Annotated in this window: 48 protein-coding genes and 1 riboswitch (1 of these 49 only partly in view); of the genes, 21 read left to right on the top strand and 27 right to left on the bottom strand. The window is 76.1% G+C overall.

What is annotated here, in order from left to right; translation table 11 throughout:
* Positions 1–94: 94 nt before the first annotated feature.
* Positions 95–1,918, bottom strand: coding sequence for a S8 family serine peptidase (locus ACFCX4_RS01375; RefSeq protein ID WP_376137987.1), 1,824 nt, complete (start codon positions 1,916–1,918; stop codon positions 95–97).
* A 266-nt stretch (positions 1,919–2,184) separates the two neighbouring features.
* Positions 2,185–2,559: a DoxX family protein gene (locus ACFCX4_RS01380; RefSeq protein WP_376137856.1), complete on the bottom strand. Its 375-nt coding sequence runs from the start codon at positions 2,557–2,559 to the stop codon at positions 2,185–2,187.
* Positions 2,560–2,650: 91 nt separating this feature from the next.
* Between ACFCX4_RS01380 and ACFCX4_RS01385 the strand changes: the two genes are divergently transcribed.
* Positions 2,651–3,136 carry a MarR family winged helix-turn-helix transcriptional regulator gene (locus tag ACFCX4_RS01385; RefSeq protein WP_376137858.1) on the top strand — a complete coding sequence of 162 codons (486 nt, stop codon included), beginning with the start codon at positions 2,651–2,653 and terminating at the stop codon, positions 3,134–3,136.
* A gap of 145 nt (positions 3,137–3,281) precedes the next feature.
* Here the strand turns inward: ACFCX4_RS01385 and ACFCX4_RS01390 are convergent, their stop codons facing one another.
* Both ACFCX4_RS01390 and ACFCX4_RS01395 read right to left on the bottom strand, forming a co-directional pair.
* The gene (locus tag ACFCX4_RS01390) at positions 3,282–4,037 is read right to left on the bottom strand and encodes a thioesterase II family protein (RefSeq protein WP_376137860.1); all 756 of its coding nucleotides are present in this window, start codon (positions 4,035–4,037) and stop codon (positions 3,282–3,284) included.
* A gap of 156 nt (positions 4,038–4,193) precedes the next feature.
* Entirely contained in the window at positions 4,194–4,958 is a 765-nt protein-coding gene (locus ACFCX4_RS01395) for an AAA family ATPase (RefSeq protein ID WP_376137862.1), read from the bottom strand.
* A 512-nt stretch (positions 4,959–5,470) separates the two neighbouring features.
* On the opposite strand from ACFCX4_RS01395, the gene ACFCX4_RS01400 reads away from it, so the two are divergent.
* The 6 genes from ACFCX4_RS01400 to ACFCX4_RS01425 all read left to right on the top strand — a co-directional run bounded on the left by ACFCX4_RS01400 (position 5,471) and on the right by ACFCX4_RS01425 (position 10,945).
* Positions 5,471–5,710, top strand: coding sequence for a hypothetical protein (locus ACFCX4_RS01400; RefSeq protein ID WP_376137863.1), 240 nt, complete (start codon positions 5,471–5,473; stop codon positions 5,708–5,710).
* 174 nt (positions 5,711–5,884) lie between these two features.
* A complete protein-coding gene (locus ACFCX4_RS01405) occupies positions 5,885–6,697 on the top strand; it encodes an aldolase (RefSeq protein ID WP_376137865.1) in 813 nt (270 codons plus the stop codon).
* Between the two features lies 1 nt (position 6,698).
* Positions 6,699–7,589 carry a dihydrodipicolinate synthase family protein gene (locus tag ACFCX4_RS01410; RefSeq protein ID WP_376137867.1) on the top strand — a complete coding sequence of 297 codons (891 nt, stop codon included), beginning with the start codon at positions 6,699–6,701 and terminating at the stop codon, positions 7,587–7,589.
* Between the two features lie 155 nt (positions 7,590–7,744).
* Complete coding sequence (locus tag ACFCX4_RS01415) at positions 7,745–8,656, top strand: squalene/phytoene synthase family protein (protein ID WP_376137869.1); 912 nt, start codon at positions 7,745–7,747, stop codon at positions 8,654–8,656.
* 73 nt (positions 8,657–8,729) lie between these two features.
* The gene (locus ACFCX4_RS01420) at positions 8,730–10,208 is read left to right on the top strand and encodes an insulinase family protein (protein ID WP_376137871.1); all 1,479 of its coding nucleotides are present in this window, start codon (positions 8,730–8,732) and stop codon (positions 10,206–10,208) included.
* A gap of 161 nt (positions 10,209–10,369) precedes the next feature.
* A complete protein-coding gene (locus ACFCX4_RS01425) occupies positions 10,370–10,945 on the top strand; it encodes a hypothetical protein (RefSeq protein ID WP_376137873.1) in 576 nt (191 codons plus the stop codon).
* Positions 10,946–10,980: 35 nt separating this feature from the next.
* On the opposite strand, the gene ACFCX4_RS01430 is transcribed toward ACFCX4_RS01425, so the two are convergent.
* From ACFCX4_RS01430 to ACFCX4_RS01445, 4 genes are all read right to left on the bottom strand, one after another.
* A complete protein-coding gene (locus ACFCX4_RS01430) occupies positions 10,981–11,556 on the bottom strand; it encodes a helix-turn-helix domain-containing protein (RefSeq protein WP_376137875.1) in 576 nt (191 codons plus the stop codon).
* 115 nt (positions 11,557–11,671) lie between these two features.
* Complete coding sequence (locus tag ACFCX4_RS01435; protein WP_376137877.1) at positions 11,672–12,661, bottom strand: ABC transporter ATP-binding protein; 990 nt, start codon at positions 12,659–12,661, stop codon at positions 11,672–11,674.
* 64 nt (positions 12,662–12,725) lie between these two features.
* Complete coding sequence (locus ACFCX4_RS01440) at positions 12,726–15,575, bottom strand: FtsX-like permease family protein (RefSeq protein ID WP_376137879.1); 2,850 nt, start codon at positions 15,573–15,575, stop codon at positions 12,726–12,728.
* Complete coding sequence (locus ACFCX4_RS01445; protein ID WP_376137881.1) at positions 15,572–18,892, bottom strand: FtsX-like permease family protein; 3,321 nt, start codon at positions 18,890–18,892, stop codon at positions 15,572–15,574. Before ACFCX4_RS01445 ends, ACFCX4_RS01440 begins: the two co-directional genes overlap by 4 nt.
* 295 nt (positions 18,893–19,187) lie before the next feature.
* Between ACFCX4_RS01445 and ACFCX4_RS01450 the strand changes: the two genes are divergently transcribed.
* The 8 genes from ACFCX4_RS01450 (at position 19,188) to ACFCX4_RS01485 (ending at position 30,673) form a co-directional block, all read left to right on the top strand.
* A complete protein-coding gene (locus tag ACFCX4_RS01450; protein WP_376137883.1) occupies positions 19,188–19,904 on the top strand; it encodes an ABC transporter ATP-binding protein in 717 nt (238 codons plus the stop codon).
* A 634-nt stretch (positions 19,905–20,538) separates the two neighbouring features.
* A complete protein-coding gene (locus ACFCX4_RS01455; protein WP_376137885.1) occupies positions 20,539–20,721 on the top strand; it encodes a thiazolylpeptide-type bacteriocin in 183 nt (60 codons plus the stop codon).
* Between the two features lie 44 nt (positions 20,722–20,765).
* Positions 20,766–20,948, top strand: coding sequence for a thiazolylpeptide-type bacteriocin (locus ACFCX4_RS01460; RefSeq protein ID WP_376137887.1), 183 nt, complete (start codon positions 20,766–20,768; stop codon positions 20,946–20,948).
* 112 nt (positions 20,949–21,060) lie between these two features.
* The gene (locus ACFCX4_RS01465; protein WP_376137889.1) at positions 21,061–23,835 is read left to right on the top strand and encodes a lantibiotic dehydratase; all 2,775 of its coding nucleotides are present in this window, start codon (positions 21,061–21,063) and stop codon (positions 23,833–23,835) included.
* The gene (locus tag ACFCX4_RS01470; RefSeq protein ID WP_376137891.1) at positions 23,816–25,081 is read left to right on the top strand and encodes a lantibiotic dehydratase C-terminal domain-containing protein; all 1,266 of its coding nucleotides are present in this window, start codon (positions 23,816–23,818) and stop codon (positions 25,079–25,081) included. The genes ACFCX4_RS01465 and ACFCX4_RS01470 overlap by 20 nt, the downstream gene beginning before the upstream one ends.
* Entirely contained in the window at positions 25,078–26,910 is a 1,833-nt protein-coding gene (locus tag ACFCX4_RS01475) for a hypothetical protein (protein WP_376137893.1), read from the top strand. Before ACFCX4_RS01470 ends, ACFCX4_RS01475 begins: the two co-directional genes overlap by 4 nt.
* Positions 26,907–28,967 (top strand): TOMM precursor leader peptide-binding protein, encoded by a 2,061-nt coding sequence (locus tag ACFCX4_RS01480; protein WP_376137895.1) that lies wholly within the window; start codon positions 26,907–26,909, stop codon positions 28,965–28,967. The genes ACFCX4_RS01475 and ACFCX4_RS01480 overlap by 4 nt, the downstream gene beginning before the upstream one ends.
* 77 nt (positions 28,968–29,044) lie before the next feature.
* Complete coding sequence (locus ACFCX4_RS01485; protein ID WP_376137897.1) at positions 29,045–30,673, top strand: thiopeptide-type bacteriocin biosynthesis protein; 1,629 nt, start codon at positions 29,045–29,047, stop codon at positions 30,671–30,673.
* A gap of 30 nt (positions 30,674–30,703) precedes the next feature.
* On the opposite strand, the gene ACFCX4_RS01490 is transcribed toward ACFCX4_RS01485, so the two are convergent.
* From ACFCX4_RS01490 to ACFCX4_RS01540, 11 genes are all read right to left on the bottom strand, one after another.
* On the bottom strand, positions 30,704–31,069 hold the full coding sequence (locus ACFCX4_RS01490; RefSeq protein WP_376137899.1) for an STAS domain-containing protein: 366 nt from the start codon (positions 31,067–31,069) through the stop codon (positions 30,704–30,706).
* Positions 31,066–32,130, bottom strand: coding sequence for a B12-binding domain-containing protein (locus ACFCX4_RS01495; protein ID WP_376137901.1), 1,065 nt, complete (start codon positions 32,128–32,130; stop codon positions 31,066–31,068). Before ACFCX4_RS01495 ends, ACFCX4_RS01490 begins: the two co-directional genes overlap by 4 nt.
* Positions 32,127–33,803 (bottom strand): PP2C family protein-serine/threonine phosphatase, encoded by a 1,677-nt coding sequence (locus ACFCX4_RS01500; protein ID WP_376137903.1) that lies wholly within the window; start codon positions 33,801–33,803, stop codon positions 32,127–32,129. The genes ACFCX4_RS01495 and ACFCX4_RS01500 overlap by 4 nt, the downstream gene beginning before the upstream one ends.
* Positions 33,804–34,053: 250 nt before the next feature.
* Complete coding sequence (locus tag ACFCX4_RS01505; RefSeq protein ID WP_376137905.1) at positions 34,054–34,410, bottom strand: anti-sigma factor antagonist; 357 nt, start codon at positions 34,408–34,410, stop codon at positions 34,054–34,056.
* Between the two features lie 36 nt (positions 34,411–34,446).
* Positions 34,447–36,108: a SpoIIE family protein phosphatase gene (locus ACFCX4_RS01510; RefSeq protein WP_376137989.1), complete on the bottom strand. Its 1,662-nt coding sequence runs from the start codon at positions 36,106–36,108 to the stop codon at positions 34,447–34,449.
* On the bottom strand, positions 36,102–37,958 hold the full coding sequence (locus ACFCX4_RS01515; protein ID WP_376137907.1) for a hybrid sensor histidine kinase/response regulator: 1,857 nt from the start codon (positions 37,956–37,958) through the stop codon (positions 36,102–36,104). The genes ACFCX4_RS01510 and ACFCX4_RS01515 overlap by 7 nt, the downstream gene beginning before the upstream one ends.
* Complete coding sequence (locus ACFCX4_RS01520; RefSeq protein WP_376137909.1) at positions 37,955–39,133, bottom strand: ATP-binding SpoIIE family protein phosphatase; 1,179 nt, start codon at positions 39,131–39,133, stop codon at positions 37,955–37,957. The genes ACFCX4_RS01515 and ACFCX4_RS01520 overlap by 4 nt, the downstream gene beginning before the upstream one ends.
* Positions 39,121–39,537: an anti-sigma regulatory factor gene (locus ACFCX4_RS01525; protein WP_376137911.1), complete on the bottom strand. Its 417-nt coding sequence runs from the start codon at positions 39,535–39,537 to the stop codon at positions 39,121–39,123. Before ACFCX4_RS01525 ends, ACFCX4_RS01520 begins: the two co-directional genes overlap by 13 nt.
* A complete protein-coding gene (locus ACFCX4_RS01530; RefSeq protein ID WP_376137913.1) occupies positions 39,534–39,911 on the bottom strand; it encodes an STAS domain-containing protein in 378 nt (125 codons plus the stop codon). The genes ACFCX4_RS01525 and ACFCX4_RS01530 overlap by 4 nt, the downstream gene beginning before the upstream one ends.
* The gene (locus ACFCX4_RS01535) at positions 39,908–40,750 is read right to left on the bottom strand and encodes an STAS domain-containing protein (RefSeq protein ID WP_376137915.1); all 843 of its coding nucleotides are present in this window, start codon (positions 40,748–40,750) and stop codon (positions 39,908–39,910) included. Before ACFCX4_RS01535 ends, ACFCX4_RS01530 begins: the two co-directional genes overlap by 4 nt.
* Before the next feature lie 119 nt (positions 40,751–40,869).
* Positions 40,870–41,040, bottom strand: a complete 171-nt coding sequence (locus ACFCX4_RS01540; protein ID WP_376137917.1) for a hydrophobic protein — start codon at positions 41,038–41,040, stop codon at positions 40,870–40,872.
* Between the two features lie 242 nt (positions 41,041–41,282).
* Between ACFCX4_RS01540 and ACFCX4_RS01545 the strand changes: the two genes are divergently transcribed.
* Positions 41,283–41,558, top strand: coding sequence for a DUF4235 domain-containing protein (locus ACFCX4_RS01545; protein WP_376137919.1), 276 nt, complete (start codon positions 41,283–41,285; stop codon positions 41,556–41,558).
* Between the two features lie 64 nt (positions 41,559–41,622).
* Here ACFCX4_RS01545 and ACFCX4_RS01550 read toward each other — a convergent pair whose 3' ends face one another.
* The 6 genes from ACFCX4_RS01550 to ACFCX4_RS01575 form a co-directional block, all read right to left on the bottom strand.
* A complete protein-coding gene (locus ACFCX4_RS01550; RefSeq protein WP_376137921.1) occupies positions 41,623–42,939 on the bottom strand; it encodes an MFS transporter in 1,317 nt (438 codons plus the stop codon).
* Positions 42,929–44,131, bottom strand: coding sequence for a cytochrome P450 (locus tag ACFCX4_RS01555; RefSeq protein WP_376137923.1), 1,203 nt, complete (start codon positions 44,129–44,131; stop codon positions 42,929–42,931). The genes ACFCX4_RS01550 and ACFCX4_RS01555 overlap by 11 nt, the downstream gene beginning before the upstream one ends.
* A gap of 149 nt (positions 44,132–44,280) precedes the next feature.
* On the bottom strand, positions 44,281–44,973 hold the full coding sequence (locus ACFCX4_RS01560; protein ID WP_376137925.1) for a DUF5825 family protein: 693 nt from the start codon (positions 44,971–44,973) through the stop codon (positions 44,281–44,283).
* Entirely contained in the window at positions 44,954–46,888 is a 1,935-nt protein-coding gene (locus ACFCX4_RS01565) for a RiPP maturation radical SAM C-methyltransferase (RefSeq protein ID WP_376137927.1), read from the bottom strand. The genes ACFCX4_RS01560 and ACFCX4_RS01565 overlap by 20 nt, the downstream gene beginning before the upstream one ends.
* An 83-nt stretch (positions 46,889–46,971) precedes the next feature.
* Positions 46,972–47,130 (bottom strand): hypothetical protein, encoded by a 159-nt coding sequence (locus ACFCX4_RS01570; RefSeq protein ID WP_376137929.1) that lies wholly within the window; start codon positions 47,128–47,130, stop codon positions 46,972–46,974.
* Positions 47,127–48,962 carry an alpha/beta hydrolase family protein gene (locus ACFCX4_RS01575; protein ID WP_376137930.1) on the bottom strand — a complete coding sequence of 612 codons (1,836 nt, stop codon included), beginning with the start codon at positions 48,960–48,962 and terminating at the stop codon, positions 47,127–47,129. Before ACFCX4_RS01575 ends, ACFCX4_RS01570 begins: the two co-directional genes overlap by 4 nt.
* A gap of 231 nt (positions 48,963–49,193) precedes the next feature.
* Here ACFCX4_RS01575 and ACFCX4_RS01580 point away from each other — a divergent pair, with 231 nt between their 5' ends.
* Together ACFCX4_RS01580 and ACFCX4_RS01585 are read left to right on the top strand one after the other, a co-directional pair.
* A complete protein-coding gene (locus tag ACFCX4_RS01580) occupies positions 49,194–50,276 on the top strand; it encodes a polyprenyl synthetase family protein (RefSeq protein ID WP_376137932.1) in 1,083 nt (360 codons plus the stop codon).
* Between the two features lie 96 nt (positions 50,277–50,372).
* Positions 50,373–50,744, top strand: coding sequence for a hypothetical protein (locus ACFCX4_RS01585; protein WP_376137934.1), 372 nt, complete (start codon positions 50,373–50,375; stop codon positions 50,742–50,744).
* A gap of 83 nt (positions 50,745–50,827) precedes the next feature.
* Here ACFCX4_RS01585 and ACFCX4_RS01590 read toward each other — a convergent pair whose 3' ends face one another.
* Together ACFCX4_RS01590 and metE are read right to left on the bottom strand one after the other, a co-directional pair.
* The gene (locus tag ACFCX4_RS01590) at positions 50,828–51,610 is read right to left on the bottom strand and encodes an adenosylcobinamide amidohydrolase (RefSeq protein ID WP_376137936.1); all 783 of its coding nucleotides are present in this window, start codon (positions 51,608–51,610) and stop codon (positions 50,828–50,830) included.
* A gap of 199 nt (positions 51,611–51,809) precedes the next feature.
* Positions 51,810–54,149 (bottom strand): 5-methyltetrahydropteroyltriglutamate--homocysteine S-methyltransferase, encoded by a 2,340-nt coding sequence (gene metE, locus ACFCX4_RS01595; RefSeq protein ID WP_376137938.1) that lies wholly within the window; start codon positions 54,147–54,149, stop codon positions 51,810–51,812.
* 172 nt (positions 54,150–54,321) lie between these two features.
* Positions 54,322–54,487: riboswitch (cobalamin riboswitch) on the bottom strand.
* Positions 54,488–54,714: 227 nt separating this feature from the next.
* Between metE and ACFCX4_RS01600 the strand changes: the two genes are divergently transcribed.
* The 3 genes from ACFCX4_RS01600 to ACFCX4_RS01610 form a co-directional block, all read left to right on the top strand.
* Entirely contained in the window at positions 54,715–55,596 is an 882-nt protein-coding gene (locus ACFCX4_RS01600; RefSeq protein ID WP_376137940.1) for a peptidoglycan DD-metalloendopeptidase family protein, read from the top strand.
* Positions 55,597–55,711: 115 nt separating this feature from the next.
* A complete protein-coding gene (locus tag ACFCX4_RS01605) occupies positions 55,712–56,455 on the top strand; it encodes an FHA domain-containing protein (protein WP_376137942.1) in 744 nt (247 codons plus the stop codon).
* Positions 56,452–57,336 carry the 5' portion of a serine/threonine-protein kinase gene (locus ACFCX4_RS01610; protein WP_376137944.1) on the top strand. Its footprint extends 456 nt past the window's final position, so the window shows 885 of its 1,341 coding nt (coding positions 1–885); its start codon is at positions 56,452–56,454; its stop codon lies beyond the right edge, outside the window. The genes ACFCX4_RS01605 and ACFCX4_RS01610 overlap by 4 nt, the downstream gene beginning before the upstream one ends.

Genomic DNA, 57,336 nt, shown 5'->3' on the forward strand with positions numbered 1-57,336 from the left:
GGCCGGCGCGGCTCACGGGGAGTCGCGCCGGCCGGTCCGCGTCGTGGCCCCCGCCGGAACGTCCGGGGGCCGAGGGTGTTCGGAAGGAGAGGGTTCAGAAGGTGAGGTTCCAGGCGTCGATCCTGCCCGTGTCACCGGAGGCACCGTCCCTGACGCGCAGCCTCCACGTGCCGTCGGCGGGGCTCGCGGAGGCGTTCACCGTGTAGGTCTTGGCGACGTTGTCGGCACTGTCGCTGTCGACGAAGTCCTCCAGCGGGAAGACCGTTCCGTTCGGCGCGACGAGGGAGAGGACCAGGTCGCCCCGGTAGGTGTGCTTGATGTCGACCCCGACCTTGAGGGCCGCCGGGGCGTTGCCGCCGACGCCGGTGACGGCGATCGGGCTGTCCACCGTCGCGTTGTCGGTGATCGCCACGTCGGCCGTGTTCTCGAAGTACCTGCCGGCCGGCGGGGTGCCGCCGCCGACGGCCTTGAGCGCGTCGACCTGACCCTCGCCGAAGAAGGAGTTGACGGCGGTGGTGCCGGTGCAGCGGCCGTCGGAGGCCGGGCAGGCCACGTCGTTGGCCTGGGCGGCGAGCCGGGCGCGGATGTCGGCCGGGGTGAGCGCCGGGTTGGCGCCGGCGATCAGCGCGGCGACGCCTGCCACGTGCGGGGAGGCCATCGAGGTGCCGCTCTTGGAGCCGTACTTGCCGCCGGGCAGGGTGGAGTAGACACCGGTGGCGCCGTCCCCGCCGGGGGCGGCGACGTCGATGACGGCCCGGCCGAAGTTGGAGTAGGAGGCCTTGCCGGTTCCGCTCGCCATCGCCGAGACGGTCACCACACCGGGCAGTTCGGTCGGGATGTCGAGGCAGGCGTTGGTGATGGTCCGGGTGACCTTGGTCGAGTCGTTGGGGCTGTCGCTGTCGGTGGTCTTGTTGGCGAGGTCGTAGTTGGCGTTGCCGGCCGCCGCGACCTGCAGCGAGCCCTTGCCCTCGGCGTACTCCTGGGCGCGGCGGACGCCCTCGATGATGGCCGCCTGGTCCGCGTTGTCCGGGCAGTTGAACTGCCACGGGTCGGTGTAGTAGCTGTTGTTGGTGACCCTGAAGCCGTGGTCGCCGGCCCAGACGAAGCCGCAGACGGTGTTCTCGGCGAAGAACAGCGTGGTGCTCGGCTCGGCGATCCGGACGGAGGCGATCTTCACGCCGGGGGCGACGCCGACGACGCCCTTGCCGTTCCTGGCGGCGGCGATGGTGCCGGCCACGTGGGTGCCGTGGGTGTCGACGTCGCGCCAGGCGCCGGCCCGGGTGTCGGGCCTGCCGTAGGCGCAGGAGACCGAGTCGGCGGCGTCGAAGTTGGGCGCGAGGTCCTGGTGCTGGTCGTCGACGCCGGTGTCCAGCACGCCGACCTTGACGGTGGGCGAGCCGGTGGAGACGGCCCAGGCCTGGTCGGCCTTGATCTGGGTCATGTCCCAGCGGGTGGTCTCGGTGAGGGTGGTGGCCGACTGGGCGGGGTTGGCCGGCAGGGCCGGGCTGTAGGCGTCGGCCGGGACGTCGGAGGTCCGGGTCGCGCCGACCTGCTGGACGCCGGGCGCGGTGCGCAGCGCGGCGGCGAAGGCAGCCGAGGCGGAGTGGGCGACGACGACGCCGATCGCGTCGTAACTCGCGAAGACGGTACCGCCGTTGGCGGTGACCGCGGACTTGGCGGCGGCGACGTCGGCAGGGGCGCTGATCACCAGGTAGGCACGGGTCCCCGCGGCCCAGCCGGCGGCGGTCTGCGGGGCGGCGGCCGCCGGCCGGGCGGGCGGGGCGGCGACGACGGGGGTGTCCGCGGGGGCCGCGACGGCCGCGGTCGCGGCGGTGGCCAGAGCGGCGGGGGCGGCCAGGGCCGCGGCGGCGAGGAGGGCGAGGGCGGCGGCGGGGCGGCCGGCCCGCCGGGATATCAGGGGTGACACGTGCGTCCTCCGATCAGCCCGTGCTCAAGGAGGGGGATCGCACGGGGTTGAACGCAACATGCCAGAACGGCGAGCGGTTGGGGAAGGCTTTACGCGTGACCCGTTGTCACAAACGTGTCAACACTGGACTTCTCTCGATCGAGATCGACTGTCATCGACCGTTTTCGACCTTTTCCGATCAGGACCCGCAGCCACCCCCCGGACACCCCCGCCAACACCCCCTTCGCCCCCGCCACCCCGACGCCCCGCCGGCGGCGTCAGAACGCGTACGGCCCGAAGCGCCCCCAGGCCACGACCGCCACGAGGGCCAGCAGCAGCACGTTGACCGCGACGCTCCGCCCCTCGCCGCGCCGGCCGTGCACGACGGCAGCACCGGCCATGACGACGGCGAGCCCGGTGGCCGCGACCGGCACCAGACCGGCGGCGATGCCGACGGCGGCCGGCAGGACCAGCCCGATGGCGCCCAGGATCTCCAGCAGGCCGATCGCCTTGATCGCGGCGGGCGGGTAGTTCACCGCCCACGTCCCCGTGGCCTGGACGACCTTCTCCTTGGACTGGAGCAGCTTGGGCGCGCCGGCGGCGAGGAAGAGGGCGGCGAGGATCCCGGCGAGGACCCACAGGAAGACGTTCATGTCACTCCGATGATTGGATTGAAGCTTCAAGTAAAGTACGCCTGCTTAATTGAAGCGTCAAGCGAATCGTCCGGGATCTAGAGTGGTCGCCATGGACAAGGACGAACCGCGCTGGCTCAGTGCATCCGAACTGGAGGCCTGGAAGGCGTTCAGCGCGATGATCATCAAGCTGCCCGCCGCCTTGGACGCCCAACTGCGGGCCGACTCCGACCTCAACCAGTTCGAGTACCTCGTCCTGGCCGGCCTCTCCGACGCACCCGACCGCACCCTGCGCATGAGCGATCTCGCCGTCCTCGCGAACGGCTCGCTCTCCCGGCTGTCCCACGTGGTCAAGCGGCTCGAAGGACAGGGCTACGTCCGCCGCGAACGCTGCCCGGGGGACGGCCGGGCCACCAACGCCGTGCTCACCGAGGACGGCTACCGCAAGCTGGTGGACAGTGCCCCCGGGCACGTGGAGCAGGTGCGGTCGCTGGTCGTGGACCCGCTGGACGAGGAGCAGCTCGAACAGCTGCGCCGGATCTCCCTCCGGATCCTCCAGGCCATGGACCCCGGCCTGACCTGGCCGCCCAGCTGCTGACTCCCGGCCCCGCTCCGCCCCCGGAGGCCCGGCCCGCGCAACGCGTCCGGCCCCGGCCCGCGTCGCGCAGGGCGGCGGGGACCGGGGCCGGGGGCGGGGGCAGAGCCGGCGGAGCGGAGGACACGGAGGACGCGGAGCCGTCCGCTCAGCCGCGCAGGTGGGAGATCAGGACGTCCAGGACGGCCCGGCGCTCCTGCGCCAGGTAGAAGTGGCCGCCGGGGAAGACGTGCAGGTCGAAGGCGTCGGTGGTGTGCGCCGCCCAGTCACCCATCTGCTCGACCGTCACCCGCGGGTCGGCGTCGCCGGTCATGGCGGTCACCGGCACCGTGACGATCTCCTCCGGCTTGGCGAGGTACGTCTCCACGGCCGTGTAGTCACCGCGCAGCGACGGCAGGATCAGGTCCCGCAGCTCCGGGTCGGCCAGCACCCGCTCGTCGGTGCCGCCGAGCCGGGCCACCTCGGCGAGCAGCGCGTCGTCGGGCAGCAGGTGCACCGAGGACTCGCGGGGCTCGGACGGCGCGCGGCAGCCCGAGACGCAGAGCCGGACCGGACCGGTCACGCCGTCGCGCTCGAAGCGGCGCGCCACCTCGAAGGCCACCACCGCGCCCATGCTGTGCCCGAACAGCACGAGCGGCCGGTCGGCCCACGGCCGCAGCGCCGCGTAGGCCCGCTCGGCGAGCGCGGTCAGCGAGTCGAAGGCCGGTTCGTCCAGCCGGTCGAGCCGGCCCGGGTACTGGACGGCGAGCACGTCCGCGTACGGGGAGAGCGCGGCCGACCAGTCCCGGAAGTAGCCGGCGGACCCTCCCGCGTGGGTGAACATCACGACCCGCGCGGACGCGGTGTCGACGGGATGGAATCGGCGGTACCAGAGACTGTCGGTGACGGTGGGGCGGCCGGACATACGGGGGTCTCCCTCGCGGCTGACGGATCGGCAGGATGATCTCTGCACACAGTCTCCCCGGCCGACCCGCACCCGCGTCAACCGTCCCCGGCATCACCGGCGCCCCGACCGCCCCATCGGGTCGCCCGTCGGCCACCGGCGGTCGGCCGTCGGCCATCAGCCGTCCGACGTGCTCCGGCCGAACAGGGCCTCGGCCGCCCGCGACCGGGAGCTCGCGTCCAGCAGCAGGACCGACACCGCCTCCGGCACGGGCGAGGCGGTGGCCCCGCGCACGTGCCCGGAGAGCGCGGCGAGCAGCCGGTCGAGCCCCCGCCGGTGCCGGGCGAAGGCGCGACGCGACGCCGAGCGCCCGCGGGCCCGCTGGCCCGCCAGCGCGGCGGCGGCGCCCACGTCGAGCAGGACCAGGTGCAGCTCCCGCCCCTGCCGGGCGGCCTCCCGGGCGAGCCAGCGCCGCATCCACGCCCGGCTGCCGCAGTCGTGCACCAGCAGCGGCCCGCCCCGGCGCACCGAGCGGCGCAGCAGACGGAAATGCTCCAGCCGCGCCCACGGGCGGTAGACGGCGTACGGCAGCCGGTCCGGCATGACGGCGGCGCACGCCTCGTGCATGGCCCTGGGGTCGACGGTGCCGGCCTGCGGGGCCCGGGCGGACCAGCGGTGCAGCAGGGTGCTCTTGCCGCTTCCGGGCAGCCCGGAGACCACGACGACCGCGTCGGCCGGGTAGCGCACGGCGAACGGTGCGCCGCCCTCGCCGCGCAGGTCCACGGGGCCGCGCGGCTCCAGGACCGCCGCGCCCGCCGGTCCGCCCGCCGGCTCCGGCGGCTCCGGCGGTTCCTCGCCCCGCGGTGCCGTCCCCGCCCCCGCCGTCCGGCCCGCACCCGGCGGGACCGCCCTCGGACCGCCCGTGATCGCCGACCTGTCCATGCTCTTCTCTCATCCCGTGCGTGCCCGACCGGAAACGATAACAATCCACGCGAAACGACCCGCACGCGGTTCCCGACCGGCCCGACTCCCCCCGATCCCCCGGTATCCCCCGGTATCCCCCGGTGGTTCGGGCCGCCGGGGGCCGCCGGAGGCCGTCCCGCGGCCGCTCCTCATGGGTCCCGTCCGAGGTCACCGCAGGGCGGCCCCTCACCCGAACGGGTCGGTCCGCGGGATTCGCCCGGTGCAGCGCCTAGGGTGGTCAGCGCTCGTGATGAACCGTCAATTCCCTTGACAACGGCTGGAGGTGGCATGCCCTAAGGGTCCGGCACCCACGGCGACGGCCGGGGCGTGCGGCCCGGCACGGCGCGCGCCGTCGCGCTCCGACCGCCCGCGCGCACGGCCTCGCGCGCGGCGGTCGTCCGCCGGAACCGCCCGTGGGCACTCGACCCGGCGGGCCGGTCTGCCGATACTCCCGGCGGCACTCCCGCGCCGTCCCCCTGGAGGCACCTTCCGTGACCTGGCTCCGCGTCCTCACCGCCCTGGCCGTCCTGACCGCGGCGGCGGGCCTCGTGGCCGTCTTCGCCCGCTGGACGGACCCGGCGCGGGGAGACCGCGCGGACGGCACCGGCCGCAGGGAACGCACCGGCCACACCGGCCGGGCCGGCCGCAGGGAACACGGCACCCCCGAGGACCGCCTGCGCGCCGAGGCCGAGCGCTCGGGGCTGATCCGGCCCATGGACGACGGGAACTGACGTACCGTCGCCCGATCCGGCCGGCCCGCCCGGCGGCCCGGCCCCCCGGCCCCGCTCCCGGCCAGGGGCTTCACCGTCGACAAGAGGACACGATGTGTCCTATGGTGAACAACGTGTCTAGCGCCCAGTCGCGACGCACACGCCCCCTTCCCCGAACGAAGGAGCCACCCGGCCATGGCCGAGACCATGACCACCGCCAAGGCGGACCTGGTCGACCTCGCACAGCGCAGGATGCACACCGCCATCCCCGACAACGGCTGGACCACCCGCCAGAAGCTCGCCCTGACCTGCCGGATCCTCTTCGACGCCGGCCACGACTCCGGCCTGGCCGGGCAGATCACCGCCCGCGCCGAACGGCCCGGCACCTACTACACCCAGCGGCTCGGGCTGGGCTTCGACGAGATCACCGAGGACAACCTGCTGCTCGTCGACGAGGACTTGGAGGTCCTGGAGGGCGACGGCATGGCGAACCCCGCCAACCGCTTCCACAGCTGGGTCTACCGCGCCCGCCCCGATGTCGGCTGCATCATCCACACCCACCCCGCGCACATCTCGGCCCTGTCGATGCTCGAAACGCCCCTGGTCGTCTCCCACATGGACCTCACCCCGCTCTACGAGGACTGCGCGTTCCTGGAGAACTGGCCCGGCATCCCGGTCGGCAACGAGGAGGGCGAGCTGATCTCGGCCGCACTCGGCGACAAGCGCGCACTGCTCCTCGCGCACCACGGCATGCTGGTGGCCACCGCCGGCATCGAGGAGTCCTGCACCCTCGCCGTGCTGTTCGAGCGGGCCGCCCGGCTCCAGCTGCTCGCCTCCGCCGCGGGCCGGATCCGGGAGATACCCCCGGCGCTCGCCCGCGAGGCCCACGACTGGACCTCCACCCCCAAGCGCAGCCAGGCCAACTTCGGCTACTACGCCCGCCGCGCCCTCCGGGCCGGCCACGGCGACGCGCTCACCTCCAAGACCCTCACCGAAGGCGGTGCCTGACATGGCCGGACCCGTGCTCGAAGGAATCATCGCCTACCCGGTGACCCCGTTCGTCCCCGGCGAGACGGGCGGCGTCGACACCGGCGCGCTCACCGTCCTGATCGACCGCCTGATCGAGGCCGGCTGCCACGCCGTCGCCCCGCTCGGATCCACCGGCGAGAGCGCCTACCTGGACGACCAGGAGTGGTACACCACCGCCGAGGCCTCGCTCGCCGCGGTCGCCGGCCGGGTGCCCGCGGTGGTCGGCGTCGCCGACCTCACCACCCGCAACGCCGTCCGGCGCGCCCGCTTCGCCGAACAGGCGGGCGCGGACGTGGTGATGGTGCTGCCGCAGTCGTACTGGAAGCTCGACGAACGCGAGGTCGTCCGGCACTTCACCGCCGTCGCCGACGCGGTCACCGTCCCGGTGATGATCTACAACAACCCGGCCACCAGCGGGATCGACCTCTCCCCCGAGCTGATGGTCTCGCTCGTCGACCGGGTGGAGAACATCACCATGGTGAAGGAGAGCAGCGGCGACGTGCAGCGGATGCACCGGCTCGCCCAGCTCACCGACGGCGCCCTGCCGTTCTTCAACGGCAGCAACCCGCTCGCCCTGGAGGCCTTCGCCGCCGGCGCGGCCGGCTGGTGCACCGCCGCGCCCTGCCTGATCCCCGGTCCGGTGCTCGCCCTCCACCGCGCCGTCCGCGCGGGCGACCTCGACGCCGCCCGGGAGGTCTTCTACCGCCAGCTCCCCGTCCTGGAGTTCATCCTCCGCGGCGGCCTGCCGACCACCGTCAAGGCAGGCCTGGGCCTGCTCGGCCTCGACGTCGGCACCCCGCGCCACCCGCTCCTCCCCCTCGACGAGCCCGGGACCGCCCGCCTCGCCGCCCTCCTCGCCACCGCCGCCTGACCCGCCCCGGCCCGCGCCGGCCCGACCCGACCCGCCGTGTGCGGCGGTGGCCCCCGCCACCGCCGCACACGGGCCGTCCCGGCCACCGGCGGGCGCGGGGCCGTCCAGGATGGTCCTAGGCTCGGACCCTCCGAGGAGAGGGACGGTGGGACCGGGTGGGCAGGTGGGAGCGGGCGCTGGACGCCGCGGGGGTGCGGGAGGCCGGGCTGCGGGCCGCGTACGGGCGGCAGCGAGACCTGGTGGTCCGGTACCGCCGGGAGATCGCGGCGGCGGCCGGGCTGCTGCTGCCGGAACGGACGGTCCCGCACGTGATCGCCGCCACCGCGTTCATGCACCGCACCGACACCCTGCTCGACAGCGGCCCCGCCGAGGGGCGCCGGAAGGCCGCCGAGCGGTGGCGGGAGGAGGTCACCGGAAGCCTCGCCGCCGGCCGCGCCGAGGACCCGGACCTGCGGCCCCTGCTGCACAGCGCGAACGCCCACCCCGTGCTGCGCGAGCGGGTGCTGGAGTACCTGGCCGCCGCCGACGCGGACCTCGACTTCGCCGGGTTCGGGACCGAGGCGGACTACCAGCGCTACGTGGACGGCTACTCGCTGCCGGGGTTCATGGTGGTCGCGGGGCTGCTCGGGCCGCCCGGCGACCAGCGCGCCTTCCGCACCGCCTGCCGGACCTTCGTCGACGCCAGTCAGCGGCTCGACTTCGTCAACGACCTGGCCGAGGACCTCGCGGCGGGCCGGCTCACGATCCCGGAGCAGTGGCTGGCCCGGCACGGCGTCACCCGCGCCGGGCTGGAGCGGGCCCAAGACGGACCGGCCGTCCGGGCACTGCTCGGCGCGCTGCTGGACGAGGCGGACCGCACGCTGGCCGAGGGACGGACCGTCGTGGACCTGACCCCGCCCGAGCACCGGCCGCTGGTGCGCTGCGTCGTCGGGGTGGAGGCGCTCACCAGCGCCGCCGCGCGCGCCGACCTCGGTGCCCTCCTGCACCGCCCGGCGAGCCCGTCCAGGCCCGCCGCACTGCGCCTGCTCGCCCGCGAGTACCTCCAGGCCCGGCGCTCCCGCGGCTGACGGCACGGGCGGCCCGCCGGCGGGGGCGGGAATCGAATGGCCCGCGGAATCCGGACACCCGTATGATCGCCGCGTGAATCACGAGGTCATCGACGGTATACCTGTTCTCTGGACGTCCGCGCCCGGCCCGCTGGAGGCCGCCCTGGTCTTCGGCTGCGGGGCCCGCGACGAGACGCTGCGCACGCTCGGGGTGACCCACCTGATCGAGCACCTCGCGATGAGCACGCTGCCCCGGCTGCACCACGACCACAACGCCTCCGTGGACCTTGAGGTCACCGAGTTCACCTGCTCCGGGCAGCCCGAACAGGTCGTCGACTTCCTGGCCCGGGTCTGCGCCGCGCTCGGCGCCCTCCCGCTGGACCGGATCGACCGGGAGGCCGGCGTCCTGGAGGCGGAGGACGGCCGGGTCGCCTCCCCGCAGACCGGTGAACTGCTCTCCCACCGCTACGGCGTCAAGGGTCTGGGGCTGGCCTCCTACCGGGGCCCGGGCGCCGACCGGATCCCGGTCGAGGCCGTCGAGGAGGCGCGCGCCCGGTACTTCCACGCGGGCAACGCCGTCCTCGTGCTCACCGGCCCGCCGCCCGCCGGGCTGCGCCTGCCGCTGCCCGCCGGCGAGCGGCCCCGGCACGAGCTGAGCGTGCCCGCCCAGACGACCGGGCCGTCCTGGCGCCCGGAGGACGTGCCCGGCCCCGGCCTCGCCCTGAACACCGGCCTGGCCAACGACGCGCTGAACCTGGCCGTCGACGTGTTCGCGCAGCGCCTGCGCGACAGCGCGCGCCACCAGCAGGGGCTCTCCTACGACGTCGGCAGCGACGTCGCCGACGCCGGGAACGGCCGGGGCGAGCGGACCGTGTACCTCGACGCCCGCGAGGGCCAGGGGCAGAAGGTCGGCGAACTGCTCTGGCAGGAGGCCCTGCGGCTGGCCCGCGACGGGGTCACCGAGGAGGAGCTCGCGGAGGAGCGCGAGGGCCTGCGCGAGGCGTGGACCGACCCGCGCGGCACCGTGCTCGAACTCTGCGCGGCCGCCGCCCGGCTGCTCTTCGACGAGCCGTACCGGGACGTGGACGCCCGTCTGGCGGCCATCGCCGCCGTCACGCCCGAGCAGGCCCGCGCGGCCTTCGCCGAGGCGCTGGAGACCGCCCTGCTGGTGGTGCCCGAGGACTGCGGGATCGCACCGCACCTGCCCGACGGCACGCCCGTGCCGCGGCACCGCTGCAGCGTCCGCACCGGACTGCCCGACGGCGGCCGGGTGTTCCGGCCCTCGCTGGCCGACCGGCTGCGGTACTCCGCCGCCCGCCGGACCCGGCTGGTGGTCGACGACGCCGGGGTGTGGGCGCAGGAGCCCGACGGGGAGATCCACCACGTGCCGTTCGACGAGGTCGTGGCGGTCGAGGTGCGCGGTCCGGGCCGGATCGTCTTCGGGCGCAGCACCTGCTTCGTCCCGGTGGTGCCCGACCTGTTCGCGGACCTCGGACCGGCGGTCCGGGCGATCGACGCCGCCGTTCCGGCGCACCTGATCTACCACGCCTCCGCCCTGCGCTCCGCCGACTGAGCCGGGCGGGGCTCCGGCCGCCGCCCGCCCGGAGCCCCGCCCGTCGGAGGTTCGCCCCGTCGGAGGTTCACCCCCGGCCCTGCCGACCGTTCGGCCCCGGCCCGTCGGCCCGTCGCGCCGACCGGTCGGACCGTCAGCCCCGCCCCGAAGGAACACCGCGCATGCCCACCTACGCCGCCATCACCTCCGCCCCCGCCGAGCAGGTGCTCCCCGCACTCGCCCGCGGCAAGCGGGGCGGCTACCTCTACGCCGGGCCGACCGGCACCGGCCTGCTGTTCGACCCGCCGAAGCCCCGCTTCGGCCGGATCAGCCGCGGCCGGATCATGGACCCGGCCTGGTCGCTCGCCGTCGGGACGAAGACCGCGGTGTGGCTGCTGGAGGACGCCGAGTGGGGCCTGTGCGTCACCGCGTGCTTCCCCGGCGGCGGGTTCGACAACCTGGGCTGGGCCCGGGACTGGACCCCGCCGGCCGATCCGGCCGAGTACGCCGCCCACCGGGCCGACTGGGACGCAGCCTGCGCGAAGCTGGGGGCCAGGGCCGGTCTCGCCGACCCGGCCGCGCTCGCCGCGCTGCGCAACGACCCGGCCCCGGACGGCAGCCGCACCTCCTCGGAGGAGCTGATGGGCCGCCTGTGCGGGCTGGTCGGCGGGCCGCCCGTGGTGATCGGCCAGTCGCTCGGCCTCCAGGCGGGCCCGGCCGGGCGGGACTTCGTCCGTTTCGAGGCCAAGGGGCGCTGAACCGGGCGCCCTCCGGGCCGCGGGCCGGGCCGGGGTCAGGGCAGCGCCGGGACCCGGTCCGCCGGTCCGGCCGGATCGTCGTGGATCACCACGAGGATCGCGGCCGGCCCGGCGCCGGTCGAGCGGCAGCGGTGCGGCAGGGCCGCGTTGAAGTAGACGCTGTCCCCCGGGCCGAGGGCGACCGTCCGCTCCGGGAACTCCAGCTCGGCGGTGCCCTCGTGGACGAAGAGGAACTCCTCGCCCGCGTGGGACTTGAACGGCGCGTCGCCGGACCCGGTGGGCGGGTGCATCATGAACGGCACCATCTGCTTGCCGGTCAGCCCGGTGGCGATGCCCTCGTAGCGCGGGCCGCCGTCACCGCTCCCGGCGGCCATCGGGGTCCGCTCGCCGGCCCGGACCACGGTGACCAGTTCGGGCTCGACCTCGTCCGAGAAGAGCCGGCCGACGTCCACGTTCAGGGCGTGCGCGAGTTTCAGCGCGGTGGAGATCGACGGGTCGCTGAGGCCCCGCTCCACCTTGGACAGATAGCTCTTGGTGACGCCGACCTGCGCGGCCAGTGCCTCCAGGCTGAGCCGGTTCTGCTTCCTCAGCACCCTCACCCGGCTGCTCATCCGCCGCCCCTCACGCCTGTCCCCGCACCTGTAGCGGGACGTTCCGCCCCAGTATCCCAGCCCGCCCCGGTGTCCCGCCCCGGGCGGGTTGTCTTGCCCCGGGAACACCGGGGTGTCAGTGGCCCTCCAGGTCGTCGGGGCGCACCGCGATGTGGTCGGCGCCGAGTTCGACGGCGACCCGGTGCTCCATGCCGAGCGCCTCCAGGAACTTGGCGGGGAGCTGGACGCGGCCGGTGCGGTCGAGCATGACGTACTCGGTCTCGTTGACCGACTCCTCGCCGTGCTCGTCGGTGAGGGTGCGGCGGAGCACCTCGCTGCTGGTGCGGCCGTCCCGGATGGCGACGGTGCGGCGGACCTCGCCGGCCACCATCGGGTCGTGGGTGACGATGACGACGGTGGCGCCGAGGTCGCGGTTGACGGTGCGGAAGGCCTCGAAGATGCTCGCGCCGGTCTCCGAGTCGAGCTCGCCGGTGGGCTCGTCGGCGAGCAGCACCGGCGGGTTGTTGGCCATGGCGACGGCGATCGCGACGCGCTGCTGCTGGCCGCCGGACATCTCGGCGGGGCGCCGGCCGGCGAGCTCGCCGATCTGCAGGGCCTCCAGCAGTTCGGCGACCCGGGCGGCCTGCTGCCGCGACGCACCGCGCGAGCGGCCGCCGCGCAGCTGCATCGGCAGGGCGATGTTCTCGGCGGCGGTGAGGAAGGGCAGCAGGTTGCGGGCGGTCTGCTGCCAGATGAAGCCGACCACCTCGCGGCGGTAGCGCAGCCGCTCGCGGGGGGACATTTCGAGCAGGTCGCAGCCGGCGACGGTGGCGGTGCCGGCGGTGGGCACGTCGAGCCCGGCGAGGATGGTCAGCAGGGTGGACTTGCCGCTGCCGGACGCACCGACGAGCGCGACCAGGTCGCCCTGCCGGATGGTGAGTTCGAGCCCCTGGAGGGCCTGCACCTCGACGCCCTGGGCGCTGAAGATGCGCACCAGCCGGTCGCAGACGATCGCGGCGTCCGCGCCGTGGGCCCGGGGGCCGGCCGCGGCGGCGCGCGCCCGCTCCTGGAGTTCCTGGAAGGTGGGGACCGGGGCGGTCCTCTGGTCCTGGGCGCCGGCGTTCACCGCGGTGCTCCTCTCGTCGGCGTGGTGGGGGTGGTCGCGTCGGGGCCGGGCCGGGGCGGGGCCGTCATCGCTGGTCCCCCGCGCGCAGTTCGGTGGCGATCTGGCGCCGTCCGGCGACCAGCGCCTCGGCGACGACGCCCGCCGAGACGAGCGCGGCGAGACCGGCCGTCTGCAGCAGGACGGGCGGGACGTCGACCGGCAGGCCGCGCGGGATCTCCACGCCGACCAGCACGGACAGGTCGAAGGCCGGGCCGAGCAGGGCGACGGCGCCCAGCGCGGTGAGGCCGCCGCCGATCGCCGCGACCAGGGTCTGCGGCAGGGTCTCGACCAGGATGAGGGCGAGTCCCTGGCGGGGGCGCAGGCCCATGGTGCGCAGCCGGGCGAGCAGGGCGGTGCGTTCGGGGGCTGCGCGGACCAGGGTGAGCAGGACGGCGATCAGGGCGAGGGCGCCCGCGCCGACGACGGCGGTCCAGAACAGCCGGGCCGCCGAGGTCTGGAGCGGGTCGTCGCCGAGTTCGGCGGTGACGCCGGCGCTGGTCCGCACGCTGTAGCCGGCCGGCAGCTCCTCCTGACCCGCGCCGCCGCCGCCGTCGACCCGGGCGGTGCGCTGCGCGCCGGTGGCGATCCGTTCGCGCACCAGCTTCCGCAGCTCGCCCTCGTCGACGGAGCCGGTGGCCAGCCAGAGGTTGGCCCGGCCGAGTTCGGGGGCGACGGCGACGGCCGGGCCGGCCGGCAGGACGACGAACAGCCGGCCCTCGCCCTGGAGGGCGGGGGTGCCGTCGACGGTGGCGGCGGTCCTGGTGAGCAGTTCGCCGCCGTTCGGCAGCCGGAGGCGGTGGGTGGCCGTCGGGCCGAGCCGCTGGGCGAGCGCGGTGGAGACGAGGGCGGGGACCGGCGCGTCCGGGCCGCCGGTGCCGCCGGACAGCGCGGCCGGGTCGAAGGCGCCGAGGCCGAGGGAGCGGGAGATCTCGGCGTAGGCGGCCGGGTCGGCCACCACGGCGAAGACGCGGACGGCGCCGCTGTCGCCGAGCACGAACACCTCGGTGTCGGCCCAGAGCGGCGCGGAGGCCCGGATCCCGGGCAGGGCGGCCGCGGCCTCGGCGAAGGCGGGCGGGACGGTGACGCCGATCGGGACGACCACGGAGGCGTCGCCGCCGATGCCGATCCGGGCGGCGTGGGCGCGCGAGGAGTCGACGGCGTTCAGCACGGTGGCGCCGAAGCCCGCGGTGGTGACGGCGAGCAGCAGGGCGAGCAGCGGCAGTACGGAGGGGCGCCGGTCGCCGGTGCCGCGGGCCGCGCGGGCCAGGCCGAGGAAGCCGACGGCGCCGGGGCGTCCGGCGGCGACCCGGCCGAGCGCGCCGACCAGCAGCGGCTGGAGCCGGGCGAGCAGCAGGCCCCCGGTGAGGGCGAGCAGCAGCGGCGCGACGATCAGCAGCGGGTCGGCGTCGGCCCCGGTGGTGGCGACGCCGCGCCGGCGGACCACCGCGACGGCGGCGACGGTCAGGGCCAGGACGGCGAGTTCGGCGACCAGGCGGCGCCGGGCGGCGCCTGGCCGGGGCCGGGACCAGAGCAGCGCGGCGCGCAGCGGGAGGGCGAGCAGGCTGAACACGGCGACGGCGGAGGCGGCCAGGAGGGCGGCGCCCCAGCGGGGTGTGGGCAGCAGCAGGAGGGCGAGCGCGGTGGCGGCGACGGCGGCGGGCAGGACGGTCACGGCGTTCTCGCCGAGCAGCCGCCGCACGACGCCGGCGCGGGAGCCGCCGCGGGCCTGGAGCAGCCGCAGTTCGGCGAGGCGCCGGTCGCCGGTGAGGGCGGCGGCGAGGCAGAGCACGACCATGCCGACGCCGGCGAGGCCGGCCGGGCCGATCCCGGCCAGCGGCGCGGCGGCCCGCTGCCGGTCGGTGGCCTGGGTCAGCAGCGAGGGCAGCGGGGAGGTGATCCGCAGGCCGGCGCGCGCGGTGGTGTTGGCCAGCTCGTTGGCGGTGGGTCCGGTGAGGTAGGAGTTGAGTTCGGCGTCGATCTCGTGGAGCCGGTCGGCGCGCAGGCCGTCGACGTCGACGGGCAGCCGCCAGAAGTCCTGTGCGCCGGGCTGCCAGGCCCGCACCCGGTCGAGGGCGGAGCCGTCGACGAGTCCGGCGGTGTGCCAGTAGGCGGCGGGCAGTTTGCCGCTGGTGAAGTTGAGGCAGGCCCGGTTGGGGCAGGGCAGCTCGGTCCAGAAGGGGTCGTTCTGGTCGGTGACGTCGAGGATGCCGACCACCTCGACCCGGGGGGCGTCCTCGTCGACCGCGATCGAGCCGGTGTGCAGGACGGCGCCGAGGCGGATGCCCATGGTCTCGGCGGCGGCGCGGCCGAGCGCGACGGGGACGGGCCCGCCCGGGGCGGGGGTGCCCGGCCAGCGGCCCTCGGCGAGGGTCACGTGGTCGCGCAGGCCCTGCACGTAGAGCAGGGCCATCGTCGGGTCGGCGTCGTCGGGCCGGGCGAGGCCGGGGTCGGTGAGGGTGCGGGCCTTGCCGCTGCGGGTGCCGTGGACGATGCCGCCGGGGCCGACGCCGAGGATGCCGGCGTGCGCGGCGAGCCGCTCGGCGTCCTTGTCGAGGCGGGCGACGGCGTCGCCCGGGTCCCCGGTGTCGCCGGCCCGGCCGCGGGCGTCGACGCCCTGGTCGGAGCTGGCGAGGATGCTGGTCGCGGCCGGGCCCCGGTCGCGGAGGAACTCGCGCAGGCCCTGGTCGGCGGTCCGGTCGAGGAGGCGCGGGAAGGCGGCCGCCAGGAAGACGGTGCCGAACGCGAGGGCGGCGGTGAGCAGCGCGGCGAGCGGGGCCGCGCGCAGCCGGGTGCGCACCCAGGCCGCCGGGCGGTGGGCGGCCTGCGGTCCGGCGTCCGCGGGCCGGGCGGCCTCGGTGGCGGCCGGGCTGGTCACATCTCCTCCAGGTACCGCAGTCGCTGGGCCACGTCGCGCCGGCGGCGGCCGCCGAGCAGGGCCGAGATCAGGGGGACGGCGGCGATCGCGGCGGCGAGCAGCACGGCGGTGCCGAGCGGCAGGTCGACGAGGGCCTCCGGGACGGGACGGCGGGCGGCCGGGGTGAGCACCACGAGGGGCACGATCAGCCGGACGATCAGGGCGCCGAGGCCGAGGCCGACCAGGCTGCCGAGGCCGACCAGGAGGGCCTGTTCGGCGGCCGCGGTGCGGACGAGCCTGCGCCGGGGGGTGCCGAGGGCGACCAGCAGCGCGGAGTCGCGGGCCCGTTCGCCGGCCGCGGCGGCCGAGGCGGCGCCGAAGCCGATGGCGGCGAGCACGGTGGTGACGACGGCGATGCCGGCGAGCGCGTTCTGCGGGGCGGCGCTGAGCGGGTCGCCGAGCAGGTCGGCGGCGACCTCGTCGCGGAGCTGGAGTCCGGGTGTGCCGGGCGCCGCGCGCAGGGCGGCGGCGGCCTCGGCGGGGGTGCGGTCGTCGGGGCCGGTGGCGGGGAGCCACCACTCGGTGGGGATCGGGGTCTCGCGGCCGGCGGCGGCGAGGGCCCGGCCGGCGGTGCCGAGGTCGACCAGCAGGGCGGTGCCGCCGGCGACGGGCAGCGACTCGACGGCGCCGGTGATCCGCACCTGCACGGTGGCGAGGCCGAAGGGGACCCGGACGGTGGATCCGACCGTGGCGCCGGTGGCGGCCAGGTAGCCGTGGGTGGCGACGCCGGGGATCTCGGCGGGCGGGCGGGTGGCGGCCGGGACGATGACGGAGCGCCGGTCGCCGAGGCTGTTGGAGGCGGGCCTGAAGCGGGCGCTGAGGAGCCGGCGCTCGTCGGAGGGCTCGGCGGCGACGGTGATCGGGGTGTCGCGGGTGCCGCCGTCGCCGGTGTTGGCCCAGGCCAGGCCGGCCGGGACGGCGGCCGGCACGGCGGGTCCGGCCGGGGAGTCGGCGGCGGCGAGCCCGCGGACGGTCAGTTCGCCGCCGTCGGTGGCGCCGTAGGAGAGGGTGAGGCCGATGACGGTCAGCGGTGCGGAGACCGTGCTGAGGCCGCCGTCGGTGAGTGCGGTGAGGTCGGCGACGGCGCGGCCGGTGCCGGTGGCGGGCATCCCCTTGAGCGGGAGGACGAAGGAGACGTCGTGGCGGTCGCGCACCAGCAGCCAGGCCTCCGGGGCCCTGGGCGCCGGTGCGAGGTCCTCGCCGGGTTCGGGCCGGCGGGGGTCCGGGGTGAAGGTGACGTCGGCCTCGATGCGGCGCGGCACGCCGGGCAGCGGGATCCCGGCCGCCGCTCCGGCGGGGGCGCCGACGGCGAGCGGGGTGAAGAGGCCCTTCGGGTCCTGTCCGTCGAGCAGGTCGGCGCGGACCGGGACGCGCTCGGCGAAGGCGGTGGCGTTCAGGGCGAGGATCTGGCCGTGGCCGTCCGCGCTGTCGGGCAGGGACTGCTCCTGGCGGCTGACCGGCACGATCCGGTCGCCGCCGGGCAGCGCGGTGAAGCGGCTGCCCTGGCCGAGCGGGTCGGTGTGGGCGCCGTGGATGCGCAGGCCGCCGGCGGTCGCGAAGGAGGCCTGGTCCTGCTGGGAGGTGTTCCAGGTGTCGTGCTGGCCGAGTGCCAGGACGCCGGTGGAGACGCCGAGCACCAGGAGCAGCACCGGTCCGGCGGCCTGGCCGGGGCGGCGGGCGAGCTGCCAGCCGACGAGGGCGGGGCCGAGGCCGCGGCCGCGGGCGGCGATCCGGGCGCCGAGGCGGGCGGCGACCGGGAGGAGGCGCAGGGCGAGCAGGGTTCCGGCGCCCAGGGCCAGGGTGGGGGTGGCGATCAGGATCGGGTCGAGGCCGAGGCGGCCGTTCGCGTCGGGCGACAGCCCGCCGCTGTACTGGGAGAGTTGCTGGTAGGCGAGGACGGCCAGGGCGAGCAGGGCGAGGTCGGCGCCGGAGCGGGCGGCGCCCGCGGCCAGGGCCTGGCGGCGGCCGGCCCGGCGCAGGACGGCGGCGCCCGCGCCGCGCAGCAGGGCGGGGACGGCGGCGAGCAGGACGCAGCCGAGGGCGCATGCGACGGCGACGGGCCACAGGGTCCAGCGCAGCGAGGTGTCCAGCGGCACGTGGCGCAGCGGGCCGAAGCCGCCGAGGGCGCTCAGCAGCGGCGGGGTGAGCAGCGGGGCGAGCAGGGCGGCGGGTGCCGCGAGCAGGAGGGCCTCGGTGGCGCTGAAGCCGCCGAGCCGCAGCCCGGAGGCGCCGCGGGCGGCGAGCAGGGCGTTCTCGGCCTGCTGACGGCCGGCGATGAGGTGGACGACCAGCAGCAGGGCGGCGGCGGCGAGCACGATCAGCTGCAGGGCGCCGATCAGCAGGGTGGAGCGGGCGACCATCGCGCCGGAGTCCAGTTCCCGCAGCAGTTCGGGCAGTTCGGTGCGGACGACCAGCCCGGCGTTCCGGTCGATCTCGTTGCCGGCCGGGGCGATCCGGTCGCGCAGGGCCTCGACGGCGGGGGCGCCGACGCCGGCGAAGTCGGCCTCCAGCAGCCAGGTGCGGCCGTTCTGCGGGATGCCGGCGGCGGTGAAGGCTGCCTCGTCGACCATCAGCGGGCCGTAGGTGGTGAAGCCGCCGGTCAGGACCTCGCGGCCCTGCAGCGGGTCGATCCGCCAGTAGAGGTCGGCGGGGTCGTTGGCGCGGTAGACGCCGGTGATCCGCACGGTGAGCGGGGCGCCGCCGTAGCGGTCGGCGAGCCGGACCTCGGTGGGCAGGGCGTCGGCGGCGAGGCCGAGGCGGGAGAGCACGGACTGCGGGACGGCCGCCTCGACGGGGCCGGGCGCCGCGGAGGCGGCGGCGGGCCAGCTGCCGGCGAGCAGGCCGACGTACTTGCGGTCGAGGGCGGCGAGGAGGGTGAGGTCGTCCTCCTTCTCCTTGGCCGCACCGGACCGCGGGGCAGTGGTGCTGCCCGGCTGCTTGTCCGCCGGGGCAGTGCCTGCGCCGGCCGGCAGGCCGTAGGAACGGCTGCGGGTCAGGCCGAGGGTCGTCGTCGGCAGGTCGCCGAAGAGGGTGCGGGCGTAGTCGCCGACCGCCGCGTCGTCCTTGGCCCGCCGGTCCAGCCCGTGCTCGGAGTTGACCACCACGGTGGTCCTCGGGTGCCCCCGGCCCTGGAGGGCCTGACGCTGCCCGATCTCGCCGACGGTGTGCTGGAAGGCGACCAGCGCCGTGAGCACCGCCGTCGTGATCAGTACGGTGAGCAGGGCGGCGGCGGCCAGGGGCAGTCGCCCGCGCAGACGGCGCACGACGAAGCCGAGCATCCCGATCCTCCCCCGGTCCTCGTGTGATGTCCGCGCCGCGCCGCCCGGACCGGGCAGGCGCCTCCCACTGCGCGGACGGGCGCTCCTGGGTGCGCCGGCAGTGATCACCGGTGCTTGATCACCGGATAGCGGACGATGCTGTCAGATCCGGTCAAGGAAAGGAAGGGACTTGCGCGAATCATGCAGGTGATGAGCAAATGCTGCGAACCGCTGCCCGCCGTGCCCGACGGGACGTCAGCCCGGCGGGCTTCGCGCAGCCATGAACACCTCATGTGGAACACCTAGGGGACGCCGTATGACGCAGCAACCGGCCGGCACCGTGACCGCTCCCATGGTGGCCGTCGACGAGGTCCACCGCAGCTTCGGGACAGGCGAGCGCACCGTGCACGCCCTGCGCGGCGTCTCCTTCACCATAGGCAGGGGCGAACTCACCGCCCTCAAGGGCCGTTCCGGCTCCGGCAAGACCACCCTGCTCAACCTGGTCGGCGGTCTCGACAGCCCGACCGGCGGCACCATCACCCTGGACGGCACCGACCTCGGCGGCCTGGACGAGGAGGGGCGGCTCGCGCTGCGCCGGGACCGGCTGGGCTTCGTCTTCCAGTCCTTCGGCCTGCTGCCGGTGCTCACCGCCGCCGAGAACGTCGGGGTCCCGATGCGGCTGCGCAAGGTGCCGGCCGCCCAGCGCGAGGAGCGCGCCCACACCCTGCTGGCGCTGGTCGGGCTCGCCGACCACGCCAACCAGCGGCCCGGCGAGCTGTCCGGCGGCCAGCAGCAGCGGGTCGCCATCGCCCGGGCGCTGGCCAACGAGCCCGACCTCATCATCGCGGACGAGCCGACCGGCCAGCTGGACTCGGAGACCGGCCGCTCCATCATGGAACTGCTGCGCGCGGTGGTGCGCAGCGAGGGCGTCACCGTGCTGGTCGCCACCCACGACCCGAACCTGATGGAGCTCGCGGACCGGGTGGTCGAGCTGCGCGACGGCCGGGTCGTCGAGGAGGCGCTCGCCGGGTGACCCCGGCGGGCCGGGGCCGCCCGACACCCGGCGGGCCACCGCCCTTCCCTCCGCGGGCCAGCAGGCGCACCGCCCAACGGATCTGACGGATCCTCAGCCATGCGGCCGGCCCGCGGCGGCCGTTCCGGCTGGCCGAATCCGGACGGGTCCCGTTCCGATTTCCCGCTTCGTAAAGAGCCGGTCACGTCGAACCCGCGCGGAGCCGTCGGGGGTGAAGGCCGGGTGAAGGATCTGTCGGCAGCGGCAGGGGGCATCGAGCTGCTCCCTTCATGAACACGGCGGCGGGCCGCGCTCCCGCCGCGCCCCGCCGCCCGCGGTCGCACGGGCCCCGCACGCCGGCGCCGCCGGGGCATCCGCATGCGGACGAACCGGGCATCACGGCGCCCCGGCACGGCGCGGCCGACGCCGCCGCGCGGAGCGACTTACCGGCCAATGTGGATCCGGGACCCTCTCGGCGGCGCGGACGGCGATCTAGACTCGGCGACGCGGTGGCGCCCGGCCGTGATCGATCCGATCCGGCCCGTGCGCCCACGGGGGACCGGCCACACCCGCAACATCCGTCGGGGCACACGTGTGCCCCGGCACTCATGTCGCACCTCTGCCCGGCACGTCCTTCACGCCAAGGGAGCCAGTCATGCCCGACATGTCCAACGGCCTCGGTCTCGACCTCCAGGACCTCGACCTGAGCGAGCTGACCGTCACCGCACTGCGCGACACCGTCGCACTGCCGGAGAACGGCGCGTCCCACGGCTCGTGTTCCTGCCAGGGCTCGTCGTCATGCGTCCAGCCCAACCTGGCCGCCACCGACCTGGTCTGACGTTCCGTCAGCCCAGTCCCTTCGACCCACTCAGGGAGACCATCATGTCCGACCGCATTCAGGACGACCTGCTGCTCGACGACCTCGACCTGGGCGAGCTGACCGTCACCGCGCTGCGGGACAGCATCGCGCTGCCCGAGGGCGGGGCCTCCAGCAACCCGGCCTCCTCGTCCTGCCACTCCTCCTCCAACTCCAGCATCATCCACCCGCCGACCACGCGCTGGTGAATGACGCCCAGAGGCACTGAGCGGTAACGAACCACCACAGGACCCGGCGCGTTCCGCTGTGGAACGCGCCGGGTTCCCCCGTGCCCCCACCTGCCATCGGAGGTCGCCAGCCGTGCCCAGCCGTGCCCCCTCCCGGGCCCTTCCGGCGCCCGCGCCGCCGGCCGCCGCCCCCCGTGGGGCGACCACCGCCGCGTACGCGCTGGTGCGCGCCACCGTGCTCACCCGGGCCGCGCAGTCCGCGCCCTCCGCCCTCGTCCGGGACCTGCTGGCCCGGCTCACCGCCGCGGAGGCAGCGGCCGACGCCCTCCGGGCCGCACTCTGCGACGACCTCTACGCCAGCCGGGGCGGCCACGACGAGGACTTCCACCGCCGGGTCGTCCTGCCGCTGCGCCGGGACCTGCACAACGGCCGCCCGCCGCGGGCCGCGCAGCTCGGCCGGCTCGGGGACCTGCCCGCCAGGGTGCCCCGGCTCGCCGAGTGGCTGGAGCTGCGGGAGCGCCGCGCCCGGCTGCTGAGCGGCCTCGCGGGCGCCCTGCCGCCGGCGGTCGAGGCCGAGCGGGCCGCGCTGGCCGCGGTCTGCCGGGAGCCCGCGTTCCGGCGAGCCGTCGCGCTGGGCAGCGGCGACCTGCTGCGCGCGGTGCTCCACGCCTCGGCGCCGGGCGCCGGGCGGCCGGCCAGGGCCCGCAAGGAGGAGGCCACCGTCCTGCGCCACGCACTGCGGGCGACCGCCAAGACCAGCCCGCTGTCCTGGTTCACCGCCGTCGGCTGGGCCGCGGACGGGCCGCAGGCCCCGGACGGACAGCGCTCCCCGGACGGGCCGTACTACCCCGACGGGCCGCAGCCGGCCGACGGAGCGCAGCCGGCCGACGGGCCGCGGACCGGCGCGGCCGGGCCCGCGCCGCACGCCGTCGTCCGGGTCAACCGGGCCCTGGTCGGCGCGCTGGTCCAGGCCCTGCTCGACGAACCCCGGCGCGCCCGCGGCCTGCCGCACCGGATGACCAGCGCCGCCCGGACCGGGGCCGGCCGCGCCCACTACCAGCGCACCCGGCTGGTGTTCGTCGGCGGCCGCTACCTGACCGCGCAGGAGGACGAGGTGGAACTCGGCGCCCGGCCGCAGCTCGCGCTGCTCGCCTCCCTCACCGAGACCCCCGACCCGCCGGACCGGCTCGCCGCACGGCTCGCCGAGGCCCTCGGCCGCCCCGGCGGCGACCCGGCGGTCGGGCGCTTCGTCGGCCAACTCCTGGACGCGGGGCTGCTGGTGCCCACCGAACCGGTCGACCCGCAGTGCCCCGACCCGCTGGAACGGCTCGCCGACTGGCTCGGCTCCTGGCCCGGGGACGCAGCGCTGGCCCGCGCCCTGCGGAAGCTCGCCGACGACACCGCGGCCTACGCGACCGCGCCCGCCGAACGCCGCCCGGGGGCGCTCGCCGCCCTGGCCGCCGACTGGCGCCGGGTGCTCGCCGACGCCGGCCGGCCCCTCCCGGAGGACACCCTGCCGGTCAACGTGCTCAGCGAGGACGTCCACGAAGCCGTCCCGCCGCAGCCCCGGCCGAGCGCGGCCGACCGTGCCGCGCTCGCCGAACTCACCCCGCTGGCCGAGCTGTTCGACCACGGCCACGTGACCAGGCTGGCCTCCCGCGACCGCTTCGTCGCCCGCTACGGCACCGGCGGCGTGTGCACCACGCCGTGGGAGTTCGGCGCCGAGATCGGCGACGCCTGGGCGGACGTCCCGGTCCCGGCGGACCTCGCCGCGCTGCGCGCGGAGTTCACCGGCCTGCCCGAACGGGACGGCGAGGTCGTCCTGCCCGCCGACCGGGTGCGCGCGCTGGCCGGCCGGCTGCCCGCCTGGACGGCGGCCCGGCCGCTCAGCTACTCCTGGTTCGTCCAGCGGGAGCCTTCCGAGGGCCTGTTGTGCGTCAATCACGTCTACTGCGGCTGGGGCCGCTTCACCAGCCGCTTCCTCGACAGCACCACGCCACGGGCCGCGGCCGAGGTCGCCCGGCAGATCCGCGACGGGCTGGGCGACGGCGCCCGGGCCGCCCAGGTCCGGCCGGTGGGCGGCTTCAACGCCAACCTCCACCCACTGCTGCTGGACGAGGAGATCGGGCCCGACCGCCGGTGGTCCGCGCTCGCCGAGGCCGACCTCGACCTGGTGCACGACCCCGCCGACGACCACCTCCGGTTCCGGCTGCGCTCCACCGGCGAGTACCTGGACGTCCTCTACCTGGGTTTCCTCTCCCCCATCGTGCTCCCGCAGCGGCTGGCCCCCCTGCTCGCGGACCACCCGAACGGCGTCGTCGTCCTGCAGTCGCTGCTGCCCCGCACGGCGCTGCCCGCGCCCGGTGGCACGGTCACCCGCACACCGCGGCTCCGGTACCGGCACGTCGTCCTCGCCCGCCGCCGCTGGCACCTGCCGGCCGGGGTCCTCGACGCCCTGCGGGCCGACCTCGCCGCCGGCCCCGCCTCCTGCCCGGAGGACGCCCCCGACGGCGTCCCGGTCGCCGCCGTCGCCCGCTGGCGCGCCCGCCTGGGACTGCCCGAGCAGCTCTTCCTCCACCCCGTGACGCGGCCCGACGACAACGACGCCCAGGCCCTCGACACCTTCCTCGACCGGCTCCGGGCGCCCAAGCCCCAGCCCGTCGACCTCGGCAACCCGCTCCACCTCCGGCACCTGGACCGGTGGCTGGCCCGCCACCCGCACGGCGTCCTGCTGGAGGAGGCCCTGCCCCTGATCGGTGGGCAGGACGAGCCGACCCGGGCGGTCGAACTCGTCGCGGAGACCTACCGCCCGGCCCGGCCCGCCGCCGCGCCGCCCACCCCGCCCGCCCCGCCTGCGCACCGCCGGTTCGGTGCCGAGGAGCCGCAAGATGACCGAGCCCATGAGTGAGCCCGCGCGCGGGCCCGCAGCCGAACCCGTCCGCGCGGGCGCCGCCGAGTCCCCGACCGGCTCCGTGGACGGCTCCGCGGACGGACCGGCACCCGCGACCGCGACCGCGACCGCCCACGACGTGTTCCTGTACTACTACCACCCCACCAAGGCGCCCGCCCTGCGCGAGGCCGTCCTGCCGCTGGCCGGGCTGGCGACGGAGCGCGGACTGCGCGCCCACGTCGAGCGGCACTGGCGGTTCGGGCCGCACCTGCGGCTGCGGCTGGAGGGACCGGCCGAGCGGGTGGCCGCCGTCGCCCGGGAGTGCGCCGAGGCACTGCGGAGCTGGGTCGCCGCACACCCCTCGGTCGCCGACCGCACCGGGGAGCAGCTGCTCGCCGAGGCCGCCGTCGCCGGACGGGCCGAACTGATCGCGCCGCCGTACGGCCCGCTGGTCCCGGACAACACCGTCCGGACCGCGCCCGCCGACCCGGCCGCGAAGGCCGATCTGCAGGCCCTGCTCGGGGCCGAACCGGCGGAGCTGCGCGACGAGCTGATGCGGGCCGGACTGCCCGCGGTCCGCTCGGCCTGCGCGTTCCTCGGCGACCACGGCGACACGGCGGAGGCGCGGGTCCAACTGGTGGTCACGGCGCTGGCCGCGCACGCGAGCACCCATCCGGACGGACTGGCCGGCGGCCACTACTCCTTCCTCTCCCACCTGGAGGACTTCCTCGTCCACGAGGACCCCGACGGACGCCTGCGCGCCGCCTTCGACCGGCACTGGGAGCGCGGCGGCCCCGCGGTGACGGAGCTGGTCCGCCGCGTCGCCGCCGGGGACACCCGGGGCTGGGAGCGGGACTGGGCGCACTGGTCCGCCACCGCCTGGCACCGGTCCGAGCGGCTGCTCGCGGCCGGGGCCGACCTGTCGAGCCGCGGCGAGGAGTACCGGGCCCGCGCCGCCGCGCTCGGCGACCGCGCCGTCACCGAGCGCTGGGACTTCGAACTGCGCACCCGTTACAGCGAGTTCCACCGGATGACGGCCCGCGCCGACCCGGACGGCACGGTGTTCGGCCGCACCGACTACCTGATCTACCGGACCGGCACCAACGCCCTGTACCGGCTCTTCGCGATCTGCGACGTCCGGCCGCTGGAGCGCTACCTGGCCGCGCACCTCGTCGTGCGCGCCGTGCCCGCGGTCACCGGACACCGGTGGCAGGACCACCTCGGTCCGGCCGCGGCCGCGGCCGGGACCGAAGGGGCGGCATGACCACCGAACGGGCCGTTGAACGGGCCGCCGAACCGGCAGCCGAGCCGACCGTCGAACCGATCGCCGGACGGCCGCGGTTGCGCCCCGGCGTGGCGGTCACCCCGCTGCGGGAGGGGCTGCACCTGCGCGGCCGGGGCACCAGCCTCACCCTGGAGGGCAGCCGCGCGCTGCCGGCGCTCTGGGAGGTCCTGTCCGCACGGCTCGCCGGTGGGCCCGCCACCGGGACGGAGCCGGGCCGGCCGGGAGCGGAGGCGGAGCCGCCCGGACCGGGAACCGACGCGCCGGCACCCGCGGCGGGCCCGCCGGCGCCCGCGGCCGCGCACCCGAAGCTGGAGGCGGCGCTGACCACCGTCACCGCCCGGCTGCGCGAGCACGACCTGCTGGTCGACCATCCCGTCGGCACCGAACCGCCGCCCTGGCCGGGCTCGGTGGCCGACCGCCCCGGGGACGCGGTGGCCGCCCTCGCCGCCGCGCGTCCGGTGGTCTCCTCGGCCGACCCGGACGGCGCGACGGCCCGCGCGGTGGCCCGCGCCCTCGCGCGGGGCGGGACGGAGCCGACGGTCGTCGCCGACGCCTCGCTGCCCGCCGGACAGGTGCTGGCCGTCGCGGGCGAACCGCCGGTGGCCGTCGGTCTGCGGTGCGGCACGGACGGCGGCTTCGTGACCGCGCCCGCCGACCCGGAACGCACCCGCACCGACCTCGCCGCGCTCACCGAGCGCCTGCGCCCCGGCTCCCGCCCGGGCGACGGCTCCGGCGCGAGCGGCGGTCCGACTCCGAGGACGCTTCCGCTGCTGCTCGCCGCCGCGGCCGCCCAGCGGCTGCTGTGCGCCGTCGCCGGGCTGCCCGACCCGGGAGACCCGGCGGACGACCCCCGGCTGCTCGCCGGCCGCCCCGCCGTCCTCGTCGCCGAGGCCCGCCCGCCCCGCGCCGAGCACCGCCCGTGGGCGGCGGGCCCCGGGCCCGCCGCCGCACCCCCCGAGGACCTCGAAACGGCGCTGAACCGGATCGCCGTACTCGGCGACCCGCGGCTCGGCGTGCTCGACGCGCCCTCCCCCGGCGACCTCCCACAGCTCCCCGTCGCCCTGGTGAGCTGCCGGATCCCGGACGGGCTCCTGGTGGCCGGGGCCGTCCGGACCGACCTCGCCCGGCTGGCCGGCGCCGTCCGGGCCGTCGAACTCCACCTGGCGGCCGTCGATCCGCGATGCGCGGGCACGGACTCCGCGGCCCCGGGCACCACCGCCCAGGTCACGGCCGGTGCCGGTCCCGGCCACGCCCTCGGCCGGGCCCTGCGGCGCGCCGCCCTCGCCCTCCCCGCCGCCTCCGCCGACGGCGCGCCGCCCGGGGTGCTGTGGCGCGAGCATCCGCAGGCCCGGCACTGGACGGCGGCGCTGTCCCGGCGCCTCGGCCGCGGCGCCGCCCTCACGGTCCGCCGCCTCGCCGGTACCGCCTTCCTCGCCACCGTGGAGGGGAGCCGCGCCGTCGAGGCCACCGCCGCCGACGCGGTCGCCGTGGCCGCCCTGGCCGCCCTCACCCGGCGGGCCGCCGACGACCTCGGCCCGGCCGCCGTCCACCGCACCGCGTTCGACGGCTCCGCCGCACCGCTGGCCGCCGCCGGACGGCAGCTCCCCGACTGGGTGGACGAGGGCTGGACCGGCCGCTGGCTCGCCGGCCTGGCCGACCGGGAGGCGGGCCTCCAGCACGCGCTGACCGGGCTGACCGGGCTGCGCACCGCCCCCTGGCGGCCCGGCACCGCCGCCGCCCGGCCGCTGGCCCGGGCCCTGGCGGGCTGCGGGTTCACCGTCCTCGTGACCCTGGGAGACCACCGGTGACCGCCCTCGAACCGCCCGTCCTCGAACCGCCCGCCCTCGCCACCGCGCCGTCGGGCCCCGCATCGGCCGAGCCCGCGCCGCCCGACCCCGCAATGGCCGACCCCGCAACGGCCGACCCCGAACCGCCCCTCCCCGAACTGCCCGTCCTCGGCCCCGAACAGGCCCTGGCGACCACCGCCGGCACCGCCGTCGTCCACCTCACCGACTGGAGCCTCGGCCTCGCCGAACAACTCGGCCGGCACGCCCTGGCGCACCCCGTCCGGCTGGTGCCGGTGCGCGAGGACGGCGCGCTGACCGTCGTCGGACCCGTCCTCCACCCCGGGGCGCCCGCCTGCCTGAGCTGCACCGAGTTCCAGCGGCTCGCCACCGCCGGCGGCCGGGTGCCCTGGCAGAGCCCGACCCTGGCCCTCGCCGGCACCGGCACCCCGGCCTTCTCCGAGGCGGTCCTCGCCCTGGCCGCCGACCTCGCGGCCGAGGCCACCGAAGCAGCCGAAGCGCCCGAAGCGGCCGGCGCCACCCGAGCGACCGGCCCCGCGGCCACCCCGACCCACGCCACCGTCCACGTGGTCCACGGCGACCGCGCCACCTGGTCCACCCACCGGGTCCGCCCGGTCGGCGGCTGCCCCGTCTGCCACCCGCTCCCCGCCGACACCCCGGAAGCCTCCCGCCTGCCCACCGGACCCCGCCCGCTGCCCGACCCCGCAACGCTGCGCGGCCCCAACGACCGCTCCACCGCCGAACGGCTGCGCGCCGAACTGCACGACGAGCGCTTCGGCCCGGTCCGCCGCCTCTACCGCACCGAGGACTCCGCCTTCGCCCTGACCACCGCCCTGGTCACCGACGGCCGGGTCGGGGACGACGGCGGCTACGGACGCTCGACGGACTTCCGCTCCAGCGAACGCGTGGCGCTCTTCGAGAGCGTGGAACGGCTCGCGGGCATGCGTCCGCTCGGCCGCCGCACCGACCTGCGCGCCTCCTGCGCCGCCCTGGTCGCCGCGCGCGGACCCGGGGCCGTCCTCGACCCGGTCCGGCTCGGGCTGCCCGACCCCGGCCACCACCCCTCCCGGACCACCGTCCCCTACACCCCGGAGCTGGAACTCGACTGGGTGCACGGCTGGTCCCTCACCCACCGGCGTCCGGTCGCCGTCCCCGAGCACCTCGCCTACTGGGACCCGCCGGGCCGCGACCGCCCCCGGGTGGCGCACGAGTCGTCCAACGGCTGCGGCCTCGGCAACAGCCCGGAGGAGGCCGCGCTGTACGGCCTGTTCGAGATCGCCGAACGCGACGCCTTCCTGATGGCCTGGTACGCGCGCACCCCGCTGCCCGCCGTCACCGTCCCCCTGGACGACCCGGAGACGGCCGGACTCGCCGACCGGGCGGCCCTGCTCGGCTACCGCCTGACCCTGCTCGACGCCACCAACGACCTGGGCGTCCCGTCCGTCCTCGCGCTCTGCCGCTACCGGGGCACGCACCCCGGGGCGCCGCGGGTCTTCCTGGCCGCCGGGGCCCACCACGACCCGCGGACGGCGATCCGCTCCGCCGTCGCCGAGGTGGTCACCAACGTGCAGGACGCGCCGCGCCGCCCGGCCACCGACGGCGGCGCCCGCGACCCGCAGCGGCTGCGCGCCATGCTGGAGCGGCCCGAGCTGGTGGAGGTGCTGGACGACCACGTCGGCGTCAACACCCTGCCCGAGGCGCAGCCCCGGCTGGACTTCCTGTTCGCGGGCCCGCCCCCGGTGCCGTGGCAGGAGCGCTGGCCCGGCGCGCCCGAGCCGGTGGGCGACCTGACGGCGCTGCTGGAGCGGACGGTCCGGCACCTCGCCGCGGAGGGGCTGGAGGTCGTGGTGGTCCGCCAGGACGAGCCCGGCGTGCGCGAACGGCTCGGGCTGTACTGCGTCAAGGTGATCGTGCCCGGGTCGCTCCCGATGACCTTCGGCGAGGCCAACCGGCGCACCCACGGCCTGCCCCGCCTGCTGGAGGTCCCGTACCGGCTGGGCCGCACCCCGCGCCCGCTGCGCCACGACGAACTGCCGCTGCACCCGCACCCGTTCCCCTGACCCGCCGCCCCGGTCCGGGCCCGCTCCGGGCCGGCCCGATCCCCCGACCGTTCCCCCTGCCGTCCGGGAAGGACGCGATGACGACCCCACAGCTGCCGAACGCCCCCTGGCAGAGCCTGCACCTGGCCCTGCCGCTGCCCGCCCACGAGACCGACGCCTTCGTCACCGAGGACCTCGCCCCGCTGATGGACCGGCGCGAGGGCGCCGACTGGTTCTTCATCCGCTACGGCGAGGGCGGCCCGCACCTGCGGATCCGCTTCCGGGGAACGGGCGGACAGGCGCACACCCTCACCAAGGAGCTCGGCCGGCTCGCGGCCCGCCGCACCCCGCCGGACGGTCCGTGGACGGCCCGGCACGGGGAGGTCACCGCCGTCCGGTACGAGCCGGAGACCGAGCGCTACGGCGGCCGCGGGCTGCTGCCGGTCGCCGAGGAGCTCTTCGCCCGCTCGACCCGGACCGCCGTCGGGGCCCTGCGCACCCTCGGCCCGGACGGGGCCGCCCGGCTGCCGCTCGCCCTGGACCTGGCGCACACCACGGCCCACGGCCTGGGCATGGACGAGCTGACCGCCGCCCGCTGGCTGCGGCGCCACTCCGCGTCCTGGCGCTGGGTGACGGAGTTCCGGCCGCTCCCCGGGGCCGCCGTGCACAGCCGGGTGAACACGGTGTTCGCCCGGCAGCGGCAGAGCCTGGCCCGGCGCGCCACCGCGCTGCGCACGGCGCTCGACACCGACACGGCCGAGCCCTGGCTCAGCGACTGGTTCGCCTCGGTCATGGAGGCCGCCGGCCGGATGCGGTTCGAGGCGCCGGAGGCGTCCGAGGAACGGCTGCTCTGGGTGTGGGCCTCCCAGCTGCACATGCTGTTCAACCGGCTGGGCGTCGGCCCGGACGAGGAGCGGGCGGTCTGCCGGCTCGCCGGCCGGACGCTCCTGGAGACGGACCCGCCGTTCGACTTCTTCCCCGAGGGGGCGGACGCCCCGGACCGTCAGTACCTGGAGCGCAGCAAGTTCCAGATCGGGCGCCCCGAGGACACCGCGCTGCCGGAGGTGCCGCCCCTGGAGGTGCCGCGGCCCTCGCCGGTGGACGTCCCGCTGCCCGCCGACCCGCTGCCCGCCGTCCCCCTCGCCGACGCGCTGCTCGCCCGCCGCTCCGTACGGGGCCGGCTGACCGGTCCGCTCACCGCGGGCGAGGTGGGCGGTCTGCTCTGGTCCGCCTGCGCGCCCAACCGCCCCACCGGCGACCGGCCCTACCCCAGCGCGGGCGGCATGCGCGCGGTGCGGGTGCGGCTGCTCGCCCTCGCCGTCGACGGCCTGCCCGCCGGCACCTACCACTGCGTCCCGGAGCTGCGCTGTCTGCGCCCGATCGGCCCGGCGCCCGAGCCCGAGCAGCTCAAGGCGCTGTCCTACTACCTCTCCCGCCCGGCCTCGGACCCCCAGTCGCTGATCGCCGACGAGGCGCCGGCCGTCCTCGCGATCCACCTCGACCTCGCCCGGCTGCGGCAGCGCTACGGCCTGCGCGCGCTGCGCCTGGGCCTCGTCGAGACCGGGCACCTCGCCCAGAACCTTCTCCTGACCGCCACCGCGTTCGGCCTCGGCACCACGCCGCTGGGCGGTCTCTTCGACGACCTCGCCCACGAACTCCTGGCCCTGGACGACCTCGACGAGCCGATCCAGTACCTCCTCCCGCTGGGCCGCCCGGCCACGCCCTGAACCCCGGCCGGGACCGACCCGGACCCGCCGTCAGCCGGGCGGACCGGCCGGACCACCGGACCGCGGGGCGGTCAGGTGCTCCAGGAGGCCCGTGAGGTGGAGGGCCCGCTCCATCACGCCCGGACGGTTGTCCAGGTGGAGCGCCGCACCGGCCTCGCCGGCACGGCGGTGGATCACGATCAGCGCGGACAGGCCCGAGGAGTCGATCCAGGTCAGCCCGGCGAAGTCCAGCCGCACCCCGCCCGACGGCGCCACACCGCGGGCGAGGCGGCCGGTGACGGCGTCGAGGAGTTCGCCGCTGGTGTCGTAGTCCAGCTCCCCGGCCACGTGCACGGTGAGCGCGCCCGGCGTGTCGTCGACCGTGACGGTGAGCCCGGAGGGCGGCGGGCCGGTCACCCGCGGGGGCCCGGGACGGAGCGGGCGTCCAGCGCCGCCGTGCCCTGCCCGAGCAGGGCGAGCGCGCGGGGGAAGTCGTACAGCTGCTCGGCGAGGACGTCCAGACAGGTGCTCAGGGAGCGTCCGGGCACGCCGCGGGCGGCGAGGACGTCCGCGGTCCAGAGCAGGAACCCGGTGAAGAGCTCCCGGTCGTCGACGTAGAGGGCGGTGGTCAGGAAGTCGACGATGTGGGCGACGTCCTCGGCGGTGCGCTCCCGCTGCTCCTCGCTGTACCCGCCCACCCCGGGGGCGCGGCCCTCCAGACCGGTCAGGGTCTGCTTGACGAGCTGCCCGCGCGCCTGGGTGACCATGGAGTACTCCTGGTCGGCCAGGTGCGGGAGGTCGTCCACGACCTGGCGGATGGCCGCGGGCGAGGGCCGCGTCAGACCGGCCTCCAGCGCGTCGGCCGCCTCCCGGGCGTCCGCCGCCCAGCGGTCCGCTCCCAGCGCCCGGGCGTAGCGGCCGCCGGGGCCGAAGGCACCGCCGCCCGCCATGACGGGAACCCCGATGGCCTGGCACGCGGTGATGGCGGTGTGGGCGGCCGGCAGGTGGACGGGGATCGAGACGGACAGCAGGACGGCGTCCGGGTCGGTGCGGTGCAGGTGGGCGATGAGGTGGGAGGTGGGTGTCCGGGCCCCGAGGAAGTCGACCCGCCAGCCGCGCAGGCGCAGCGTCTCGGCGACCAGGCGGGCCGGCAGGGCGTGCCACTCGCCGTCCACACAGCTCACGGTGACCCGGCCCCGGGAACCGGCCGGCGCGCGCGGGGGGTGCGGCTCGTGGTGGGCGATGGCGGCCATGGCGCGTTCGTTGATCGCGGTGACGGCGTGTTCCTGGGCGACGGTGAGGCGGCCCGCCGCCCACTCCGCGCCGACCCTGAGCTGCACCGGCGCGATCACGTCGAGCAGCAGTGTCTCCTCGTCGATCCCGGCGTCCAGCGCGGTGCGCAGCAGGTCGACGGCGCCGTACTCGTCACCGCCGACCGCGGCCGCCCACAGTCCGGCCAGCACGTCGGCGGCGTTCACCCGCCGTTCCTTCCGGCCGGCCGGCCGCCGTGCGGGGCGAGCGTCCTCGGGGCGCTGATGGCGACGGTGGCCATGTCGTCGTGGCGGCCGGTGCCCAGCCACTGCGCAGCGACCATCTGCACGCGTTCCACCACCGCCTCCGCCGGGATGCCCGCGCACTCGCCGAGCACCTTGCGGAGGCGGCGTTCGCCGAACAGCTCGTCACCCATCGGTCCGCCGCGGGCCTCGGTGATCCCGTCGGTGTAGAGCAGGCAGGTGTCGCCCGGCTCCAGGACGGTCTCCGCCGTCCGGGTGCGCACCACGGGCAGCGCGCCGACCAGGGTTCCGCGCGTGGGCACCTCCTCCACCCGGCCGTCGGCGCGCACGACAAGCGGCGGCGGGTGTCCGGCGGAGGTCAGCCGCAGGGCGGTCCGGCCGCCGCGGGAGTCCACCGAGGCCAGCACGAGGGTGGCGAAACGGCCGTGGTGGGAACCGAGCAGCGCGCCGTTGAGGAGTTCGACGACGCGGTGGTGGTCGTCCGCCAGGGGCAGCAGGGCGTGCAGGGTGTTGCGGATCTTCCCGGTCAGCACCGCGGCCTCCAGGCCCTTCCCCGCGACGTCCCCGAGGACGACCAGGGTCTCGCGGTCGGGGTCGGCACCCGGGTGGACGTCGTAGAAGTCGCCGCCGATGCGCTCGTGGTCCTTCGCCGTGCGGTAGCCGCCCGCGTAGTCCACGCCGTGCACCCGGTGGAGCACCGGCGGGAGCAGCTCGCGCATCAGGGTCGCCGTGACGGTCGCCTGTTCCGTGTAGAGGCGGGCGGCCGACAGGGCGGCGCCGGCCCGGGCGGCGAACAGCCTGGCGAAGACCTCCTCGCCCTCGGAGAACGCCTGCTCAGTGCTCGAACGCAGGAGGATGAGCGCGCCCGCCGGCACCCCGTGCCCGGGCAGCGGGGTGACGATGACCGAGCCGACCGCGCCCTCGAACCCGTCGGGGACCACCCAGTCCGGCAGGCTCGCGGCATCGATCCACCGCGCCGGCACCGGCGGGAAGCCCTTCAGCGCCTCGCTCAGCCCCGGGACGCCACCCGGGTCGATCGGCCGGGCGGTCCGCAGCACCGGGCCGCCCCGCAGGGCGTGGGTCAGCGGGTGGTTGCGGCCCTGCGCGGGGGCGACCAGGACCGCCGCCTCGGACAGGTGCGCGGCGGCCATGCCGGCGGCCAGCTCCATGCACCGGGGCACGTTGAGGGTCGAGAGCAGGGTCGAGGAGACCTCCGCCAGGACGCCGGTCCGCTCCCGCGCGTCGCGCAGCGCCGCCTCGGCCAGCCGCCGGTCGGTGTCGTCGACGAGCCACCACACCACGGTTCCGCCGGCCGTGAGCGTCGGGTGGGCCTCGACGAGCCGGTCCCCGACCCTCCCGGAGAACGGCCCCGCCGGCGCGCCGCCGGTCGGTGCGCCGCCCGATGCGTCCACCACCCGCCGGTGCGCCTCGGCCAGCCACCCGGGCAGGCCGCCGTCCGTACCGCCGGCCAGGACCGCCAGGGCGGCCCGGTTTCCGCGCACGGGCGTGCCGTGCCGGTCCACGATCAGGACGGGCTGGGGGGATGCCTCCCAGGTCTCGCCGACCGCGACGTCGGCACCGGAGGGTAGAGCGGGGCGGGTGGGGGAACCGGGAGCAACGAACACGGGCAGGGGCACGCCGCAGTGCGCGCCCCACCACCTTCCTGCGCTAGGAAAAAAGATGCCGTCCGCAACCGTCCCGCATCCGTCCGGGGGATGCAAGCCGCCCGGGAGCGTCCACGAACCGGCCTCACGTCCGGTACACAGAACCTACCCGAACGCGGGCCGACGGGGCTCACGGGCGGTGTCCGGCCACCGCGGACCGGTGGGCGCACGGGCCCGCGGGACGGGCCGGTGCCGCCCCGGTGCGGTACCGCCCCCGGGCGGCTCACCCGCCGGGGCGCAGGGCGTCGGCCGCCCCGTCCACGGTGCCGTAGGTGGGCAGGAGGCCGTCGATGCCGGTGATGGCGAGCAGCCGGCCGACCTCGGCGGTGGTCCCCACCAGCGCCACGGAGGTGCCGAGCCTCCGGGTCCGTCCGAGCACCGAGAGGAGTTCGGCCACGCCGATCGAGTCGCAGAACCGCAGCCGCGCCAGGTCGAGGACGAGCGGGAGTTCCCCGGGGGTCCGTTCGACGGTGCGGCGCAGCCGCGGCGCGGTGTGGTAGTCGAGTTCGCCGGCAAGCGCGATGACGGTCACCCCGCCGGGGTGGGCGCGGACCTCGATGGTCAGGGTGTAGTCGGGCACCTGTGCTCCGTGCGGTGGTCGGGGTCGGCTGGCCGGTCAGTGGAGGTGGGCGACGAGCAGGGCCACGTCGTCGGTCCGGGACTTGGCGAAGGCGGAGAGCAGCAGGTCGCCGACGGCGTCCGGGCCCGGCGGGACGGCGGCCACGGTGTCCCGGAGTTCCTCCAGTCCGCTGTCGAGGTCCTCGCCGGGCACCTCGACGAGGCCGTCGGTGACGAGCAGCAGCATGCTGCCCGGCGGGGTCGCGTGGGAGACCGCCGCCGGCTGGGGCATGTCCAGCCCGAGCAGGATGCCGTGCTCGGTGAGGTAGCGGGTGGTCCCGTCGGGCAGTCTGAGCAGGGGTGGCAGGTGGCCCGCGTTGGCGACGTGGATCCGCCGGCGGTCCGGGTCGATCAGGACGAGGCAGACGGTGGCGGTCGTGCCCGGCCGGAGCTGGACGAGGAGGGCGTCCAGGCGGCGCAGCAGGGTCCGCGGGTCGTGCCCCTCGATGGCGTAGGCCCGCAGCGCGTGGCGCAGCTCACCCATCGCCATGGCGGCCTCCAGGGAGTGGCCTGCGACGTCGCCGATGGCGATCAGGAGGCCGGCGGGGGTCTCGATGGCCTCGTAGAAGTCGCCGCCGATCTCGCTGCGGGCGGAGGCCGGCTCGTAGCGCACCGCGAGGTCGACGCCGGGGACGGCGGGCAGCCGGGCGGGCAGGAAGCTGCGCTGCAGGGTGAGCGCCAGGGCGTGTTCCTCGGCCTGACTGCGCATGGCCTCCAGGGCGAGGGCGGCGGCCTGGGTGAGCTGGGAGAGCAGCCGGCGTTCGTCCAGTCCGGCGCCGGCCCGGGCGTCGACGGCGAGGGCCACCAGCGGGCGGCCCGGCTTGGTCCGGGCGACGAAGAGCCCGACCTCCCCGGCGGGCGGCGGCTCGTCGGGGAGGCCGTTGCCGGTGAGCGCGTCCTGCCACTCGGCGGCGGTCAGGACGGTGGAGCCGGTGCCGCCGGCGTCGCCGAGGGTGTGGTGGGCGACGGCGTCGAGCAGGGCGGGCGGGGCCTCCAGGAGCCGTACGGAACGGTCCGGGTCCGGTGTGCGGGCCCCGGTGGGCGGCTCCGGCCGGCAGTGCGCGAGGTGGAGCGCGTCCTGTTGCGGCCCCTGGACGATCACGGTGGCGCGGGCCGCGCCGAGGTCGATCGCGCCGAGTGCGGCGGCGGTGACGAGGGCGTCCGCGTCGGGGGCTCCGTAGAGGGCGAGGGTGCTGCGGTGCAGCGCGGCGACCCGGGCGGCGAGCCGCTCGGCCCGTCTGCGCGCCCGCGTGTAGCGCAGGACGGCGGTGACGGTGGCCTGGAGCTCGGCCGGGTCGATCGGCTCGGTGAGGTAGGCGTCCGCGCCCCGGTGCAGCCCCTGGGTGCGGTCGCTGGCCAGGATCGCGGTGGCCGAGATGTGGATGACCGGCATCGCCTCGGTCCGCGGCCGGTCCTTGATCCGCTCGCACACCTCGAATCCGGTCATGTCGGGCAGCTGGACGTCGACGACCGCGAGTTCGGGCAGCGTGTCGGCCGGTGTGCGGTCCAGCAGGGCCAGCGCCTCGGTGCCGTCGCGGGCCTCGACGACGGTGTGCCCGGCCCGCCGGAGCCAGCTGCCGACGATGTAGCGGGTGGTGTCGTTGTCGTCGAGGACCAGGACGGCGGCGGGGGCGGCGTCGGAGGTGGTACTGGTCACGATCCGTCCTCGTGGGGGGTGGGTCGGCGGGGCGGGGGCACGGCCCGCTCGGCGGACAGTGCCGCGGCGAGCCGGCCGCTGGTGAGGGTCGGTTTGTGGAGCACCGCGCGGGCGTGCCCGAGCCGGGTGCGGTCGGTGCTGTCCAGGCTCTCGGAGGTGACGACGACGACGGGGATGTGCCGCAGCGCCGGGTCGGCCCGCAGCCGGGCCAGGACCTCGTAGCCGTCGACCTCGTCCATGTGCAGGTCGAGGACGATCCCGTCGGGCCGGGCCTGCCGGACGGCGGCGAGCGCGTCGCGGCCGTCGGCGACCTCGACGACCTCGTCGGCGATCCGGTGCAGCAGCGGCTTGAGGACGGCCCGGAAGGCGGGGTCGTCGTCGACCGTGACGAGCACGGGCAGCCGGGCGGGGGCCACCGGGCCGGCGGGCGCCGGGTGGAGGGGGAGGCACACCGTGATGACGGTGCCGCGCCCCGGCTCGCTCTCCAGGCGCAGCGTGCCGCCCAGGAGTTCGGTCAGGCGCCTGGCGTAGGGCAGCCCCAGGCCGGTGCCGGAGCGGCCCCGCTGGTGCGGGCCCTTGACCTGGTAGAACTCCTCGAAGACGTGTTCCTGCTGGTCGGCCGGGATGCCGACGCCGGTGTCGGTGACGGTCAGGACGAGCCGTCCGGGCTCCTCGGCGCCCGGGGGCCGTGCCACGTCGGTGTCCAGGCGGACGGATCCCGTCGCGGTGAACTTGAGGGCGTTGGAGAGGAGGTTGCGCAGGATGCGCACGAGCATCGTCTCGTCGCCGAGCACCGGGCCGAGCCCGTCGGGGGGCGTGATGGTCAGCGTGACACCGGGGGCCGCCAGGCCGCGCAGGGTGTCCTCCAGGTGGACGAGCACCGCCCTCAGGTCCAGTGGGGCCAGGGCGGGTTCGAGGTTGCCGGCCTCCGCCTTCGCGACGTCCAGCAGTTCGTCGACGAGGGCGAGCAGGGTGCGGCCGGAGTCGGCGATCAGCGAGAGCTGGTGCCCGCGCACCTCGGACGGCGCGTCGGCGTCGGCGAGGAGCAGCTCGGCGAGGCCGACGACCGCGTTGACCGGCGTGCGGAGTTCGTGGCTGACGTTGGCCCAGAACCGGGTCTTCGCCTCGCTGGCCTCCCGGAGCTGGCGCGACTTCTCGTCCAGTTCGGCGTAGAGGGCGACGACGCCGCGGTTGGTCTCCTCCAGCTCCTCGGACAGCTGCGAGTACAGGGCGAGGACTCCGCGGTTGGTCTCCTCCAGTTCGTCGTTCAGACGCCGCAGGTCCTCGCCCTGGGCCCGGGTCTGCTCCAGTGCGGCGATCAGGTCCCGGGTCTGGGCGTGCGCGTCCTCCAGGGCGGTCGATCCGCTGTGGGCCGCCAGCACCCGGGCCGCCTTCGTGCTCCGCTCGGCGAGTTCGACGGGCGGTGCCGTCGGCCGCTGCTCGATCCGCACCCGGCCGCTCCGGCCGACCGTGCGGTGGGAGGTGGGCAGCAGGCGGGCGGAGGCGTCCAGTGCCGCGGCGGCGGGGCCCGGCCCGTCCCGCCAGCTCAGGGTGACGTGCAGGACGGGCTCCGGGCCCGGCCGCAGGTCGAAGTCCGCGGTGAGCCGGTCGGCGCCGACCAGGTCACGGCTGAGTTCGCTCAGGGCGGTGGCCAGCCGGACGGCGTCCTGGCCGTCGGAGCCCAGGGTCTCCGCGACCGCCTTGCCGCTGCGCCGCAGGGCGAAGGTGTCCTGCGTGGTGGCTATCGTGACCGTGCCCAGCCGGATCGTCGCGTCGCCCGTCGGCACGACGTCCGCCGGCGGGTCGTCCACCGGTACGTCGTCCCTCGGCACGTCGCCGCTCGGAGTGCTCACCACAGGCCCTTCGCCACGAGTACCCCGGCGTCGTCCCGGCGCACCCCGGCCTCGCGCAGCAGCAGCGCGGCGGCCGTGGCCGGCGGGTGGGACAGGAGCCCGGGGACGGCCGCCGCCTGCCAGCGGTCGGTCAGGCCGTCCGAGTGCACGACGACCGCGCTGCGCGGCGCGAGGTCGTGGCCGACGGTGTGCAGCGCTGGCAGCTGGTGACCGACGATGCCCGGGGCGGACGGCAGGGCCCGCCGGGTGCCGGCGTCGGCGTCCACGACGAAGGCGCTCACGTTGCCCACGCCGCAGAAGGCCAGCCGGCGGGCGGCCGGCTCGACGAGGGCGACGGCGACGGCGCCGCCGCGGCCGGACCGCAGGGCCCGGTGGATGTCGGCCAGGACGGCCTCCGGGGTGTGCGCGGAGCTGGCGTGGAAGGCCGCGACGGCGTCCGCCGCGGCTCTGAACGCCAGCGGCCCGTGCCCGAGCCCGTCGCAGAACATCAGCAGGAGGGCGTCGTCGACCGGCGGGGAGGGGAGCGGGGCGAGCGCGTCCGGCCGCGGGCTCCGGCTGGTCAGGGTCGCCCAGTCCAGGCCCGGGGGCCGGCTCGACACCCGCCTCGGGCTCTCCTGCGGGGTACGGGCGGCGGGCCCGACGGCACGGGCCGCCCAGGCGTCGCCGCACAGGTCCTGACCGCTCATCGGCCGGGTGATGCCCGCCGCGGCCGGCTCCCCCGCGGCGGCGGCCAGCCGGCCGCCGGGGGTGCGGTTCCAGAAGCGCGCGGTCAGGACGGTCCCCCGCCCGGCGGCCGAGTGGACGTCGAACGCGTCGGCCAGCCTGACGATCGCGCCGAGACCGATGCCCAGGGTGCCCCCGGAGGAGTAGCCGTCGGCCAGCGCGCCGGCGATGTCGGACATCCCCGGCCCGCTGTCCACCGTCACGAACTCCAGAGCCGCCTCGGACTCGGTGCGCACCACGCGCAGCAGCATCGCGCCGTCCACGGCGTGGCGGCGCAGGTTGGTCGCCGCCTCGCTCACCGCGAGGCAGACCTCGGCGATCCGTTCGGGCCGCAGCCCGATGCGGTGCGACAGCTCGCCCGCCGCGCTGCGGGCCGCGGCGGGGAGGGATTCGGCGTGCCGGAACCAGAGCGCGTCCTCGCACTCGAAGAGGGGGATGCTCACCGTGCCCACTTCGTCACCGAGACCTTCGTGCCGACGCCCGGTTCGCTGTCGAGGTCGAAGTCGTCCACCAGCCGGCGGGCACCGCTCAGGCCCAGGCCGAGGCCGCCGCCCGAGGTCCAGCCGTCGGTCAGGGCCAGGCCGAGGTCGGGTATGCCCGGTCCGCGGTCCTCGAAGACCGCCCGGACGCCGAGCCGCCCCTCGCGCCGGGCCACGGTGCAGACCATCACCCCTCCCCCGCCGTAGACGAGGGTGTTGCGGGCCAGTTCGCTGGCGGCGGTGACGAGCTTCGTCTGGTCGACGAGCGAGAGCCCGCACTGCTGGGCGGCGGTCCGGACGGTCTGCCGGGCCCGGACGACGTCGTCGGTCGACACGATCGGGACCGTGAACTCCTCCCCCGCCGCGGGGCCGGTCATGGACGGCCCGCACGCGCGGTGCGGTCGCGTTCGAGGAGGGCGAGGCCCTTCTCCAGGGTCAGCGCGGTGCGCACGCCGCCCAGCGAGAGCCCGAGCTCGACCAGGGTGATCGCGACCGCCGGCCGCATGCCCACCACCACGGTCTCCGCGTCCAGCATCCGTGAGATGGCGGCGGTGTTGGCCAGCATCCGTCCCACGAAGGAGTCGACGATCTCCAGGGCGGTGATGTCGATGACGACCCCGCCGGCACCGGTGGCCACGATGCGCTCGGCGAGGTCGTCCTGGAGGTCGAGGACCGTCTGGTCCTCCAGGTCGATCTGGATGGAGACCAGCAGGACCTGGCCGAGCTTCAGCACGGGGACGCGCTCGGTCACTTCTCGCCGCCGAACGCGGGCTGCCGGACGCCGCCCAGCTGAAGGACATGCCGCAGCGCGTCGGCCAGGGTCGCCTTGGTGACGATGTCGCCGAACTGGACGCCGAGCGCGACGAGGGTCTGGGCGATCTGCGGGCGGATGCCGGAGATGGTGCACTCCGCGCCCATCAGACGGGCCGCGACCACCGTCTTCAGCAGGTGCTGGGCCACCTCGGTGTCCACCGCGGGCACGCCCGTGATGTCGATGATCGCGTACTCCGAGCCCGAGTCGACCAGGCTCTGCAGCAGCTTCTCCATCACGACCTGGGTGCGGGCCGAGTCGAGGGTGCCGACCAGCGGCACCGCGACCACGCCCTCCCACAGCTTGACCACCGGTGTCGACAGCTCCAGGAGCTGCTCCGCCTGCGCGCTGATGATCTCCTCACGGGTGCGGGCGTAGGCCTCGATCGTGTAGAGGCCCAGGGCGTCGAGCAGCCGCGCCAGCTGGAGGTAGGCCGTGATGTCCTCGGCGGAGCTGTCCGCGGTCGGCGCCAGCACGTCCTTGCAGGCGAACACGCTCGTGGCGGTCTCGCTCGGGCTCAGGCCGTGCCGCGCCCGGGTGCGGGACAGCTCGACGAGCAGCGCCCGCACCTCGGAGTACCCCTCGCCCTCCCAGTCCAGGCCGCTCTGCTCCAGGGCCTGCGCCAGCGCCCGGGAGAGCTCCGTCAGCTCGCGCGCCACCTCGGCGCGGCTGATCCGGCCCCGCAGGGCCGCGGCGACCGTCTCGACCCACTGGCCCTGCACCGCGTCGTCCCGGGTGAGCAGCTCCACGAGCCGCTCGGACGAACCCTTCACCGCCATCAGGCGTTCTCCTTGATCATGAGCATGTCCGACTTCTCTGCCCGGCATCCCTGGGGCGCCGGGCTGCGACCGCCCGCGCGGGGGCCCGTCGACCGGACCCCCGCGCGGGCGGACCGCGGTCACCAGCGGTACCAGCGACCACGCCCGCCGGACGCGTTGGTGCCGCGGGCGACGAATCCGATCAACCAGAAGGCGAGCACCAGCACTGCGGCCCACCACAGCACCTTGACCGCGAAACCCGCGCCGAACAGCAGCAGCGCGAGCAACAGGACGAGCACCAGGCCGAGCATGCGTCTCTCCTTCTCCAGAGGTCACTTCGTACGAGCGGCCTGCGATTGCCCCGAACGGCGGAGAGTATGCACAGGGATCGGAATTCGTTCGCCCACGGCTCGCGCACGGCGGACCGGCGCCCGGGCCGGGAGGCCGGACAGGCGGCCCGGGAGGCCGGGCCCGGGGCGATTCGCACCGGTTTGCCCGCTCCTGCCCGGGGCATCCGCGAGCCGGATCCGCATCAGCAGGAGGAGGCTGTCCGATGTCCGTGGGAAGACTCGTCCACAAGCCCGTCGGCATGCTCGTGGGAGCGCTCGGCGGTGTGCTCGCCGGACAGGCGTTCAAACAGGTGTGGAAGCTCGTGGGACGTGAGGAGGACGCACCGAGCGCGACCGACGAGGAACGGGGCTGGCGGGAGGTCCTGGCCGCCGCCGCCCTGCAGGGCGCGGTGTTCGCGCTGGTCAAGGCCGCCGTGGACCGGTCGGGGGCGGTCGCCGTGCGACGGGTGACCGGCCACTGGCCGGGCGGCGGTCACTGACCGCTCCCGCGGTGCCCGCCGGGGCCCGGCGCCGCGGAACCACGTGGCCGCGGGGCCCCGGCGCCTACAGCTCGCGCATCTCGCGCCGGGTCAGCGCGTAGCCGAAGGCGGCCAGCAGGCAGAGTCCGGTCGCCGCGAACACGGCCCGGCTCCCGAACGCCTGAACCGCCGCGCCGGCCGCGACGACCGAGAGCGGGAAGACCCCGAGCGCGCAGAAGGTGACGGCGGCCATCACCCGGGCCAGCAGGGCGGGCGGTGTGCTCCGCTGGACGCCGGTGACGACGAGGACGTTGGTCACGGTGGCGGCGGCGCCGGCCAGGAAGAGCAGCGGGACGGCGCCGGCCAGACCCGTGAACGGGGTCAGGCCGATCGCCGCGCCCATCACGAGTCCGGAGAGCATCGCCGTCCGGCCCCGGGAACCGGCCTCGGTGAGACCGGCCGCGAACAGGCCGCCGACCAGCGCGCCGCCGGTGAACGCGGCCAGCAGCACGCCCAGGCCGACGGCGCCGGCGGCGAGGTCGTCGGTGGCCAGGGCCGGCAGGGCGACCCGGGTGGCGCCGCCCACCGTCAGGTTCGCGACCACCGTCACCGTCAGCACCGCGCGCAGCAGCGGTGACTCCCGCAGCAGGGCGCCGAGGTTCCGTGGCACGGAGGCCCGTTCGGAGATCGGCCGGGGCGGGGCGGTGACGTCGGCACGCCCGATCAGCAGCAGTGTCACGGCCGACACGGCGAAGGTCGCCGCGTCCAGACCCAGGGCGGCGGCGGGGTCCAGCCAGGCGACCAGCGGGCCCGCCACGGCCGGGCCGAGCAGCCCGGCGCCGAAGGTGACCGTGCTGTTCAGCGCGTTGCCGGCGTGCAGGTCCCCGGCGGGCAGCAGGGTCGGGGTGATCGCCCAGGCGGCCGGCAGGAACACCCCCGCGCCGACGCCCACCAGCAGGGCGAGAGCGCCGATCAGCCGGAAGTCCGCCGCCCCGCCGGCCGCGGCCGCGCACAGCCCGACGGTGGCGAGCAGCCGGCCGAGGTCGGCCGCCAGCATCACCCGCCGGGCGCCGAACCGGTCGGCGAGGATCCCGCCGAGCGGGGTGGCTGCCAGCCGCCCCGCGCCGTAGGCGGCGACCACCAGGCCCAGCCGGCGGGGGCCTCCGCCGAGGGCCTGGACCAGCATCGGCAGGGCGACCACCTGGAACGCGTTGCCGAACTCCGAGGTGCCCTGCCCGATCACCAGCAGCCGGTAGCCGCGCGAGCGCAGCGGCGCGAGGCCGATCCGGGGGCGGAAGCGCGCCCGCCCCGCAGCGCCGGCCACCCGGGTCCCGCCCGCGTGCTCGCCCCCCGGGTGCTTGCCTCCCCCGCCGGTCCTGCCGTCCTCCGCGCTACCGGCCATCGAGCGTGACCGGCAGTGACTCCAGGCCGCGCAGCATGATCGTGTTGCGCCAGGGCAGGGTCTCCTCCGCGGCGGCCAGTTCGATCCGCGTGAAGCGCTCCAGCAGGCCGGTCAGCGCGACCTCGCTCTCCAGCTTGCCGAGGAAGGACCCCAGGCAGCGGTGAAGTCCCTGTCCGAAGGCCAGGTGCCCCGGGTCGCCCCGGTCGAGGATCAGCCGGTCGGGGTCGGTGAAGCGGGCCGGGTCCCGGTTGGCGGCGCCGAGCGAGAGCAGCACCAGTTCGTCCGCCGGGATCTCCACGTCGTCGACCATCACGTCGGCGTTGGTGAACCGGAGGGTGGCCATGCTCACCGGGGACTCGTAGCGCAGGAACTCGTCGACCGCGACCGGCATCGCCGCCGGGTTGGCGCGCAGCCAGGCGAGCTGGTCGGGGTGGTGGAGCAGCGCGAGGACCGCGGTGCCGAGCAGGTTGACGGTGGTCTCGTGGCCGCCGATCAGCAGCAGGAAGACCATCGAGAACACCTCCTCCTCGGTGAGTTCGCCGGCGTCGCGGGCCCGCACCAGGTCGGTCAGGACGTCCGCGCGCGGCTCGGAGCGCCGGGCCTTCATCAGCTCCCGCAGGTAGTCGTTCAGTTCGGCGGTGGCCTGGCCGAAGGTCAGGTCGCCGCCCTGCGTGAGGATCGCGGTCGACCAGGTGCGGAAGGCCTGCATGTCCTCCGGGGGGAAGCCCAGCAGCTCGCAGATGACCATGATCGGCAGCGGGAAGGCGAAGTCCGTCACGAGGTCGGCGGTCTCCCGGCCGCGCAGCCCGTCCAGCAGGTCCCCCGCGATCCGCTCGACCAGCGGCCGCATCCCGTCGACCCGGCGGCGGGTGAAGACGCCCTGGATCTGGCGGCGCAGCCGGGTGTGGTCCGGCGGGTCGCTGTTGAGCATGTGGACGACCTCGGAGCCCAGCGTCAGGGCGGAGCCCCGTCCGCTCGCGATGGCCTGGCTGCGGCGGACGTCCTGCCCGAAGCGCGGGTCCGTCAGCGCGGCCCGGACGTCCTCGTGGCGCGTCACCAGGTAGACCGGCAGGCCCTCGCCGAACTCCACGACGGAGACCGCGCCGGCCTCCCGGATCCGGGCGAGCGTGGGGTAGGGGTCGCGGATGAAGGCGGACATCCGCGCGGCGGCGTCGTCGACCGCGCTGGTCATGGATCTCTCCTCGGACTCGGACTCGGACTCGGGAACTCGCGGACTCGCGGACTCGCGGACTCGGGAACTCGCGGACTCGGCGGCGGAACTCGAAGACGGAAGCGAAGACGGAAGCGGAGACGGCGGCGGCCGGCGGCGGCCCCGCGCGGCTACACGGTCAGCGACGGGAAGGGCCAGCGCCGCACCCGCATGGGCAGGAACCACGCCCGGCCCGCCTGTTCGGCGATCAGACCGGCCTCGGCGAAGTCCCGGCGGACGGCGTCCGGCAGCAGGTCCGTCCCGACGCCCTCGGCCAGCGCGTCCACCTGCGCCAGGTGCCCCGGCTCGTCGACGGTGAACAGTTCCAGCGTCCCGAACCGGCGGTCGCGCACCTCGACGAAGCCGGGGCCGCGCCGGAACACGCACTTGCTCGGGTAGTACGTGGCGCGCCAGTCGGCCACGACCTCCGGCGGGGCACCGGTGATCCCCTCGGGCGGGTACAGGTGGTGGAAGCGGCGCCGCGCCGCGCACCCGTCCGTGCACTCCGCCCGCCAGAGCACCGCCAGCCCCTGCCCGGTCGCCTCGCGCAGCAGCATCAGTGCCCGGGCGGAGGCCGCCGGGGCGTCCGCACAGAGCCGCACGGGTCCGGTCAGCCGCAGGCAGCGGACCCCGGCGCGGTGCAGCGCGGTGATCTCCGTCTGCGCCGGGCCGGCCAGGACGCGGTGACCGAGCGCGAAGCCGGGCAGGTCCCGGGCGGCGGGGTCGTAGTCGAGCCAGAGCTCGGCCTCCGGGGCGGCCGCGCTCCAGTCGGCGGGGTCGGCCGGTACGGCCGGCCCGGCCGGATCAGCCGGTCGTGACGGCATCGGGCACCTCCTCGGTGCTGGGGCGGACGTCCCCGGCGGGGCCGTGCCGGTGCTGCATCCGCATCAGCACCTGGTTGTCGGACTCGACGGCGACCTGGAGGTAGCCGTCCCCGTCGTGGAACAGCAGGCCGAGCGCGGTGAACCGTTCCAGCACCGGGGCGACCGCCGCGGCGCCGCCGGGGGTCCTGGCGGCCAGCGCGGCGGCCGAGCGGGGCTGGGAGAGCAGCCGGAAGACGGCGAGCTCCACCGGGTCGGTCAGTTCGGTCACCCGCCAGTCGAACCCGGGCCGGGTGTTGACGAGCACGATCCGTCCGCCCTCGTCCCGGTGGGTGAGCCGGCTGTCGGGGAACCGCTCCTGCCAGGTGTCCACCGCCTCGCCCAGCCGCTCCGCGAGCCCGCCGCCGATTCCGCGCGGCGGCGCGGTGAACACGTAGGCCAGTTCGTTGAGTTCGCTCTCCGGCAGGCGGTAGGTCGCGCGGTACTGGAAGGCCGGCCGGGTGATCGCGAAGCCGAGTTCGGGACGGTCGAAGTACGGACTGAACCGCTCGATCGCGATCCGCCCGGCGCCGGTCGGCGGGTCCAGGTGGTGCAGCAGCGGCAGTTGGTCGATCACCGGCTCGTAGTCCTCGGGCCCTTCGCCCGGGAAGCCGTAGAGGTAGTTCCAGGTCACCGAGACCCCGGCGCTCTGCGCGTCGCGCAGCGCGCGGACGTTCTGGCAGCCGGTGACCCCCTTGTCCATGATCCGCAGGACCCGGGTGCTGAGGTTCTCGATGCCTGGCTGCACCTGGGCCGCGCCCGAGTCGCCGAGCAGCTGGAACTGGTGGCGGCGCAGGTTCGCCTTGATCTCGAAGTGCAGCCGCAGGTCGACCGGGAGCTCGGCCAGCGACTTCAGGACGGTGTCGAAGTAGCCCATGTCCAGGATGTTGTCGACCACGTAGACGTCCAGCAGCTGGTGGCGCTCGGCGAGCGCCAGCACCTCCGTGAGGAAGTCCGCCGGCGGCTTGGAGCGGAACTCCATCGAGGAGCCGTTGAGCCCGCAGAAGGTGCAGTGGTGCTTCTCGCCCCACCAGCAGCCCCGGGAGCCCTCGACGACCAGCTTGGGATCGACCCAGCCGGCCGCGACCGAGGCGTCGAGCCGCTCGAAGAAGCCGTCGTAGCGGGGCGCCAGGATCGCCGCCGGAGGCAGCGGGCGGGTGGTCATCGCGTTGGCCGTCGGCGCCCCGGCGCCGTCGCGCCAGCAGAGGCCGGGTACGGCGGAGAGGTCGCCGCCGTCCTGGAGGGCGGCCAGCAGGGCCGGGAAGGCGGCCTCGCCCTCGCCCCGCACCACGTAGTCCAGGAAGGGGAAGTTGCGGTGCAGCGCGGCGCCCTGCGGGCCGTCGCAGTTCGCGCCGCCGAACACCGTGCGCACCTGCGGGCAGCGCTCCTTGAGCAGCCGGGCGGCGGCGAGGCTCGCCGTGTTCTGCTGGAAGGTGGTGGTGAAGCCGACCAGGTCCGGCGGGTCGGCGGCGAGCTCCTCGACCAGGCGGGCGACGAACACGGGGGCGATGGCGCGGGTGGACCGCGTCAGCGCGATCTCCTGCTCGCTCGCGCCGTTGGCCGCCAGGTAGCCGAAGTAGGCCGCGGCACCGCCGTCCCCGCCGTCCGTGCCGTCCCCGGGGTCCCCGCCGTCGTCGCCGTACAGCGCGCCGGCGAAGGCCCAGTCGCCCGCGCCCTGGAAGTAGGACTTCTCGGAGAAGTACTGGTAGTCGTCCACACCGAAGCCCGCGGTCGCGGCCGCCCAGTCCGCGAAGTCCAGGTTGGCGTACCGCACGTCGACCCGGTGGCCGGCCCGTGCGGCGGCGGTGTGCAGGATCCCGAGCGCCAGCGACGGCACGTCGATCGCGCCCCAGGGCATGTGCAGCAGGACGATACGCATGGTGGCCACTTCTGCCGTTCGTTCGCAGGCGGTCGGTGAGGTGCCGCTCCGGGGCACCACGGGCACCCCGGAGCGGCGGGACATCACTTCTTGGACTCCGGCTTCGGCTTCGGCTGCCCCTTGAGGGCAGGCGCGACCGGCGCGGCCTTGGTGATGTCGAGCGCGAAGTTCTGGACCACGACGGCGCCCCGGTCACGCTCCGGGGTGCTGATCGGGTCGTTCTGGATGCTGCGTCGCTTCATGGCTGTTCACCTCCTTCCATCGGCTCGTCGGGTCCCCCGGGGCCGTCGCCCCGGGGTGCTCGGAGGGGCGGTGCCGGCCAGACCCGCCCGGCGAACCGGACCATCGCGGCCAGCACCGACCGGTGGTCGGCGGTCCGGCGGCTGTAGTGGCCGCCGTCCACCCAGAGCACTTCGTGGGGCACCGCCAGCCGGCGCAGGTCCGCGGCGTACCGGGCCACCTGGCCGGGCGGGCACCGCTCGTCGGTGCGCGAGGCGATCAGCAGGACGGGCGACCGGACCCGGTGCACGTACGCTCGCGGGTCGGCCGCCCGGTAGCGCTCGGGAACGTCCTCCGGGCTCCCGCCGAACAGCTCCCGGTCGAGTTCGCGCAGCGCCGGGGTGGTGGTGCGGTACGCGTCGGGGTAGTCGGCGATCGGCTGGGCGGCCAGACCGAGCGACCACAGCTCCGGCTGCGCGCCCATCGCCAGCAGGGTCAGGTAGCCGCCCCACGAGAAGCCGCACAGCCCGGTGCGCGCGGCGAGCGCCGTCCCGTCGGCGACCAGGTCCGCGCGGACGGCGGCCAGGTCCTCGATCTGCGCCAGCCCGACCCGGTGGCCGTAGTCGTGCTGCCAGCGGGCGCCGTAGCCGGTGGAGCCGCGGTAGTTGGTGCGCACCACCGCGTACCCGTGCTCCACCAGGACGTTCACCCGGGGGTCGTAGGAGTCGCGGTCGTGGGTGGCGGGGCCGCCGTGGACCAGGAAGAGGGTCGGCCACGGGCCCGGGCCGGCCGGGGTGCTGACGAAGCTGTGGATCCGCCCGTAGGCCCGGGGCGTCCAGCGCCGGCTCCGGCTCCGGTCGGTGCCGCCGCCGTCCGGGTCCGGGACGTCCGCCGCCTCGGCGCCGGGGCGCAGCACCAGCGGGCGGGGCGGTGTCGACTCCCGGCTCCAGACGCAGTGCAGGGTGCCGTCCGGGGCGCTGGAGAGGTCGTGGATCGTGCCACCGGGGGTGCCGATCTCCCTGGTGGACGGGGTCCGCCCGGCCGGTCCCCGGCCGTCCGGCGGACCGAGGTCGGCGAGGAGCAGCCGGCTGCGCCCGGCCCGCTCGTGCTGGATCAGCACCCCGCGCGGCCCCTGGTACCAGCCGGCCGTGATCTGCGAGTCGAACGAGAGTCCCGGCCGTCTGCGCAGCCCGGTGTCCGCCCGCCAGGTCGCGACCGTGTACCGCTCCTCCTCCTCGACCACCAGCAGCAGTTCGGGCCCGGCCGCGGCGAGCGGGTTGAACTCGATCGGCCAGAGCCGCAGCCGGCAGCTCCCGGCGAGCCGCAGCGCACCGTCCGGCCGGCCGTCCGCCGGCCACAGGAGCACGGCGTCGTCCCCGTCGGGCCGCCCGCCGAGGGCGAGCAGTCGGCCGTCCGGCGACAGGTCGGCCAGGCCCAGGTACCCGGGTGCCGACCCGATCAGCCGTGCCTCGCCCGCGGGCGGCCCGATGTAGCAGTGCGAGGCGCCGTCCACGCCGACGGACACCGCGGCGAGCGCACCCGTCCGGTCGAAGGCCACACCGTACGCCCGCCCGGGCGGCACGCCGGGCAGCGCCTCGGCGTCCGTGCCCCCGGCGAACGGTTCGCGCCGCCACCGGCCCTCCCCCGAGCCGTCGGCGTCGAACCACCAGATCGCGCCGCCGTCCGGCTCGATCTCGCTGAGGTGGACGCCTCCCGGCCGGTCGGTGACGACCCGGCGCCGGTCCGTCCCCACCTCCCAGGCCACCGCCTGCCAGCGGTCCTCGACGAGCCGCGTCTCCACGGCGCGCCCGGCCGCCAGGGTGGCGAAGCCGGGGGACTGGAACGCCTGCGTCACGGACCCGGCCCTTCCGGCTCGATGGGGTCGGACGACCCGCGTTATGGGGAGGCTGCGCCGAACGTCCGGGACCGGTGAACGAGGAGTGAAGGAAAGGCCACGTGTGAAGGATCGCGGTCACTCTAGGGGGGTGTCGTGACCACGACCAGACCTTTCGCACGGTTGGCCGAAATCCGGCCCGCCCGCACACCGCCCGGCGGTGGCCCCCGCACGGGTGCGAAGCTTGGCCCCGTGAACGAGACGATCATGGCAGCCGCCCGCGAACGGGCCGCCGGACACCGGCGCCGGTTCGACCTCCGCTTCGAGGCCTACTTCGCCGCGCTGCCCGAGCGCCTCGACACCACGCCGCTCAGCCGCTTCACCCCGCGCTGCCTGGAACTGCTGCGGGACCTCTCGCTGCGCGGCGGCAAGCGGCTGCGGGTCGCCCTGCTGTACGAGGCCGCCCGGCTGGTCACCACCGACCCGGTCCCCGGTCTGGCCGAGGCCGCGCTGAGCATCGAACTGCTCCAGACCCACGGACTCGTCCACGACGACATCATCGACGACGCCCCCCTGCGCCGCGGCGGCCCGTCCACCTACTACGCCTACCGCCGGGAGTTCCCGGACGCCGACGGAACCGCCCTCGGCCTGGCCCTCCTCGCCGGGGACCTCGCCGCCTTCCTCTCCGCCCGGGTCCTGCTGGAGGCCGACGTCCCCGCCGAACTGTGCCGGGAGATGCTCCGGATCCAGCTCGACGCCGGCGCCGAGACCGTCACCGGCCAGATCGCCGACCTCGAACGCGACCTCCTCCCGCTGCCGGACGAGGAGTTCCTGCACGGCGTCTGCGAGTACAAGTCGACCCGGTACTCCGTCCTCGCCCCGCTGCGCCTGGGCCTGCTGGCCGCCGGCGAGGACCTCTCCGCCCACGACGCCCGGCTGCGCCGCTACGCGACCCTGGTCGGCATCGGCGGCCAGCTGCGCGACGACTACCTCGACCTCTTCGGCGACGAGGCCGCCACCGGCAAGTCCACCGGCGCCGACCTGCGCGCGGGCCGCCGCAGCTACGCCGTGACCGCCCTGCTCGCCGCCGCGGACGGGCCGCGCCGGGCCGTCGTGGAGTCCGCGCTCGGCGACCCGGACCGCCCGGCCGGGACGCTGGAGCAGGTCCGCGCGCTCGCCCGGTCGCTGGGCGTCGACGCGAGGCTCCGCTCCGACCTGCGGCGCTGCGCGGAGGCGGCCGGTGCCGAGGCCGCCGGCTGGCGCCCGTACTGGCGCGCGGAGGCGGTGGCCTTCTTCGAGGGGCTGCCGCTGACGAACGTGCTGCCGGGCGGATGAGCGGGGCAGCCGGAACCCCGGCCCGCGGCCGCGCACGGCCGGGCCCGCACATACCCGGACGTGACGACGTGAGGACGTGAGGACGTGAGGAACGACATGAGCGAGACCTGGCGGCGGCTGCAGCCGTTGCGCATGGCACCCGGCTGGAGCATCGACATGAACAGCCTCTACGCCGTGGACCCTTCACCGGAGACCGTCGAGTGGTTCTACGGATCGGTGCTGGTGAGCGGCCACCTGTCCCACGACGGGCTCTGCTTCGACGTCCGCTGGGAGCCGGAGGGCGACCCCGGGGGCCGCTACGAGGTCGACTTCCTGCGGCTCCCCGGCATCGGGCGCAGGGCCCTCCGTGAACCCGACCACCTCGGCTCGTGGAGCACCAGGAGCCGGACCGCGCTGGTGACGGCCCTGGAGGAGTTCATGTTCACCCGGGAGCTCCCGGCCGGTACGACGGCCCCGCCCGCGGCCTGACGGTGCCCCGGCCCCGGCCGGTCCCCCACCGCCCGTCCCGCCCGGCGCGCGCTGCCCTGCGCGCCCGACCCGGGCCCGCCCGCTCAGGCGGGGACCCGCCCCCGGGACAGGACGTCCGTGCGGCGGCAGTCCGGCCCGGGGCCCGTGTGCAAGGGCGCCGGGCCCCGGTCGCGGCGGTCCCGGTCGAGCTCGGCTCCCTCCAGGACGGCCCGGTGAACCGCCCGGGCCAGCCGGGCGCCCCAGCGCGACCGCGGGCCGCCGAACGGATCGGCCGCCTCCTGCGGCCGGGGTGTCCGCACGGCCACGCAGACCGCGTCGGACGGCGTCCCGGAGCACGCGTACCCGGCGTCCAGGAGCGCCTGCACCTTGGCCTCGGTGACGGTCGCCAGGAGGTTCACCAGACCGGCGTCGGCCACCGGTGCCGGCACCACGGCGAGGACGTTGATCGTGCCGGGGACGTACGGACCGGGCACTTCCGCAGCGGCCGGCCCGGGCGCCGCCGCCCAGACGGGAACCCCGATGCCGGTCGTCACCAGGGCGACGGCGCCGCCGTCCTCGGCCCAGGTGCAGTCGTCGACCTCCGCCGCCGTCATCAGCCCGACGCCGGGCCCGCGCAGCCCTTCGGCCGCTGCCAGCTCCGCGAGGTGCCGGTCGGGGTCCATCCGCCCGTAGCCGGGCCTGACCTGGGCGTTCAGCACCCACTCGCGCTCACCCAGCCCCCCGCCCAGCACCGCGCTGCTGACCATCCGCCAGCCCGGGCCGGCCTTCCAGACCAGCAGATGGCGGCAGGAGCCGTCCTCCGACCGCGCCGCCCGCAGGACGGTGGGCAGACGGGCCCCGGGCAGGAAGCCGTTCGCGTTGATCACCCCTCGGGGTCGGAAGTCCGGTCGGTCCGCTCCTCCCACCGGGTCCGGCAGCTCACCGGCCCGGCGGGCACCCGGGGATCCTAACCGGCCGCGGAGTCCGCGCGGCCCGCGGACTCCGCGGCTCGGGCCGCGGCTCGGGGCGAGGACCCGGACGAGGACCGGGCCGGGGGCGGGCTGACACCGTCCCCCGGCCCGGGGATCAGCCGACGGGCCTGCCCGCGGCTCCGCCCGCCAGCTCCGCCCGCAGCAGGCGGGCCGCGGCCACCAGGTTCTCCAGGGAGGCACGGGTCTCCGGCCGGCCGCGGGTCTTCAGCCCGCAGTCGGGGTTCACCCACAGCCGCTCCGCCGGGATCGCCGCCAGCCCGGTGCGCAGCAGCTCCACGACCTCCTCCGTGCCCGGCACGCGCGGCGAGTGGATGTCCCACACCCCCGGTCCCACCTCGCGCGGGTAGCCGGCGGCGGCCAGCTCACCGGCCACCTCCATGTGCGAACGGGCGGCCTCCAGGGAGATGACGTCCGCGTCGAGCTCGTCGATCGCCGTCATGATCGCGCCGAACTCCGCGTAGCACATGTGGGTGTGCACCTGGGTGTCGGCACGGACGCCGGAGGTCGCCAGCCGGAACGCCTCCGTCGCCCACTCCAGGTAGGCCGGGCGGTCGGCGGCCCGCAGCGGCAGGGTCTCGCGCAGCGCGGGTTCGTCGACCTGGACGACGGCGGCGCCCGCGGCCTCCAGGTCGGTGACCTCGTCGCGCAGGGCCAGCGCCACCTGGCAGGCGGTGTCGGCGAGCGGCTGGTCGTCGCGGACGAAGGACCAGGCGAGCATGGTGACCGGGCCGGTCAGCATGCCCTTGACCGGCCGGTCCGTCAGGCCCTGGGCGTAGCGGAACCAGTCGACGGTCATCGGGTGCGGGCGGGAGATGTCCCCGGCGAGCACCGGCGGGCGCACGTAGCGGGTGCCGTAGGACTGCACCCAGCCGTGCCGGGTGGCCAGGTAGCCGGTGAGCTGTTCGGCGAAGTACTGGACCATGTCGTTGCGCTCGGGCTCGCCGTGCACCAGGACGTCCAGCCCGGCCTTCTCCTGGTGGGCGACCACCTCGCGCACCTCGGCCTCCATCCGCTCCCGGTAGGCGGCCGCGTCGATCCGCCCCGCCGCCAGATCGGCGCGCGCCACCCGGAGTTCGGTGGTCTGCGGGAAGGAACCGATCGTGGTGGTGGGCAGCAGGGGCAGGCCGAGGCGGGCCCGCTGGGCCACGGCCCGCTCGGGGTAGGCCCGGGCACGGCGGGCGTCGTCGGGGGTGACGGCGGCGGCGCGGGCCCGGACGGCCGGGTCGCGGGTGATCGGCGACGCGGCGCGGGAGGCCAGGTCCGCGCGGTTGGCGGCGAGGTCGGCGGTGATCGCGCCGGTGCCCTCGCGCAGGCCGCGGGCGAGCAGGGCGACCTCCTCGGTCTTCTGCTTCGCGAAGGCCAGCCAGCGGGCGATCTGCGGGTCGACCTCCCGCTCCAGGCCGGCGTCGAGCGGCACGTGCAGCAGCGAGCAGGACGGGGCGACGTCCACCCGGTCCGCGAGACCGAGCAGGGTCGCCAGGGTGGCCAGCGACCTCTCCAGGTCGTTGATCCAGACGTTCCGGCCGTCGACGACCCCGGCGACCAGGCGCTTTCCGGGCAGGCCGCCGACGGCGGCGAGGTCGTCCAGGTTCGCGGCGGCCGGGCCGGTGAAGTCCAGGGCCAGACCGTCGACCGGGGCCTTGGCGAGGACGGGCAGGGCCTCGCCGAGGCGGTCGAAGTAGCTGGCCACCAGCAGCTTCGGACGGTCGGTGAGCGCGCCGAGGTCACGGTAGGCGCGGGCGGCGGCGTTCAGCTCGGCGGGGGTGCGGTCCTGGACCAGGGCGGGCTCGTCCAGCTGCACCCAGTGCGCCCCGGCCGCCCGCAGATCGGCGAGCAGTTGCGCGTAGACCGGCAGCAGCCGGTCCAGCAGGGTGATCGGCTGGAAGCCGGCGGCCACGCCGGGCGCGGGCTTGGCGAGCAGCAGGTAGGTGACCGGGCCGACCAGCACCGGCCGGGCGTCGTGGCCGAGCGCGCGCGCCTCGCGCAGCTCGCCGACCGCCTTGGCCGGGTTCGCGGCGAACACCGTGTCCGGCCCCAGCTCGGGGACCAGGTAGTGGTAGTTGGTGTCGAACCACTTGGTCATCTCCAGCGGCGCGACGTCCTGGGTACCGCGCGCCATGGCGAAGTACCCGTCCAGCGGGTCGGCCTCGACCGCGGCGCGGTGGCGGTCCGGGATCGCGCCGACGGCCACCGAGGCGTCCAGCACGTGGTCGTAGAGCGAGAAGTCCCCGGTGGGAACCTCCCGGATTCCCGCCGCGGTCAGCCGCGTCCAGTTCTCCCGGCGCAGACCGGAGGCCGCGGCCAGCAGGGCGTCCGCGGTGACCGTGCCCCTCCAGTAGCCCTCGATGGCCTTCTTCAGCTCCCGGCCCCGGCCCTGCCGGGGGTAGCCGTGCACGGTGGGCAGCGTCGCCGCAGCTGCGGACTTCGTCGTCAAGGGGACTCTCCTTCGCGAGTCTTGCTCCTCCAGTGCCCGATGACGGCACGAGTGCGCGAAGGGGACGACAACCCGCACGGACGCCCGAAAGGCTCCGCAGGGTGTGCACGCCGACCCGCCCACGAGGTCATCGGACAGCCGCGCGCGGACGATCCGCGGGCGGGCAGCGGGCAGGTCTTCGGACTCGCGGGCACACCCGCCCTCGTCGAGGGCGGACACCTACTGGCCGTCGCTTCCCAGACCCGGCCCGGGCCCAGTGCGTATGACGGCGGTCGTTCCCGCTCACCGCTGCGGGGCAGTCCCGGACTGGCCGATAGGCGTCACCGGGTTCCCTCTTACGACGCCCCGCCTGGCGGACGGGGCGAACCAGCTGCGGGCACCACCCTAGAGGCAAACCCGCGACCACGGCACCACCATTCACCACGATGTCCGCCGCACGGGGCGGCCCCACCGGGGCCACCGCCCACCGGAGTCCGGACGCCGACCGGGGTCCCGACCGCCGCACCCTCGGTGTTGCGAGGTGGTACCGGCCCCGGGCGGACCCGACCGGACGAGGGGGTAGAGAATGAGAAACCGTTTCCACGCGTGGTGGCGGTCAGGCGTGCTGATGGCCGTCCTGGGGGTCCTGCTCACGGCGTTCCCCGCCGGACCGGGCGCCGCGACGGCCGCCACGCGGCCGGCGCCGCCGGCCTTCCAGCTGCCGTTCCCGTGCGGCACCACCTGGGAGCTGCACACCTACGGCGGGGACCACAGCCCGGCCCTGGACATCTTCGTCGAGGGCAACACCGGGTCCGACGGCCTCCCGGTACTGGCCTCCGCCGCGGGTACGGTGTCCGCCACGTACTGGGACAACGGCTCCGGCAACACCGTCCAGATCAGCCACGGCAACGGCTGGTTCACGGCCTACTACCACCTGATGGACGCCCCGGCGACCTACGTGAAGAAGGGTGACCCGGTGACGCCGTCCACCCCGATCGGCAGGATCGGGAAGACCGGCCGGGCCAACGACTGGGCGCATCTGCACCACGAGCAGCGCTACGCGCCGACCGGCGACTTCACCTACGAGAAGGACCGGGTGCCGGCCCGCTTCGACGGCGTCGAGTACAGCGGCCTGCAGAAGTCCTGGCCGAAGGTCACCAGCCGCAACTGCACCGGTGGCCCGGCCGCGGCCTGGCAGGACTGTCCGTCCGGCAGCGTCTGCTTCTACTCGGGGGCCGACGGCACCGGTACGGTCTGCCGCTCGGCCGTCGACGAACCCGCCAGCACCTGCGGCCCGCGCCGGTCGTACTTCAACAACGGGACGGAGGAGCCCGGCGCCGACCACGTCCAGGTGTCGTTCCGCGAGGGCGGCGGCCAGTGCCTGCACTACGGCTGGGCCGAGGGCCGGGGCAACCTCCCGGCCGGCGGACGGACGATCGACTCCTTCCGTTGGCGCGGCGAGTGCTGAGCCGACACCACCGCGAAACCTCGCGGCTCCCGGGCTCCATGACCGATCGTTACAGGAACGTTTGATTCCGCTCGCTACCCTTTCCCCGACCGCTGCACGGGGGAGGGGAAGCGGCATGCACAGCATCATCGTGGTGCCCGGGCCCGGAATGGTCCCGGCCGAGCGGCTCCGACTGTCCCCGGGAGAGACCCTCCGGTTCGGCCGGGCCGTCACCGGGGACGCCGCGCCGGGCCTGGGCATCCCGCACGGCGGCGTCTCCCGCACCGCCGGCGAGATCGGTGCCACCGGCACGTACTGGACGCTGAGCAACCTGAGCCGCACCTCGACCTACGTGGTGGAGAACCCGGAGGGCGCGGGCGAGCACATCAAGGTCGCACCGGGCCGGCTGGCCGCGCCCGTCCCGTTCGAGTTCGCCCGGCTCGTCCTGCCGGCCGTCTCCGAACTGCTCAGCCTCGACGTCTGGGCACCGCGCCACGACTACGCCGACCGCGACGCGCCGGCCGGGCCGGACCGTGAACCCACCCTGCTGGCGTTCCCGCTCGACCGCACCCGGCGCTACTTCCTGGTGCTCGCCGCGCTCTGCGAACCCCGGCTCCGGGGCGAGCCGCACGCCCTGCCGCCCACCGTCGACCAGGTCGTCGAACGCCTCCGCCCGCTCTGGCCGTCCGCCAACCGCGCCGCCGTGCAGTGGAACATCGACTACCTGGCCGTCAAACTGCGGCTCAAGGCCGGACCCGAGAGCGCCTCCTCCGGTCCGCGCCTGGTCGGCAAGAAGGACGCGCTGGCCTCCCTGGCCCTGCGGTTCGACCTGGTCCGCGAGGAGGACCTCGCCCTCCTCTCCCCCGGGCACGCACGGTGAACCTGCCGTCCGGCCCCACCGGTGCGCTGCCCGTCCCGGAGGGCTACCGGATCGGCGCCTGGCGGGTCGACCGGCTGCTCGGCAACGGCTCCTTCGGCAGCGTGTACGCGGCCCGCCGGGCCCTGCCGAGGCCCGGCCTGCCCTCGCGCGCCGCGCTCAAGTTCCTGCCCACCGGCACCCGGACCCCGCGCCAGCTCCGCCACCTGCGCGACCTCGCCGACCGGGAGACCGAGGTGCTCAGCCGGGTCAGCGCCTCACGGCTGATCCGGCTGTACGAGATCCTCGCCGTCGACGAACCCGGCCGGCCCGAGCTCGACGGCTCCACCGTCCTCGTGCTCGAAGAGGCGGACTGTTCGCTGGACGCCCTGCTCGCCGAGGACCGCACCCCCCGGTCGGGCCCCGCCCTGCTCGCCCAGATCTGCGAGGGTCTCGCCCAACTGCACCGCGCGGGCTGGGTGCACGGCGACCTCAAACCCGGCAACGTCCTGCTGATGCCGGACGGCACCGCACGGCTCGCCGACTTCAACCTCGCCGCCGAACTCGACGGCACCCACGCCTACGCGCCGCCGTTCGCCACGCCCGACTACACCCCGCCGGACCTGCTCTGGGCCGAGATCGGCGAGCGCGGCCGGCAGATCCGCCCGACCGCCGACATCTGGGCCTTCGGCGTCCTCGCCCACCTCGTCCTCACCGGCACCCTGCCGCTGCCCGGCGCGACCCCCGCCGCCCGCCGGGAGGCCGCGCTGCGCTACGCCCGGGGCGAGGAGGAACTGCGGATCTCCCCCCGGCTGCCGCTGCTCTGGCGGGACATCGTCCACGACTGCCTGGCCCGCCGCCCCGAGGACCGGGCCCGGCACAGCACCGCCTCACTCCACCTCCGG

Source organism: Kitasatospora sp. NPDC056327, from assembly GCF_042261735.1.
Taxonomy (GTDB): domain Bacteria; phylum Actinomycetota; class Actinomycetes; order Streptomycetales; family Streptomycetaceae; genus Kitasatospora.

Coding starts and splice junctions, on each gene's coding strand:
- ACFCX4_RS01570 (WP_376137929.1), bottom strand. CDS start 47,130: ATGAAGCGACGCAGCATCCAGAACGACCCGATCAGCACCCCGGAGCGT.
- ACFCX4_RS01545 (WP_376137919.1), top strand. CDS start 41,283: ATGTCCGTGGGAAGACTCGTCCACAAGCCCGTCGGCATGCTCGTGGGA.
- ACFCX4_RS01560 (WP_376137925.1), bottom strand. CDS start 44,973: ATGCCGTCACGACCGGCTGATCCGGCCGGGCCGGCCGTACCGGCCGAC.
- ACFCX4_RS01390 (WP_376137860.1), bottom strand. CDS start 4,037: ATGTCCGGCCGCCCCACCGTCACCGACAGTCTCTGGTACCGCCGATTC.
- ACFCX4_RS01425 (WP_376137873.1), top strand. CDS start 10,370: ATGCCCACCTACGCCGCCATCACCTCCGCCCCCGCCGAGCAGGTGCTC.
- ACFCX4_RS01535 (WP_376137915.1), bottom strand. CDS start 40,750: ATGGCGGTGAAGGGTTCGTCCGAGCGGCTCGTGGAGCTGCTCACCCGG.
- ACFCX4_RS01450 (WP_376137883.1), top strand. CDS start 19,188: ATGACGCAGCAACCGGCCGGCACCGTGACCGCTCCCATGGTGGCCGTC.
- ACFCX4_RS01405 (WP_376137865.1), top strand. CDS start 5,885: ATGGCCGAGACCATGACCACCGCCAAGGCGGACCTGGTCGACCTCGCA.
- ACFCX4_RS01585 (WP_376137934.1), top strand. CDS start 50,373: ATGAGCGAGACCTGGCGGCGGCTGCAGCCGTTGCGCATGGCACCCGGC.
- ACFCX4_RS01430 (WP_376137875.1), bottom strand. CDS start 11,556: ATGAGCAGCCGGGTGAGGGTGCTGAGGAAGCAGAACCGGCTCAGCCTG.
- ACFCX4_RS01550 (WP_376137921.1), bottom strand. CDS start 42,939: ATGGCCGGTAGCGCGGAGGACGGCAGGACCGGCGGGGGAGGCAAGCAC.
- ACFCX4_RS01385 (WP_376137858.1), top strand. CDS start 2,651: ATGGACAAGGACGAACCGCGCTGGCTCAGTGCATCCGAACTGGAGGCC.
- ACFCX4_RS01410 (WP_376137867.1), top strand. CDS start 6,699: ATGGCCGGACCCGTGCTCGAAGGAATCATCGCCTACCCGGTGACCCCG.
- ACFCX4_RS01600 (WP_376137940.1), top strand. CDS start 54,715: ATGAGAAACCGTTTCCACGCGTGGTGGCGGTCAGGCGTGCTGATGGCC.
- ACFCX4_RS01525 (WP_376137911.1), bottom strand. CDS start 39,537: ATGACCGGCCCCGCGGCGGGGGAGGAGTTCACGGTCCCGATCGTGTCG.
- ACFCX4_RS01455 (WP_376137885.1), top strand. CDS start 20,539: ATGCCCGACATGTCCAACGGCCTCGGTCTCGACCTCCAGGACCTCGAC.
- ACFCX4_RS01555 (WP_376137923.1), bottom strand. CDS start 44,131: ATGACCAGCGCGGTCGACGACGCCGCCGCGCGGATGTCCGCCTTCATC.
- ACFCX4_RS01605 (WP_376137942.1), top strand. CDS start 55,712: ATGCACAGCATCATCGTGGTGCCCGGGCCCGGAATGGTCCCGGCCGAG.
- ACFCX4_RS01445 (WP_376137881.1), bottom strand. CDS start 18,892: ATGCTCGGCTTCGTCGTGCGCCGTCTGCGCGGGCGACTGCCCCTGGCC.
- ACFCX4_RS01470 (WP_376137891.1), top strand. CDS start 23,816: ATGACCGAGCCCATGAGTGAGCCCGCGCGCGGGCCCGCAGCCGAACCC.
- ACFCX4_RS01540 (WP_376137917.1), bottom strand. CDS start 41,040: ATGCTCGGCCTGGTGCTCGTCCTGTTGCTCGCGCTGCTGCTGTTCGGC.
- ACFCX4_RS01460 (WP_376137887.1), top strand. CDS start 20,766: ATGTCCGACCGCATTCAGGACGACCTGCTGCTCGACGACCTCGACCTG.
- ACFCX4_RS01485 (WP_376137897.1), top strand. CDS start 29,045: ATGACGACCCCACAGCTGCCGAACGCCCCCTGGCAGAGCCTGCACCTG.
- ACFCX4_RS01475 (WP_376137893.1), top strand. CDS start 25,078: ATGACCACCGAACGGGCCGTTGAACGGGCCGCCGAACCGGCAGCCGAG.
- ACFCX4_RS01565 (WP_376137927.1), bottom strand. CDS start 46,888: ATGCGTATCGTCCTGCTGCACATGCCCTGGGGCGCGATCGACGTGCCG.
- ACFCX4_RS01380 (WP_376137856.1), bottom strand. CDS start 2,559: ATGAACGTCTTCCTGTGGGTCCTCGCCGGGATCCTCGCCGCCCTCTTC.
- ACFCX4_RS01395 (WP_376137862.1), bottom strand. CDS start 4,958: ATGGACAGGTCGGCGATCACGGGCGGTCCGAGGGCGGTCCCGCCGGGT.